The organism is Hydrogenophaga aquatica (assembly GCF_054780915.1).
The window spans coordinates 167,326-214,397 of record NZ_BAAGVK010000001.1 but is presented as its reverse complement, the minus strand read 5'-3'; the positions used below and the strand labels follow the sequence as shown (position 1 = coordinate 214,397).

44 protein-coding genes (1 of these 44 running past the window's edge) are annotated in these 47,072 nt (G+C 62.3%); 15 read left to right on the top strand and 29 right to left on the bottom strand.

Annotation, left to right across the window (positions count from 1 at the left end):
- Nucleotides 1–243 (top strand): 3'-5' exonuclease (locus ACYVHH_RS01025; protein WP_460563132.1); only part of this gene is annotated, 243 nt, incomplete at its 5' end.
- A 64-nt stretch (nucleotides 244–307) separates the two neighbouring features.
- Here ACYVHH_RS01025 and ACYVHH_RS01020 read toward each other — a convergent pair.
- The 3 genes from ACYVHH_RS01020 to ACYVHH_RS01010 all read right to left on the bottom strand — a co-directional run bounded on the left by ACYVHH_RS01020 (nucleotide 308) and on the right by ACYVHH_RS01010 (nucleotide 4,867).
- Nucleotides 308–1,183: a DNA adenine methylase gene (locus ACYVHH_RS01020; protein WP_460563131.1), complete on the bottom strand. Its 876-nt coding sequence runs from the start codon at nucleotides 1,181–1,183 to the stop codon at nucleotides 308–310.
- On the bottom strand, nucleotides 1,170–2,894 hold the full coding sequence (locus ACYVHH_RS01015) for an AAA family ATPase (RefSeq protein WP_460563130.1): 1,725 nt from the start codon (nucleotides 2,892–2,894) through the stop codon (nucleotides 1,170–1,172). Before ACYVHH_RS01015 ends, ACYVHH_RS01020 begins: the two co-directional genes overlap by 14 nt.
- Before the next feature lie 149 nt (nucleotides 2,895–3,043).
- Nucleotides 3,044–4,867, bottom strand: a complete 1,824-nt coding sequence (locus ACYVHH_RS01010; protein ID WP_460563129.1) for a glutamine--tRNA ligase/YqeY domain fusion protein — start codon at nucleotides 4,865–4,867, stop codon at nucleotides 3,044–3,046.
- Between the two features lie 127 nt (nucleotides 4,868–4,994).
- On the opposite strand from ACYVHH_RS01010, the gene ACYVHH_RS01005 reads away from it, so the two are divergent.
- On the top strand, nucleotides 4,995–5,426 hold the full coding sequence (locus tag ACYVHH_RS01005) for a hypothetical protein (protein WP_460563128.1): 432 nt from the start codon (nucleotides 4,995–4,997) through the stop codon (nucleotides 5,424–5,426).
- Between the two features lie 85 nt (nucleotides 5,427–5,511).
- Nucleotides 5,512–6,342, top strand: a complete 831-nt coding sequence (locus ACYVHH_RS01000; RefSeq protein WP_460563127.1) for an undecaprenyl-diphosphate phosphatase — start codon at nucleotides 5,512–5,514, stop codon at nucleotides 6,340–6,342.
- A 38-nt stretch (nucleotides 6,343–6,380) separates the two neighbouring features.
- Here ACYVHH_RS01000 and ACYVHH_RS00995 read toward each other — a convergent pair whose 3' ends face one another.
- From ACYVHH_RS00995 to mutS, 3 genes are read right to left on the bottom strand one after another with little or no spacing between them, the layout of a single operon-like run.
- The gene (locus ACYVHH_RS00995) at nucleotides 6,381–7,247 is read right to left on the bottom strand and encodes an alpha/beta fold hydrolase (protein ID WP_460563126.1); all 867 of its coding nucleotides are present in this window, start codon (nucleotides 7,245–7,247) and stop codon (nucleotides 6,381–6,383) included.
- Entirely contained in the window at nucleotides 7,247–8,074 is an 828-nt protein-coding gene (locus tag ACYVHH_RS00990) for a peptidase (RefSeq protein WP_460563125.1), read from the bottom strand. The genes ACYVHH_RS00995 and ACYVHH_RS00990 overlap by 1 nt, the downstream gene beginning before the upstream one ends.
- Nucleotides 8,071–10,755, bottom strand: a complete 2,685-nt coding sequence (mutS, locus tag ACYVHH_RS00985) for a DNA mismatch repair protein MutS (RefSeq protein WP_460563124.1) — start codon at nucleotides 10,753–10,755, stop codon at nucleotides 8,071–8,073. The genes ACYVHH_RS00990 and mutS overlap by 4 nt, the downstream gene beginning before the upstream one ends.
- A 164-nt stretch (nucleotides 10,756–10,919) precedes the next feature.
- Here mutS and ACYVHH_RS00980 point away from each other — a divergent pair, with 164 nt between their 5' ends.
- Nucleotides 10,920–12,179 (top strand): sensor domain-containing diguanylate cyclase, encoded by a 1,260-nt coding sequence (locus tag ACYVHH_RS00980; protein ID WP_460563123.1) that lies wholly within the window; start codon nucleotides 10,920–10,922, stop codon nucleotides 12,177–12,179.
- On the opposite strand, the gene ACYVHH_RS00975 is transcribed toward ACYVHH_RS00980, so the two are convergent.
- Nucleotides 12,176–12,934 (bottom strand): EAL domain-containing protein, encoded by a 759-nt coding sequence (locus tag ACYVHH_RS00975; protein ID WP_460563122.1) that lies wholly within the window; start codon nucleotides 12,932–12,934, stop codon nucleotides 12,176–12,178. The two genes, ACYVHH_RS00980 and ACYVHH_RS00975, sit on opposite strands and share 4 nt — an antisense overlap.
- A gap of 91 nt (nucleotides 12,935–13,025) precedes the next feature.
- Nucleotides 13,026–13,937 (bottom strand): inositol monophosphatase family protein, encoded by a 912-nt coding sequence (locus ACYVHH_RS00970; RefSeq protein WP_460563121.1) that lies wholly within the window; start codon nucleotides 13,935–13,937, stop codon nucleotides 13,026–13,028.
- A 97-nt stretch (nucleotides 13,938–14,034) separates the two neighbouring features.
- Between ACYVHH_RS00970 and ACYVHH_RS00965 the strand changes: the two genes are divergently transcribed.
- Both ACYVHH_RS00965 and cysE read left to right on the top strand, forming a co-directional pair.
- Nucleotides 14,035–14,775, top strand: a complete 741-nt coding sequence (locus ACYVHH_RS00965; protein WP_460563120.1) for an RNA methyltransferase — start codon at nucleotides 14,035–14,037, stop codon at nucleotides 14,773–14,775.
- A 30-nt stretch (nucleotides 14,776–14,805) separates the two neighbouring features.
- A complete protein-coding gene (gene cysE, locus ACYVHH_RS00960) occupies nucleotides 14,806–15,570 on the top strand; it encodes a serine O-acetyltransferase (RefSeq protein WP_460563119.1) in 765 nt (254 codons plus the stop codon).
- Between the two features lie 27 nt (nucleotides 15,571–15,597).
- On the opposite strand, the gene ACYVHH_RS00955 is transcribed toward cysE, so the two are convergent.
- The 3 genes from ACYVHH_RS00955 to yjgA are packed head-to-tail and all read right to left on the bottom strand — an operon-like array spanning nucleotide 15,598 to nucleotide 17,201.
- On the bottom strand, nucleotides 15,598–15,936 hold the full coding sequence (locus ACYVHH_RS00955) for a DUF4870 domain-containing protein (protein ID WP_460563118.1): 339 nt from the start codon (nucleotides 15,934–15,936) through the stop codon (nucleotides 15,598–15,600).
- Nucleotides 15,937–15,960: 24 nt separating this feature from the next.
- Nucleotides 15,961–16,554 carry a molybdopterin adenylyltransferase gene (mog, locus tag ACYVHH_RS00950; RefSeq protein WP_460563117.1) on the bottom strand — a complete coding sequence of 198 codons (594 nt, stop codon included), beginning with the start codon at nucleotides 16,552–16,554 and terminating at the stop codon, nucleotides 15,961–15,963.
- Nucleotides 16,555–16,556: 2 nt separating this feature from the next.
- On the bottom strand, nucleotides 16,557–17,201 hold the full coding sequence (gene yjgA / locus ACYVHH_RS00945) for a ribosome biogenesis factor YjgA (protein WP_460563116.1): 645 nt from the start codon (nucleotides 17,199–17,201) through the stop codon (nucleotides 16,557–16,559).
- A gap of 22 nt (nucleotides 17,202–17,223) precedes the next feature.
- Between yjgA and pmbA the strand changes: the two genes are divergently transcribed.
- Entirely contained in the window at nucleotides 17,224–18,675 is a 1,452-nt protein-coding gene (gene pmbA / locus ACYVHH_RS00940) for a metalloprotease PmbA (RefSeq protein WP_460563115.1), read from the top strand.
- A gap of 15 nt (nucleotides 18,676–18,690) precedes the next feature.
- On the opposite strand, the gene ACYVHH_RS00935 is transcribed toward pmbA, so the two are convergent.
- The 5 genes from ACYVHH_RS00935 to rpsU all read right to left on the bottom strand — a co-directional run bounded on the left by ACYVHH_RS00935 (nucleotide 18,691) and on the right by rpsU (nucleotide 22,694).
- Nucleotides 18,691–19,926 carry a GGDEF domain-containing protein gene (locus ACYVHH_RS00935; RefSeq protein WP_460563114.1) on the bottom strand — a complete coding sequence of 412 codons (1,236 nt, stop codon included), beginning with the start codon at nucleotides 19,924–19,926 and terminating at the stop codon, nucleotides 18,691–18,693.
- A gap of 22 nt (nucleotides 19,927–19,948) precedes the next feature.
- Entirely contained in the window at nucleotides 19,949–20,965 is a 1,017-nt protein-coding gene (locus ACYVHH_RS00930; RefSeq protein WP_460563113.1) for an ABC transporter substrate-binding protein, read from the bottom strand.
- 73 nt (nucleotides 20,966–21,038) lie between these two features.
- Nucleotides 21,039–21,893: a glutamate racemase gene (gene murI / locus ACYVHH_RS00925; RefSeq protein ID WP_460563112.1), complete on the bottom strand. Its 855-nt coding sequence runs from the start codon at nucleotides 21,891–21,893 to the stop codon at nucleotides 21,039–21,041.
- Nucleotides 21,894–21,908: 15 nt separating this feature from the next.
- Nucleotides 21,909–22,370, bottom strand: coding sequence for a GatB/YqeY domain-containing protein (locus tag ACYVHH_RS00920; protein WP_460563111.1), 462 nt, complete (start codon nucleotides 22,368–22,370; stop codon nucleotides 21,909–21,911).
- A 111-nt stretch (nucleotides 22,371–22,481) separates the two neighbouring features.
- Nucleotides 22,482–22,694 (bottom strand): 30S ribosomal protein S21, encoded by a 213-nt coding sequence (gene rpsU, locus ACYVHH_RS00915; RefSeq protein ID WP_460563110.1) that lies wholly within the window; start codon nucleotides 22,692–22,694, stop codon nucleotides 22,482–22,484.
- Between the two features lie 208 nt (nucleotides 22,695–22,902).
- On the opposite strand from rpsU, the gene pap reads away from it, so the two are divergent.
- A complete protein-coding gene (gene pap, locus ACYVHH_RS00910) occupies nucleotides 22,903–24,390 on the top strand; it encodes a polyphosphate:AMP phosphotransferase (RefSeq protein WP_460563109.1) in 1,488 nt (495 codons plus the stop codon).
- A 7-nt stretch (nucleotides 24,391–24,397) separates the two neighbouring features.
- On the opposite strand, the gene ACYVHH_RS00905 is transcribed toward pap, so the two are convergent.
- The 7 genes from ACYVHH_RS00905 to cho form a co-directional block, all read right to left on the bottom strand.
- On the bottom strand, nucleotides 24,398–25,627 hold the full coding sequence (locus tag ACYVHH_RS00905) for a BaiN/RdsA family NAD(P)/FAD-dependent oxidoreductase (protein WP_460563108.1): 1,230 nt from the start codon (nucleotides 25,625–25,627) through the stop codon (nucleotides 24,398–24,400).
- 613 nt (nucleotides 25,628–26,240) lie between these two features.
- A complete protein-coding gene (locus ACYVHH_RS00900; protein WP_460563107.1) occupies nucleotides 26,241–26,990 on the bottom strand; it encodes an amino acid ABC transporter ATP-binding protein in 750 nt (249 codons plus the stop codon).
- Complete coding sequence (locus ACYVHH_RS00895; RefSeq protein WP_460563106.1) at nucleotides 26,977–27,627, bottom strand: amino acid ABC transporter permease; 651 nt, start codon at nucleotides 27,625–27,627, stop codon at nucleotides 26,977–26,979. Before ACYVHH_RS00895 ends, ACYVHH_RS00900 begins: the two co-directional genes overlap by 14 nt.
- The gene (locus ACYVHH_RS00890; RefSeq protein ID WP_460563105.1) at nucleotides 27,620–28,294 is read right to left on the bottom strand and encodes an amino acid ABC transporter permease; all 675 of its coding nucleotides are present in this window, start codon (nucleotides 28,292–28,294) and stop codon (nucleotides 27,620–27,622) included. Before ACYVHH_RS00890 ends, ACYVHH_RS00895 begins: the two co-directional genes overlap by 8 nt.
- Nucleotides 28,295–28,318: 24 nt before the next feature.
- Nucleotides 28,319–29,113: a transporter substrate-binding domain-containing protein gene (locus ACYVHH_RS00885; protein ID WP_460563104.1), complete on the bottom strand. Its 795-nt coding sequence runs from the start codon at nucleotides 29,111–29,113 to the stop codon at nucleotides 28,319–28,321.
- Nucleotides 29,110–29,892 (bottom strand): GntR family transcriptional regulator, encoded by a 783-nt coding sequence (locus ACYVHH_RS00880; protein WP_460563103.1) that lies wholly within the window; start codon nucleotides 29,890–29,892, stop codon nucleotides 29,110–29,112. The genes ACYVHH_RS00885 and ACYVHH_RS00880 overlap by 4 nt, the downstream gene beginning before the upstream one ends.
- Nucleotides 29,893–30,065: 173 nt before the next feature.
- Nucleotides 30,066–30,953, bottom strand: a complete 888-nt coding sequence (gene cho, locus ACYVHH_RS00875) for an excinuclease Cho (RefSeq protein WP_460563102.1) — start codon at nucleotides 30,951–30,953, stop codon at nucleotides 30,066–30,068.
- Nucleotides 30,954–31,126: 173 nt separating this feature from the next.
- On the opposite strand from cho, the gene ACYVHH_RS00870 reads away from it, so the two are divergent.
- The 5 genes from ACYVHH_RS00870 to ACYVHH_RS00850 all read left to right on the top strand — a co-directional run bounded on the left by ACYVHH_RS00870 (nucleotide 31,127) and on the right by ACYVHH_RS00850 (nucleotide 38,581).
- A complete protein-coding gene (locus ACYVHH_RS00870; protein WP_460563101.1) occupies nucleotides 31,127–31,780 on the top strand; it encodes an RDD family protein in 654 nt (217 codons plus the stop codon).
- Between the two features lie 309 nt (nucleotides 31,781–32,089).
- Nucleotides 32,090–34,945 carry an EAL domain-containing protein gene (locus tag ACYVHH_RS00865; RefSeq protein WP_460563100.1) on the top strand — a complete coding sequence of 952 codons (2,856 nt, stop codon included), beginning with the start codon at nucleotides 32,090–32,092 and terminating at the stop codon, nucleotides 34,943–34,945.
- A 290-nt stretch (nucleotides 34,946–35,235) separates the two neighbouring features.
- On the top strand, nucleotides 35,236–36,639 hold the full coding sequence (locus tag ACYVHH_RS00860; RefSeq protein WP_460563099.1) for a tyrosine-type recombinase/integrase: 1,404 nt from the start codon (nucleotides 35,236–35,238) through the stop codon (nucleotides 36,637–36,639).
- A gap of 257 nt (nucleotides 36,640–36,896) precedes the next feature.
- A complete protein-coding gene (locus ACYVHH_RS00855; RefSeq protein WP_460563098.1) occupies nucleotides 36,897–38,198 on the top strand; it encodes a type I restriction-modification system subunit M in 1,302 nt (433 codons plus the stop codon).
- Between the two features lie 101 nt (nucleotides 38,199–38,299).
- A complete protein-coding gene (locus ACYVHH_RS00850; RefSeq protein ID WP_460563097.1) occupies nucleotides 38,300–38,581 on the top strand; it encodes a CopK family periplasmic copper-binding protein in 282 nt (93 codons plus the stop codon).
- A gap of 61 nt (nucleotides 38,582–38,642) precedes the next feature.
- Here the strand turns inward: ACYVHH_RS00850 and ACYVHH_RS00845 are convergent, their stop codons facing one another.
- From ACYVHH_RS00845 to ACYVHH_RS00825, 5 genes are all read right to left on the bottom strand, one after another.
- Nucleotides 38,643–40,874 (bottom strand): copper-transporting P-type ATPase, encoded by a 2,232-nt coding sequence (locus ACYVHH_RS00845; protein WP_460563096.1) that lies wholly within the window; start codon nucleotides 40,872–40,874, stop codon nucleotides 38,643–38,645.
- A gap of 125 nt (nucleotides 40,875–40,999) precedes the next feature.
- Entirely contained in the window at nucleotides 41,000–41,341 is a 342-nt protein-coding gene (locus tag ACYVHH_RS00840) for a copper-binding protein (RefSeq protein WP_460563095.1), read from the bottom strand.
- Between the two features lie 39 nt (nucleotides 41,342–41,380).
- Entirely contained in the window at nucleotides 41,381–41,869 is a 489-nt protein-coding gene (locus ACYVHH_RS00835) for a cupredoxin domain-containing protein (protein WP_460563094.1), read from the bottom strand.
- Between the two features lie 37 nt (nucleotides 41,870–41,906).
- Nucleotides 41,907–43,283, bottom strand: coding sequence for a multicopper oxidase family protein (locus tag ACYVHH_RS00830; RefSeq protein WP_460563138.1), 1,377 nt, complete (start codon nucleotides 43,281–43,283; stop codon nucleotides 41,907–41,909).
- A gap of 17 nt (nucleotides 43,284–43,300) precedes the next feature.
- Nucleotides 43,301–44,410, bottom strand: a complete 1,110-nt coding sequence (locus ACYVHH_RS00825) for a hypothetical protein (protein ID WP_460563092.1) — start codon at nucleotides 44,408–44,410, stop codon at nucleotides 43,301–43,303.
- 153 nt (nucleotides 44,411–44,563) lie between these two features.
- Between ACYVHH_RS00825 and ACYVHH_RS00820 the strand changes: the two genes are divergently transcribed.
- The gene (locus ACYVHH_RS00820; protein WP_460563091.1) at nucleotides 44,564–45,247 is read left to right on the top strand and encodes a heavy metal response regulator transcription factor; all 684 of its coding nucleotides are present in this window, start codon (nucleotides 44,564–44,566) and stop codon (nucleotides 45,245–45,247) included.
- Nucleotides 45,247–46,623, top strand: coding sequence for a heavy metal sensor histidine kinase (locus ACYVHH_RS00815; RefSeq protein WP_460563090.1), 1,377 nt, complete (start codon nucleotides 45,247–45,249; stop codon nucleotides 46,621–46,623). Before ACYVHH_RS00820 ends, ACYVHH_RS00815 begins: the two co-directional genes overlap by 1 nt.
- Nucleotides 46,624–47,022: 399 nt before the next feature.
- On the opposite strand, the gene ACYVHH_RS00810 is transcribed toward ACYVHH_RS00815, so the two are convergent.
- Nucleotides 47,023–47,072, bottom strand: partial view of an IS5 family transposase gene (locus ACYVHH_RS00810; RefSeq protein ID WP_460563089.1) — the final stretch only. Its footprint extends 1,459 nt past the window's final position; only the last 50 of its 1,509 coding nucleotides appear in the window; its start codon lies beyond the right edge, outside the window; it ends in the stop codon at nucleotides 47,023–47,025.

Sequence of the window (47,072 nt, the reverse complement as noted above, 5' to 3'; positions counted from 1 at the left end):
GCCCAGCAATGTCGTCATCTGAAAAATCAACCGACAACGGCCGCGTCAGCGGTGGTTGTGCAGACCTTCCTTAGCAAGGGGCTGGAATTCCCCGTGGTGGCGCTGGTGGGCGTGGGGCACATGCCCACGCCGGGCGAGGACGAGCGCGAGGAGGCGCGGCTGTTCTATGTGGGGGCTACGCGGGCGACGCAGCGGTTGGTGATTGGGGCGAGTGGGGCCGGGAGGTTCGCTGCCCGGCTATAGGCAAAAGGTAATGCCAGATCCGAGCGTTTTTTGGCGAACGTTGGGTTTTTCTGTTTAATAGTTGTCAGGCGACTTGTTTTGTCTGAGGGATGTCGTTGTCTGAAATAATTAGGTCTTGACTGAAAAACATAACTTCATTACCCACATAGCGACGTTGGGCTGTGTAGTTGAGTCCATATGTTTTGGCGTTGACGAGTTGATACATAGCGCGAATTTCATCAGCATTGTCGTAGGAAACGACCCAGTGCCGTTTGAAATTCTTTGCCCTGATAGTTTCCGCTATCGCAACGTGATCATCATGCTCGTAATAGTTGCGGTACAGTCCTTTGCCTTTTACGTAGTAAGGAGGGTCAAGGTAAATCAGGGAGCGCATTGGTAGAAACTCTTTGCATCGTTTTAGGAGAGCTAAAGAATCTTCGCTGTACACGGTGATGTCTTTTGATCGTCGAGCAATCTCCTTAATTCGCGCGGCAATTACATCCTTCTTAAAACGGGCATCCAGTTTATAAATGCCGTCTTGGTTTTTTCCGCCAATGACGCCAGCTTTTAAAATTCCAGAGCGGTTGGTCCTGTTCATGAATAACGTGGCAAAGCCTTTTTCCACCAGGCTGGATTGACAGTCATCGCGAATTATCGAGCGCCACTTGAACCATTCCTCGATGGTGATCGGAGTCGAGGAAAGCAGTTCAAGCAGTTCCTCAGAATGCTGCGTTACAGATGCCCAAAACGCATACACCGCTGGGTCTGCGTCGTTGATATGAATATGGCTTGCATGCCCTTGAAACAGTAAATCAAGTGCGACTCCCGCTCCTCCCGCATAGGGTTCTAGGTAATGCCCGCCCGCTACGTCATTGACCTGCATTATCTTGGCAATGAACGGGGCAAAAGGGGCTTTGCCGCCAGGGTAGCGTAATGGACTGTAGAGTCTATTTGAGAACATTGGCCACCTTCTTAAGCTTGATTTCCAGTGCGGCTAGTTTGGTGTCGTCAACGGCGTAGCCTTCTTTCATGACGCTGAATAGTCCCGCCTTGAAGTTCTCCAAGAAGGCGTTGGTTGCCTCGGGATTGTTTTCCACCCAGTGTCGCCATGCATTGTGCGGTTTAACGCTTGAAGCAACTAGAGGTTGAAAGTCTATCGAGTTGTAGAACGTTTTGAAAATATCCCGCTTTACTTTGTTGCCGCCGTAAGCTGCTAGGCGTTCTTTTAAATTGACTTTGTTGCCGTTTATGTTTAGTTCTCGAATTGCCTCGCGTCCGGCTGAGTTGGTGAAGACGTCGCGAGAAAACTGAAGATTGTTGTTCCAGAATGGATCTTCGGGTGGCAAGTTGTAGAGATGTTCGAAGATCAGTTGGTCCGGTGGTAAATCGCCTGGGAGCAGGGCTACTGTTTTAAAGTGTTTTCCTTTGATGAGTGATTTGGCATCGGCATCCAAGCAAACAATGCTATTGGTGAAAAATTCTGGAATCTTTCTGTCAAGTAGGTATACGTAGTTTGCGCAGCCCATCTTGATCCCTGACATCTGATTCAAGAACTTTTTAATTGGCTGCCTGTGTATTAATGCTGAGAAGAAGTCTTCCGCCTCTTTGTCTTCAAAGTAAATGTTTATACTCGGAAGCGTAATTTTGGGGCCGGCGCTGATTGTTTTTGTGTGTATATCGGCACTGATCTTCGCCCAAGACCAGTCCTGCATCACCTGAACTGATCCATATGTATTGCTCAGGTAGACGGTTTTGAATTTTTTGCTGTGTTGATGCTGACTTTGCTCGTGTGCATATTCGATCATGACAGGGGAGTGAGACGTCATAACCACTTGCAAATCGAGTTTTCTACATTCGCGTTCAAAGATCTTCAGTAGATTAATTTGTGCTGTTGGAAACAGCCCGGCATCAGCCTCGTCAATTAGTAGTAACCCACCCTTATAGTCTGCATATTCTGTCTTGAGTTTTTTGAATGATAGCAGTGCCATGATGATTTGGCCTGCATTGTCTTCGCCAGCCGAAACCGACTCGTGGTTGTAATTTTCGCCATGGGCGACGGCAGATGTGATTGTCCCGTGAGTGCCAGTGGCTTGTGTTGAATTTCGATTCAATAGTTCATTGGTGAGTGCAATGAATTCCTGTTCGTGAGATTTTAAATACTCGAAATCAATCGCCTTGTAGTCGCGGTCTGCAATTGGGTATAAGCGCTTCAGGCTTAAGAAAATCACTGGGTGAGTGAAGTTTCTGCTTGTGTTCCCGATGGCTGTGCTATTTTTTCTGATGACAGGACGCGGTAATATTCTTTTGGTTTCGTCGTCTGTCCGTGTCATCAACTCCAGATTGGCTGTGGCAACCTGATCTGTGTAGCCTTCGTGAAGAAGAATGCTGGCCGACAAAGAACCGGGTACATCAAATTTTTCAGATATTCTGATGTGTTCTTTGTATTGGGATTTGAAGCCTTTGCTGCTGATTTGCTTAAAGTTGCGTAGACTTGCCCCTGTATTGTAGTCTTTGTCAAAGCTAAATATTTGCGCTGCAATTCCGAGGATGGAAGACTTGGATGTTCCGTTCTTTCCGCAAATGACAGTAATGTATTCCCCGAAATCAACCTCGACGTTGTTTAGTGCACGAAATTTTTCGATTGTTATCTTTTTAAGATGTGTTCTCGTCATGGTCTCTCCCTGTGTGTTGTTGAGATGAGCGTTTGTGTGCGAATTAATTTTTTTGATCGCGAGCCAATCTTCTTTTTGGGGCGTCAGATTTCCAACTAAGAAACCAGAAAACTTAATGGTCTGCTGGTTCCTTTGCTGTTTTCAGGAAATCACTTCCCCCAGCTATCCTTCAACCCCGTCACCCGGTTGAACACGACCTTCCCACCCACCCCATGCTCCACCCGGTCGGCCACAAAGTACCCGTGCCGTTCGAACTGGAACTTCTGGTCCGGCTGCGCAGCGGCCAGTGACGGTTCCACGTAGGCCGTCACCACCTTCAGGCTGTCGGGGTTCAGTGCGTCCAGGAAGTTCTTGCCCCCCGCGTCGGGCTGGGCTTCGGTAAACAGGCGGTCGTACAGGCGCACTTCGGCTTGTACGCCGTCGTTCACGCCCACCCACGTAATGGCGGCCTTGGCCTTCACGCTGTCGGCGCCGGGGGTGCCGCTCTTGGTGCCGGGTATTACCTTGGCGTGCACCTCGGTCACTTGGCCGTTGGCGTCGCGGGCGCAGCCGGTGCATTCGATCACGTAGCCGCCCTTCAGGCGCACCACGTTGCCCGGGAACAGGCGCTTGTAGCCCTTGGCCGGTACTTCTTCAAAGTCCTCGCGCTCAATCCACACCTCTTTGCCAATCTTGAAGCGGCGCTCGGGCGGCGGGGTCTGCCCTTCGGCCAAGGCCGAGTGGGGCAGGGCGGGCTGCGTGCATTCCTCGGTGTAGGCGTCGCTGCCAAAGGCTTCGGTCCAGTTGGTCAGCACCAGCTTCACCGGGTCCAGCACGGCCATGCCACGGTGGGCCTTGTTTTCCAGGTCTTCGCGCAGGCAGCCTTCCAGCGTGCTGTAGTCAATCCAGCTGTCGCTCTTGGTCACGCCTATGCGTTCGGCAAACAGTTGAATGGCTTCGGGCGTGTAGCCACGGCGGCGCAGGCCCACAATGGTTGGCATGCGCGGGTCGTCCCAGCCGCTCACCTTGCCTTCGTTCACCAGTTGCGCCAGCTTGCGCTTGCTGGTTATCACGTAAGTCAGGTTCAGGCGGGCAAATTCGTACTGGCGCGGGGGCGGGGCCTTCAGCAGGCCACCTTCGGTCAGGCGCTCCAGCAGCCAGTCGTAGAAGGGGCGCTGGTCTTCAAACTCCAGCGTGCAAATGCTGTGGGTAATTTGCTCCAGCGCGTCTTCAATGGGGTGGGCAAAGGTGTACATCGGGTAGATGCACCATTTGTCGCCCGTGTTGTGGTGCGTGGCGCGGCGTATGCGGTAAATGGCCGGGTCGCGCAGGTTGATGTTGGGGCTGGCCATGTCGATCTTGGCGCGCAGCACGGCAGCGCCGTCGGCCAGTTTGCCGTCGCGCATTTCGCGAAAGCGCGCGAGGTTCTCGGCAGGCGTGCGGCTGCGGAACGGGCTGTTCACACCGGGTTTGCCAAAGTCGCCCCGGTTCGTGCGCATTTCTTCGGCCGTCTGCTCGTCCACATAGGCGTGGCCCGCTTCAATCAGGCATTCCGCCGCGCGGTACATGAAGTCGAAGTAGTCGCTGGCCTGGTACAGGTGGTTCTGGCCGTTGGCTTCCCACTTGAACCCGAGCCACTGCACCGCGTCGAGGATGGAGTTCACGTATTCCGTGTCTTCCTTCTCGGGGTTGGTGTCATCAAAGCGCATGTGGCACACGCCGCCGTAGTCGCGCGCCAGGCCAAAGTTCAGGCAGATGCTCTTGGCGTGGCCCACGTGCAGGTAGCCGTTGGGCTCGGGCGGAAAGCGGGTGCGGATCTTGGCCGGGTCGGGCACGCCTGCCTCGTGGTGGGCGGCGTCGCCGGGGCTGCCGCCCCATTTGCGCGTGGCGTAGGTGCCCTGGGCCAGGTCGTGTTCAATGATCTGGCGCAGGAAGTTGCTGGGCTTGTGTTCGGCGCCTTCGCTGGGCGCGTTGGTGTGGGGGGTGGAGCTCATCCTGGGCATTTTAGGGGGTCGTTAACACCTGGATACGAACTTCACAGGCCGTGTGCGCATGTGAAGCCCGATCTGCCATGTAATGCAGGTGTCGGCACCCCTGTGCCGTACAACACAGGAGATTCTCATGAGCAACTTGAACCCCAATTCCTACCTGCGTTCCACCCGTGGCACGTGGGCACGGCATCTGGTCGCGGCCGGGGCACTGGGCATGGCACTGGCCGGTGGCGGGTTCGCGCATGCGGCAGACGTGTACTGGTCGGTGGGTGTGCACCAACCTGGCGTCAGCGTGGGCATAAGCAACGCGCCGCCGGTGGTGGTGGCTTACCCCAGCTACCCGGTGGTGGTGTCGCCGCCCGTCGTGGTGCGCCCGGTGCCTCGCGTCATTTACGGCCCGCCGGCTACGGTGGTGGTGGCCCCTGCGCCCCAGGTAATTGGCTGGGTGCCGCCTGGGCACCGCAAGCACAAACACAAGCATGGCCACGGCTACCGCTGGGATGACCGGCACTGGGACGACCGCAACGACCGCTGGGACCGCCGCGACGGCAGATACCGCTGACCGGCACTTCGGCGGCCGCGCGCGTTGATGCCGGGCCGCGTCGGCAAAGCCCTACACTCTTGGCTTTGCCGACAACCCCCCGAGCATGGACGCCGTACTCCTGATCAAAGCCGCCCTGATGGGCGTGGTCGAAGGTCTGACCGAATTCATCCCCGTTTCCTCCACGGGCCACCTCATTCTGGCGGCCGCCCTGCTCGACATGCCGGGCGAGAAGATCAAGGTCTTCGAGGTGGTGATCCAGACCGGCGCCATTCTTGCCATCGTTTCCATCTATCTGCAGCGGTTGCTGTCCACGTTGATCGGTCTGCCCCGTGAGGCGCAGGCGCAGCGCTTCACCGCCAACGTGCTGATCGGCTTCTTTCCCGCAGCACTGGCGGGCGTGCTGTTCATCGACGTCATCAAAGGTGTGCTGTTCAACCCGCTGGTGGTGGCTCTGGGCTTCATCGTTGGCGGGTTCGTCATGCTCTGGGTGGAGGCGCGGCAGGCACGCCAGCCTGCGCACCGCATAGACGACGTGGACGTGGTGCGGTGGTACGACGCGCTGGGCGTGGGCCTGATCCAGTGCCTGGCGCTGATTCCCGGCGTGAGCCGTTCTGGGGCCACCATCATCGGGGCCATGGCCTTGGGGTTCTCACGGCGCAGCGCTACCGAGTTCAGCTTTTTCCTGGCCATTCCCATGCTGTTCGGTGCGGCGGCATACGACCTTTACAAGCACCGCAGCCTGCTGGGCATGGAGGACGTGCCGCTGTTCCTGGTCGGCCTGGTGGTGTCGTTCGTCTCGGCCTGGGTTTGCGTCAAATGGCTGCTGCGCTACGTGGCCAGCCACACGTTTGTGCCCTTTGCCTGGTACCGCATCGTGTTCGGGGTGTTGATTCTGGTCACCGCGGCCATGGGCTGGGTGAACTGGGCGGCCTGAATGGTCTGAATAGCCTGGGCTGGCCGCGCGGCCAGCACTCAGCCGAAGCTGCGCAGCGCACGGTCCACGGCGGCGGCCGTGTCCAGCGGTTTTTCCATGGGGAACAGGTGGCTGCCTTCCACCATCTGCAGGCGGTCGCCGGGGGCTTTGCCCACCAGCTTGTGCGTCATGGCCATGCCCACCTGCTTCATCTCGGCCGAACGCGTGCCGCCCACGAAGGCCACCGGGCATTGCAGTGGGTGGCGGCGCAGCAGGCGGTCCAGGTTGTGGGGCAGGGTGTTGTAGATGCGCGTTTCCACGTCGCGGTCAAAGCACAGCACGCGGCGCGTGCCGCTGGGCGTGGCTTCGTCGCGCGTGCCGTGCTGTATGTAATCGCGCAGCACCTGCGGGTCCCAACGGGCAAAGGCCTTCTTGTGGGCAAAGTGCTCCCAGGCGGCTTGTTCGTCGGGCCAGGTGTTGCGGCGCTTGCGGCTCACCTGCCCGGGTGACAGGGCACCGATCAACTGGGTTTGCTTGACGAGTTGCAGCGTGCGTGCGCGCCAGCCGCCCAGCACGGGTGAATCCAGCATCACCACGCCTTTCACCGGCACGCCCGCCAGCAAGGGGTGGGTGGCGGCGCACATCAGGCTCAAGAAGCCGCCCATCGAGTGGCCCACCAGGTACAGCGGCCCTTCGTGGCCAGCGGCGGCCTCGGCGGCGAACTCGGCCAGTTGCTCCACCAGGTGCGGCCAGTTGCTGGTCACAGGAAAGCGCGGGTCGTGCCCGAACTTGTCCACCGCCTTGACCTGATAACCCCGCGCGCGCAGGCTGCGAAACAGCACGCCGTAGGTGGCCCCGGGGAAGCTGTTGCCGTGCGAAAACACAACCAGCGGGTGGGCTTCAACGGTGGCGCGCGGCGGTTTCATCAGACCAGTTTCTCCTTGGCGTTGGTGATCTTCTTCAGCGGCTGGCTGCGCACACTGGGGGTCAGCAGCGGGGTGGCGGTGGCGCCGCCATCCCAGGCGGGGTCTTCAATGCCGTCGAACACCTCGCGCAGCTTTTGGCCCCAGGTGCCGCGCAGCATGCGGAAGTAAGGATTTTGCTCGTCGATGCAAACGATCTTGTCGCTTGCGAGACGGCCCGCCTCGTACACGGCCAGGTCCAGCGGCAGGCCCACCGACAGGTTGGACTTGAGCGTGGAATCCATGGACACCAGCAGGCACTTGGCGGCTTCGTCCAGCGGGGTGTTGGGGGTGATGACGCGGTCCAGCACGGGTTTGCCGTACTTGCTTTCACCGATCTGGAAGAAGGGCGTTTCGGGCGTGGCTTCAATGAAGTTGCCGGGGGAATAGACCTGGAACAGGCGCATGCCTTCGCCCCCGATCTGCCCGCCGAAGATCATGCTGACGTTGAAGTCCACGCCGTTGCGCTTGAGTGCCTCACCGTCGCGCTCGTGCACATGGCGCACGGCGGCGCCGAGCACGCGCACGGCATCGAACATGCTCTTGGCGTTCCAGATGGTGATGGGCTCGTCCCCGTGTTCGCTCTTGAGCTGTTCAACCTGCAGAATCTCGCGCACCGACTGCGAGATGCTCAGATTGCCCGCCGACAGCAGGCACATGAAGCGGTCGCCCGGCTTCTCGTACACGATCATCTTGCGGAAGGTGCTGATCTGGTCCAGCCCGGCGTTGGTGCGCGAGTCGGAAAGGAAGACGAGACCGGCGTTGAGTTTGACGGCGACGCAGTAGGTCATGGCTGTTGCTGCAGTTTTTTGAGGGAATAGAGTTGTTCCAGCGCCTCGCGCGGGCTGAGGGCGTCGGGGTCGATCTGGGCCAGGGCCTGTTCCACGCGGCTGGGTTCGGGCGCAGCCGCTGCGGGCGGCGGGGCAAACAAATCCACCTGGGCTTGTGCCTGGGCACTGTGGGTTTCCAGCGCTTCCAGCGCGTGGCGGGCATGCTGCACCACGGCGCCGGGCACGCCGGCCAGGCGGGCCACCTGCACGCCGTAGCTGCGGCTGGCGGGGCCGGGCTCGATCTGGTGCAGGAAGACGATGTCGCGCCCGTGCGCTTCCACCGCGCTCACGTGCACGTTGATGGCCGCGTGGTGGCTGGCGGGGAATTCCGTCAGCTCGAAGTAGTGCGTGGCGAACAGCGTGAAGGCCTTGACCTTGTCGTGCAGGTGTGTGGCAATGGCCGAAGCCAGTGCCAGCCCGTCGAAGGTGGAGGTGCCGCGCCCGATCTCGTCCATCAGCACCAGGCTGTGCGGCGTGGCGCCGTGAAGTATCTGCGCGGCCTCGGTCATCTCCAGCATGAAGGTGGACTGGGCGTTGGCCAGGTCGTCTGCCGCGCCAATGCGGGTGTGAATGGCGTCCAGCGGGCCCAGGCGGCAGCGTGTGGCGGGCACGTAGCTGCCCATGCTGGCCAGCAGCGCAATCACGGCCACCTGGCGCATGTAGGTGGATTTGCCGCCCATGTTGGGGCCGGTGATGACCTGCATGCGGGCCTTGGGGCCCATGACAGTGTCGTTGGGGATGAAGGGGCCTGCGCCGGTTTCGTTCAGGCGCGCTTCCACCACCGGGTGGCGCCCGCCTCGGATTTCGATGCAGGGCTCCAGCGCGAATTCGGGCTCGCACCAGTTCAACGTGAGCGAACGTTCGGCGAGGGCGCACAGTGCGTCCAGCGCGGCAATGGCGCGGGCCAGTTCGCCCAGCGCGGGCACGTGGTTCTGCAGTTCGTCCAGCAGGCCTTCGTACAGCCACTTTTCGCGGGCCAGGGCGCGCTCCTGCGCGCTCAGGGCCTTGTCCTCAAAAGCCTTCAGCTCGGGGGTGATGAAGCGTTCGGCGTTCTTCAGCGTCTGGCGGCGGCGGTAGTCGTCAGGCACTTTGCCCAGCTGGCCCTGCGTGACTTCGATGTAGAAGCCGTGCACCTTGTTGAACTGCACACGCAGGTTGGCAATGCCCGTGCGTTCGCGCTCGCGGGTTTCCAGGTCGAGCAGGAAGCCGTCGCAGTTGTTTTGGATGGCGCGCAGTTCGTCCAGTTCGGTGTCATACCCGTGGTTGATGACGCCGCCGTCGCGCACCAGCGCGGCGGGTTCGGGCAGCAGGGCGCGGTGCAGCAGCACGGCACAGCCCTCGGGCGGCTGCAACTGTTCGGCCAGCCGGGCGAGCAGGGGGGAGGCGCCGCCCGCATTGCTGGCGGCCAGGCTGTGCAGCGCCTGTTGCAGCCCCAGCGACAGGCTGGCGGCTTTTTCGAGCGTCTGGCCCAGCCCCACCAGTTCACGCGGGCGCACCTGGCGCAGCGCCACGCGGGCGGTGATGCGTTCCACGTCTGCCGCACCTTTCAGCGCCTGGCGCAATGGCCCGTGCAAGCCCGCGCGCAAGGCGCCAATGGCCTGCAGGCGGGCGCGGGCGGTATCGCGTTCGCGCGGGGGGTCCAGCAGCCAGCGCTTGAGTTCGCGGCTGCCCATGCCGGTCTGGCAGGTATCCAGCAGCGAGAACAGCGTGGGCGACGATTCACCGCGCAGCGTCTGCGTCAGCTCCAGGTTGCGGCGGGTGGTGGCGGGCAGGTCGATGAAGGCCTGCGGGCGGGCCACCTGCAACTGGCGCACGTGGGCCAGCACGCGGCCCTGGGTGTGTTCGGCGTAGTCCAGCAGGGCAGATGCGGCAGCGTGTGCATCGGGCAAGTCTTGCGCGCCCCAGCCGGCCAGGCTGGCAGCCTGCAGCTGCTCGCACAGCTTGCGTTCACCTAAAGAGCCGTCAAAGGCCCAGGCGGGGCGCAAGGCCAGGCTCAGGCGGGCTTGCCCGCCGTTGGCGGCCAGCGCGGGCCATTGGCGTTGCAGCTCCTGCAGGTTCTGCTCAAACGAGGGGCTCACCTCGGCGCTGTGCAGCAACTCGCTGGGGCCGATGCGCACAATCCAGGCACGCAACTCGTCGGCGGGGCACTGCGCCAGGTGCAGCACGCCCTGCGTCACGCTCAGCCACGCCAGGCCGCAGGTGGCGCGCGCGCCCTGGTGCACCGCCAGCAGCAGCGATTCGCTCTTGTCGTTCAGCAGTTCGGCATCTGTCAGCGTGCCGGGGGTGACCACACGCACCACCTTGCGTTCCACCGGGCCCTTGGAGGTGGCCGGGTCGCCAATCTGCTCGCAAATGGCCACCGATTCGCCCAGTTTGATGAGCCGTGCCAGATAGGTTTCCACCGAGTGGAAGGGCACGCCTGCCATCACCACCGGCTCGCCTGCGGACTGGCCGCGCTTGGTCAGCGTGATGTCGAGCAGCCGCGCGGCCTTCTCGGCGTCTTCGTAGAACAGCTCGTAGAAGTCCCCCATGCGGTAGAACAGCAGGGTGCTGGGGTGGTCGGCCTTGAGGCGCAGGTACTGCGCCATCATGGGGGTATGTTCCTTGCCCCCGGCAGGGTCTCTCGGTGCGGTGTGGTTCATGGAGTCGGGTGAAGGCGGTGCCGCGCTCGTGCGCGGCCAGCGGGCCAAGCCCGTATTGTCATCGACCGGCCAGTGGCGAGAGTCCACTGGCTGGCAGCAGCAACCATTTTCGCTGCACAATCAACGTTCCGGTCTGGCACCCCCCACTGTTTGCGAACCACACAATGCCTTCACCGTCTCCCATGGCGGCACTGCTGGAAGCGGCAGTAGCACAGTCCTTCAACGCCGTGTTGATCACCGATGCCAACCTGGCCGACGGCGGCCCGCGCATCGAGTATTGCAACCCGGCGTTCTGCGAAATGACGGGCTACACCGAGGCCGAACTGCTGGGCCAGTCCCCTCGCATCCTGCAGGGGCCAGACACCGATCCCGCCGTGCTGCAACGCCTGCGCCTATGTTTGCAGGAAGGGCGTTACTTCCAGGGCGTGGCGGTGAACTACCGCAAGGATGGCACGCCTTACCACGTTGAGTGGAACATCTCGCCGATGCGCGATGGAGCGGGCAACATCTGCCACTACGTGTCGGTGCAGCAGAACATCACGCCGCGGGTGCGGGCCGAGCAGGAGCGCGACCTGCTGGCCAAGGCGCTGAACGCGGCCCACGCACCCATCCTGATCACCGACCTTGAAGCCCGCATCGTGTTTGTGAACCGGGCGTTCGAGCAGCTCACCGGCTACGCGGCAGACGAGGTCCTCGGGCGGACGCCGGAGCTGCTCAAGTCCGGCACACACGACCGCAGCTTTTACGAAGGTCTGCGGTTGGCGCTGGCCCGAGGCGAGAATTTTCGTGCGACCTTCACCAACCGGCGCAAGAGCGGCGAGCACTACCACGCCGAGCAAAGCATTGCCCCGCTGCGCGACGAGCACGGCCGCATCAGCCACTACGTCAGCATCTCCAAGGACATCAGCAGCATCGTGCAGCGTGAGCGGGCGCTGCGTGAACTGGCCAACCGCGACAAGCTCACCGGCCTGCTCAACCGCAGGGCCGGTGAGGTGGAGCTCAAGCTGTGCCAAGCGTCGGCCGTCGAATCGGGTGAACCCTATTCGGTCATCCTGGGTGACGTGGACCACTTCAAGCAGATCAATGACGCGCACGGGCACCCCGTGGGTGACCGCGTGCTGATGGGCGTGGCAGGCACGCTGGCAGACCGGGTGCGTGCCAGCGACGCCGTGACGCGCTGGGGAGGCGAGGAGTTCCTGATCGTGCTGCCCGGTGCCAAGGTGGAAGCGGCCCGGGAACTGGCCGAACGCATCCGCGTTACGGTGGCGGCCAACACCGACCCCGACGCCGGACCGATCACCATCTCTTTCGGGGTGGGCCAATGGCGTGAGGGCGAAAGCGAGGCGGACTTGCTGCGGCGTGTGGACCGCGCCCTTTACGAGGCCAAGGCGCAGGGCCGCAATCAGGTGGCTCTGGCGGCTTAACCGGGCCAGGAAACCTCGGGCAGCCGCTCAAAGGCCGGCCGGGCGAACAGGTAGCCCTGGAAGTACCGCACGTCCATGGCCCGCAGGGATTCGTACTCGGCCGGGGATTCCACCCCCTCGGCAATCACGTCGATGTTCAGGGCCTTGCACACCCCGAGGATGCCCTGGACGATGGCCTGCCGCACCGGATCCTGGTCGATGTTGCGCACCAGCGCCATGTCCAGCTTGATGATGTCCGGCTGGAACTCGGCCAGCAGGTTCAGGCCGGAGTAGCCCGCGCCGAAGTCGTCGATGGCGGTCTTGAACCCTTGGCGCCGGTACTCCTGAATGATGCGCTTGAGGTGGTCCTTGTCCACCACCTTTTCGTTTTCCGTGATCTCGAAGATCAAGCGTTCGGTGGGAAAACCGTACTGCCTTGCTGCCTGGAGCGTGGCGCGTATGCAGGTGGCTGCCTCGTAGACGGCGTTGGGCAGGAAGTTGATGCTGATGTACTGGCCCAGGCCCAGACGGGCCGCCAGTTCCACCGCCTTGACCCGGCACGACTGGTCGAACAGGTAGCGGTTGTCCTCGTTGACCTGGTCCAGCACCTCGCTGGCGCTGCCGCCCGCATGGCCCCGCACCAGTGCCTCGTAGGCAAATACTTCCTGGGTGGTCACGTCCACGATGGGCTGGAAGGCCATGCTGAACTCGAAGCTCAGGGGCTTCGCGTCCTGGCAGGCCTTGCAGGGCGGGACGGTTGGGGTGAATGTGGTCATGGGCATCCAGACTGCTTGATACAAATGATGGTAAGGCAAGTCATCTGTTCAAGCCACCCCAATTCAGACGCCACCCCGCAAAGAGGGGGGATTACTCGGCGCTGGTGCCTTCGTCGCTGGCTTCGGTGCTCGTTTCTTCTGCCTCTGCCTCTGCCTGCAAGGCATGGCGCACGGTGGCCTTGTCGCCAGCGCTGGCAAACTTGCTGTACTTGCCCAGCATGCTCACCAGCTGGCCGTAGATGCGCGGGTTGGCGGCCAGGCATTCCTTCTGCTCCAGGAAGTCGGCCTCGCCGGTGAAGTTGCCGATCAGGCCACCTGCCTCGGTCACCAGCAGGGCGCCAGCGGCCATGTCCCAGGGTTGCAGGCCCGTTTCAAAGAAGCCGTCCGAAAAGCCAGCGGCCACGTAGGCCAGGTCCAGCGCGGCAGCGCCAGGGCGGCGCACGCCCGCCACGCGCGGCATCACTTCCGTCAGCAGGTTCATGTAGGTCTTGAACTGGTCGCCCGGGCGGAAGGGGAAGCCCGTGCTCAGCAGGCAGTCGCGCAGCATGGTGCGCTTGGCCACGCGGATGCGGCGGTCGTTCAGGTAGGCACCGCGCCCTTTGGTGGCGCAGAACAGGTCGTTGCGGGTGGGGTCGTAAACCACGGCCTGTTCCACCTTGCCTTCGTACATCAGCGCAATGCTGACGCAGTAGACCGGGAAGCCGTGGATGAAGTTGGTGGTGCCGTCCAGCGGATCGATGATCCAGGTGTGCTTGCGGCCATGGGCCTTGCCCTCCCGTCGACCCGATTCCTCGGCCCAGATGCCGTGGTCAGGGTAGGCACCCAGCAGCGTCTCGATGATGGCTTTTTCGGCGGCATGGTCGACTTCGGTGACGAAGTCGTTGGTCTGCTTGGCAGAGATGCGGACCGATTCGACGTCGAGCGCGGCGCGATTGATGATGGCGCCAGCGGCGCGTGCGGCCTTGATGGCCACGTTGAGCATGGGGTGCAGGTGGGAGGACATGAATTGTGTGAGGAACGAGGGTGGTGCTGCGCGATGACAGCGACAATAACGCGATTTTACCCGGGCGTCAGCCCCCGCGCAAACGAAAGGCCATGCCGTGCAGACCCGCTTCATCCTGATAGAGACCAGCCACGCGGGCAATGTGGGGGCCGCCGCGCGTGCCATGAAGGTGATGGGTTTTGACGATCTGGTGCTGGTGCGCCCGCGCTGGCCCGACGTGCTGCAACGCGAAGAAACCCTGCAGCGCTCCAGCGGCGCCACCGACGTGCTGGCGCGCGCCCGCGTGGTGCAGACGCTGGACGAGGCGTTGGAAGGTGTGTCGCACCTGTGCGCCACGGCCATGACGCCGCGCGACTTTGGGCCACCCACCCGCGCGCCACGCGAGCACCTGGGCGGGCTGCTGGCGCAGGGCGCACAGCCGCCTGCGGGGGTGGCCTTCCTGTTTGGCACCGAGCGTTTTGGCATGACCAACGAGGACGTTTACCGCTGCCACGTGTGCCTGAGCATTCCTACCGCGCCCGACTACGGATCGCTCAACCTGGCGGCCGCCGTGCAGTTGATTGCCTACGAATGGCGGCAAGCCCTGGGCGGGTTTGCGCTGCCGCCCAGTGGTGCGCCAGAGGCCGCGCCTGCCGACGCACAGGCCGTGGCGGGCATGCTGGCGCACTGGCAGGAAGCACTGGTGGCTGTGGACTTCCTTGACCCCGCCGCGCCCAAGAAACTCATGCCCCGGCTCAACCAGCTGTTCAACCGCGCACAGCCCACGGCAGAGGAAATCCACATCCTGCGCGGGGTGGCTCGTGCCATGCTGCAAACCGCCGCGCGGGCGAAGCGCTAGACTGTTGGGCCTATACCCCCTGCACCTGTCATGTTCTCACGCATCAAGACCGACATCGACTGCATCCTTGAACGCGACCCGGCGGCCCGCTCGCGCTGGGAGGTCGTGACCTGTTACCCTGGTTTTCACGCCGTGGTGATGCACCGCTGGGCACATGCCTGCTGGCATGGTGGTTTCAAGTGGCTGGGGCGCTTCATCTCGCACCTGAACCGCTGGTTCACGGGCATTGAAATTCACCCGGGTGCCAAGATCGGCAGCCGCGTGTTCATCGACCACGGCATGGGCGTGGTGATCGGCGAGACGGCCGAGATTGGTGACGGCTGCACCATCTACCACGGCGTTACCCTGGGGGGCACATCGCTCTACAAGGGCGCCAAGCGCCACCCCACACTGGGCAAGAATGTAGTGGTGGGGGCGGGCGCCAAGGTGCTGGGCGGCTTCACCGTGGGCGATGGCGCCAAGGTGGGCAGCAACGCCGTGGTGACCAAGCCCGTGCCCGATGGCGCGACGGCCGTGGGCAACCCGGCGCGCATCATCCAAGCAGAGGCCGATGCCAAACGCGAGGAGGCCGCTTCGAAGATGGGCTTCTCGGCCTACGGCGTGACGCAAAACGACGACCCGCTGTCGCAGGCCATGCGTGGCCTGATCGACAACGCCGCTGGCCACGAGCACCAGATCGCGCTGCTGTGGCAGGCCATTGAAAAGCTGTCGGGCACGCGCGGTGCGGTGCCCGCAGACGCTGCCAAGGACGAGCACTTCGAGGCCAAGCGCCTCAACGACCTGGTGGGCAAATGACGGCACAGGGGGCGTTGCCCCCGTGCGTCATTTGATCAGGCGCAATGCGAACGGCGCGCGGTAGTTCTTGCCTGAAGAGGCCGCAACGGCGCCCAGGATGCAGAAGATCAGGTGGCACAGCCCCAGCGCCACGAACACCAGAATGCCGATCAGCACGAACGTGAGGATCATGCCCGCGACGTAGCCAATGGCTGCGGTGATGGACCAGTTGAGGGCTTCCTTGGTCTGGTCCAGCACGTACGGATCGTCCTTTTTCACCAGGTACACGATCAGCGACGGGATGAAACCCAGGAACAGGGTGCCGATCCAGATCAGCACGGCGGTGTTCCGGGATTCCTTGCTGGCGCCGGTTTCCATGATTTCCATCTTCACTCCTCCTTCAAAAAGCCTTCAGCGGGCAGGGCGGACGGCCGATTTAGGCCGGAAGGCCTTGCACACGTCGTCGTTGGTCTCCATGTACGGTCCGCCGATGAGGTCGATGCAATAAGGCACCGCCGCGAAGATGCCGTGCACCACCGGCTTGCCATCGGCGTCCTTGAGGCCTTCCAGCGTCTCGGCAATCGACTTGGGCTGGCCCGGCAGGTTGATGATGAGGCTGCGGTCGCGGATCACCGCCACCTGGCGCGAGAGGATGGCCGTGGGCACAAACTTCAGGCTGATCTGGCGCATCTGTTCGCCAAATCCAGGCATTTCCTTGTGAGCCACGGCCAGCGTGGCTTCGGGCGTCACGTCGCGCAGTGCCGGACCGGTGCCGCCCGTGGTGAGCACCAGAGCGCAGCCCGCGTCCACCAGCTCGATCAGCGTGGCGCTGATGGTGGCCTGCTCGTCGGGGATGAGGCGGGGTTCGAAGGTGATGGGGTTCTTCAGGGCCCGGGTGAGCCATTCCTGCAGGGCAGGAAGGCCCTTGTCTTCATAGACGCCGCTGCTGGCGCGGTCGCTGATGGAGACGATGCCGATCTTGACGGGGTCAAAGCTGTCGCTCATGGTCATTCTTCGGTGTCGGTGGGGGCGTCGTCAGCAGCGCTGTTGAGGCGGGTGCGCACGATCTGGAAGATGTCGCGGTAGGCCTTGCCGTGGCGCTGTGCCTCGCCAGGGCGCTCGGCGCCTGCCTTGGCCTGGGCGTCCTTGCGGGCCTGGCGAATGAGCGAGCGCAGGTGCTGCAGGTCGGCATCCGGGTCGAGCTGGAGCCATTCGTTGAGCGCGGCCTCGTCGCTGACAAGGCGGTCGCGCCATTGCTCGGCCTCGTGCAGGCGCTGCGTTTCCTGGGCGCTGCCCTGGTGCTGCACCTCCAGCGCGGACTCGATGGCGGTGACGGTGCCGTCGTCGAGCTTGCGCATGAGCTTGCCGATGTACTGCATCTGGCGGCGGCGCCCCTCGAAGTTGGTGATGCGCTTGGCCTCGGCCAGGGCGTCGAGCAGGCTGTCGGGCAGGGCGAGCTGGTCCATCAGCCCCTTGCGCAGGGTCAGCAGGGCTTCGCCCAGGGATTGCAGGTGGTCGCTGCGTTTCTTCAGGTCGGTCTTGCTTTGCTCGACGTCGCCCTTGAGTTCGCGCTTGAGTTCCAGGTCCAGCTCGCTGCCTTCAGCAACGAAATGGCCTTTGACGAAATAGCCTTTGGTGGGTTTGCGTGCCATGCCAAGTATCATAGCCGCCGACATGAAAAAGACCCCCGCCCGAACCCCGTCCCCCGCTTCGACAGCCCCCGCACGCAAGCCTGCTGCTCCTGCGGCGGCACCTGCCAGCGGCTTTCAGTACAGCCGCGAACAGTTCGAGGAACTGGCCGACCTGGCGTTGAAGCACGCCCGCAAGCTGGGCGCATCGGACGCGGGCGTCGAGGTTTCCGAGGGTTCTGGGCTGAGCGTTTCGGTGCGCAAGGGCGAGCTGGAAAACGTGGAGCGCAACCGGGACAAGTCCCTGGGCATCACGGTGTACCTGGGGCAGCGGCGCGGCAACGCGTCCACGTCGGACTATTCCGCTGAGGCCATTCGCCAGACGGTGCAGGCGGCTTACGACATTGCCCGCTTCACCGCCGAAGACCCGGTGGCGGGCTTGCCCGACGAGCAGGACATTGCCAACGACTACCCCGACCTGGACCTGTTCCATCCCTGGGCCATCAGCGCCGAAGAGGCGGTGCAGATTGCGCTGCGCTGCGAAGGAGCGGCGCTGGCCACCAGCAAGAAGATCACCAACAGCGAAGGTGCGGGCGTGTCCGCACAGCAGTCGCATTTCTTCACCGAACACATGCGCGGCGGCGAGCGCGGTCGCGCGGGCATCTTCCGTGGCGGGTACGCGAGTTCGCGGCACAGCTTTTCGGTGGCGCCCATTGCGGGGCGCGGTGCCAACATGCAGCGCGATTACTGGTACAGCTCCATGCGCTCCCCGGCGGAACTGGCCAGCCCTGAGGCGGTGGGCCGTTACGCGGCCGAGCGTGCCCTGTCGCGCCTGAACCCGCGCAAGATTCCCACCACCGAATGCCCGGTGCTGTTCGAGGCACCGCTGGCCGCGGGCCTGCTGGGCGCGTTTGTGCAGGCGGTCAGCGGTGGTGCGCTCTACCGCAAGACCACCTTTCTGGTGGACAGCCTGGGCCGCCAGGTGTTTCCCAACCACATCGACATCGTGGAAGACCCGCTGATTCCCGGCGGCAAGGGCAGTGCACCTTTCGACGATGAAGGCGTGAAGACCGTCGGGCGCCAGGTGGTGGGCGGCGGCTGCGTGAAGGGCTACTTCCTGAGCACGTATTCCGCCCGCAAGCTGGGCATGCGCACCACAGGCAACGCGGGTGGCTCGCACAACCTGTTCCTGACCAGCCGCCTCACGCAGGACAGCGACGACCTGGACGGGATGCTGCGCAAGCTGGGCACGGGCCTGTTCGTGACCGAACTGATGGGCCAGGGTGTTAACTACGTGACGGGCGACTACTCCCGCGGCGCGGCGGGCTTCTGGGTGGAAAACGGCCGCATCGCCTTCCCGGTGCAGGAAATCACCATCGCCAGCAACCTCAAGGACATGTTCCGGGGCATCGTTGCCGTGGGAGCGGATGACTACGCCTACGGTGCCAAGACGGTGGGTTCCGTGCTCATCGACCGCATGAAAGTCGCGGGCAGCTGAGTCTGCTTGCGGGCGTCAGAGGGAGAGGGTGTCCTCTGCTGGCGCCCATTCCATGACCAGGTTCCGGCCTTGACGCTTGGCCTGGTAAAGCGCGTCGTCTGCCTCCTGCAGCAGGCTGTAGAGCCCATCCTCCAGAGCCGGAACGCGGGCGCTGAAACCCAGACTCACCGTCACCACAGTAGAGGTGGCTGACTTGGCATGTGCAATTGCCAGTGCCTGCACGTCCCGGCGGATCAGGTCGGCGGTTTGCCTGGCTACCTGGGTTGTGGTGTTGGGCAGCACCACCACGAATTCCTCGCCGCCGTAACGGGCGGCAAGTTCGCCGGCACGCCGTGCCGTGCCTGCCAGCACCTTGGCTACCTGCCTGAGGCAGTCGTCGCCCGCAGGGTGGCCGTACTCGTCGTTGAAGGCCTTGAAGTGGTCCACGTCGAGCATGATCACCGCCAACGGCAAGCCTTGGCGCGTGGCGCGCTGCCATTCCTGCTGCCATATGGTGTCGAAGTGCCTGCGGTTGGCCAGGCCGGTCAGGCTGTCGGTGGCGCTGAGTACCTCCAGCTGGCGGTTGGCCGCCTGCAATTCCTGCGTGCGTTTGCGCACTTTTTCTTCCAGCGCCTCATTGGCCGCGCTGATTCTCAGGCGCAGCCGCTGTTGCTCCAGCACCTCCTTGCGCAGCCGCCTTGAGAACTTGCCACCCACCCACAGCAAGAGCGCCACGGCGCCCAGGCGCAAGGCCAGCGCGGCCTGCCGCCACCGCGCATGCTGGCTGGCCATGGCCGCCAGCTCACCACTCAGCGCACCCACCACGGTCTCGCTGTTGATCTCGTAGATCTTGCGGGCCATCAGGTACTCGTCGTTGGCCAGCAGCCGACGGGCGTCCTGCCAGCGGTCGACGCGCATCAGCTCAATGGCCTGCTGTTCCACCACCCGCAGCTTGTCGTGCTCTTCGCTCAGGTCGGCCATCTCGCCCGAGAGGTTGAAATCCCGCGTCAGCTCGTCGACGGTGGAAAAGGTGTGGTCGAGCTCCGTCTTCACCGTGTCGTAGCTGGCGGTGCGCAGCGTGTTGCCTTCCAGCACGGCCGTGGCCAGCATGCCTGTAAGTTCCTGGCTCAGGCGCACCATGCGTTCCAGCCGGGTGCTGATTTCCAGGTGCCGCTGGTGCATGCGGTCGTTCTGGTGATCGACGTAGGTGCCGATACCGATGGAGATGAGCAGCACGGCGACCGCCGCGTAAAGGCTTCCCTGTAGGCGCATGGATAGTGGGTGTCGCGTTGGGTCAGCGGATCACTCGGTCGGCACGCTTGAACATGTCCGGGGGAATGATGATGCCCTGCGCCGAGGCGGCGTCGGGGTTCACCACCAGGCTGAACTTTTCCACCGGGCCCCAAGGGGTGTCGCCAGGCTTGACGCCCTTGAGGATCAGGGCCGCCTTCTTGCCTGCCGAGTAGCCGACCAGGTAGTAGTCCAGCCCGTAGGCGGCAATGGCGCCGCGCGATACGCTGTCCACGTCACCCGCGAAAAGGGGAATCTTCTGTTCCCGGCAGACCTTGGCCAGCGCTTCGATGTTGGCCACGGTGGTGTTGTCTGACGTGATGGTGACAGCGTGCACGCGGCCGATCAATGAGCGGGCTGCCCGTTCGACATCCTGGCTGCTGGATACCGTGGCTTCCACCAGTGTGAGGTTGAGCTGGGCCGCCGCGGCGCGCAGGGCCCGGATGTGCTGCATCGAGTTGGCTTCGGACGGGTTGAAGATCGTGCCCCAGATGCGCGCCTTGGGCACAAAGCGGGCGTAGGTCTCCAGCTGCAGCTGCACGGGCCACTGGTCGCTCACCCCGGTGACGTTGGTGCCGGTCTTTTTGCCCGGCGCGCTGTTCCTGGGGACGATGCCCGCACTGACCGGGTCGGTGACGGACGAGAACACCACCGGGATGCTGTTGGTGGTCTGGAGCACGGCCTGGGTCGAAGGGGTGGCTATGCTGTGTATCAGGTCCACCTTGTCGTTCACGAATTTCTGCGCGATGGCCTGTGCCCGTGCCGGGTCGCCCTTGGCGTTCTGCCGGTCGTAGACGACGTTCACGCCCTCCTTGAAGCCGGCGCTGGCGAGCGCGGCTTCAAACCCCTTTTCGTCCGCGTCCAGGGCCGCATGGGAAACGATCTTGATCACCCCGATGCGCACCGGCTTGGGATCGGCGGCCAGCGCCGGGCCGCAAAAGGCGGTCCACAGCAATGTCAGTGCGGTGAGTGTTGCCGTCCAGCGCGCAGATCGTTGTTGTTGCGTTGAGGGGGGGCGCATGCGTTTCTCCCAGCGAGTCAGGGCAGACTAGCACACCTGCCCAAAGGGGGCATTGGTGTTTGCGCGGGTGTGCTCAGCCCGGCAGGGGGCGCGGGTGCACGGGGTGGCCCCACAGCCGCGTCATGACCCGTTCGGCTTGCCCCACGTCACCGCTCGTCCAGAAATGCTCGGGGGCGGCGTGATGGCCGGTGGGCGCCTCAAGCCCCATCTGCGCGAGACGTCGCGCCAGCTCGCGTGCCACTGCGGCTGCCGGGTCGATCACCTGGACATTCGGCCCCGCCATGCGCTGGATGACGGGGGCCAGGAAGGGGTAGTGGGTGCAGCCCAGCACGAGGGTGTCGGCGCCCTGTTCCACGAGTGGGCGCACGTAGGTGGCCACGGCTGCCTCGGTGTCTGGACTGTCAAGTTCGCCGCGCTCCACTCGCTCCACCCAGCCCGGGCAGGCCTGCAACAGCATGCGCTTGCCGTTGCTGTAGGTGGACACCAGGCGCGCCAGGCCTGGGCTGGCCACCGTCTGCCGGGTGGCGAGCACCCCCACCACGCCGCTGCGCGTGGCCAGGGCGGCGGGCTTGACGGCCGGTTCGATGGCCACCGTGGGCAGGTCGGGAAAGCGTTCCCGCAGGCGCTGGATGACCAGGCCGGTGACCGTGTTGCAAGCCACGACGATGGCTTTGGCTTCGAGTGTGCGCAGGAACTCGATGATGTGGACGGCGCGCGACTCGATGTACTCTGTGCTTTTCTCGCCGTAGGGAGCGTGCCCGGAGTCGGCAACGTAATGCAGTGTTTCGCCCGGCATGGCGCGGCGGATTTCCCGCAGCACGGACATGCCGCCCACGCCGGAGTCGAACACCCCGACAGGGCCTGTGCGGCCGGGTGTCTGGCCCATGGCCAGGGGGGCGGGCTCTCGGCCGGAAGTGGCTGGATGCACGGCAGCGCCAGCGGCTCAGCCAGCGAGAGCGGCTTTGACGGCGGCAGACACCTGGGCCATGTCGGCCTTGCCTGCCAGCTGGGCCTTGGCGGCGGCCATCAGCTTGCCCATGTCGGCGGCGCCCGGTGCGCGGCCCAGTTCGGCGGTGACGCTGGCCACCAGGGCCTGCACGGCGGCGGTCACCTCTTCGGCGCTCAGGCGTGCGGGCAGGTAGGCTTGCAGCACAGCTGCCTCGGCCTTTTCCTTGTCGGCCAGGTCGGTGCGGCCCGCGCCTTCATAGGCGGTGATGGAGTCCTTGCGCTGCTTGATGAGCTTGTCCACGACGGCGATCACGCCCGCGTCGTCCAGCGTCACGCGCTCGTCCACCTCTTTTTGCTTGATGGCGGCCAGCAGCAGGCGGATGGTGCCCAGGCGCTCGGCGTCCTTGGCGCGCATGGCGGCTTTCATGTCTTCGGTGATCTGGTCTTTGAGTGCCATGATGTTGTGTGGATGAGGGCCGTTGAAAATGACAAAGCCCGCCTGAGCGTCCTCTAGCGGGCTTTGGGGGCGGTCAAGGACATGCAATGACCGCAGGCGTGTCCAAGCGGATCAGTACAGGCGCTTGGGCAGCTGCATGGAGCGAACGCGCTTGAAGTGACGCTTGACGGCGGCGGCCTTCTTGCGCTTGCGCTCGGCGGTGGGCTTCTCGTAGAACTCCCGGGCGCGCAGGTCGTTGAGCAGGCCCAGTTTTTCGATGGTGCGCTTGAAGCGGCGCAGAGCGACGTCGAACGGTTCGTTGTCTTTAACGCGGATGGTGGTCATTAGCTAATGTTTTCCGAAGTGTGCCGCGCCGGTGTCCAGGGAAGATCGGGCCCTGAACCCGCGCTGCGGCAAGTTTTCCCCGTCATCAGGTGATCACGGCCGACGGGGGTTTGCCAGCAAAGCCCAGGATTATAGCGTTTGTTTTTCGTTTTTGCCATTACAGTGTGGCAGGTTGGCCGCACCGGGCGGCAAGGCTACGGAGACAGGCATGTTCGAGTCGGCGGAAATCGGCCACAGGATAGACAAGAAGACCTTCAAGCAAGAAGGGCCCAGGCTGCGCGCGGAGCTGCTGGATGCGCAGTACCGCCTGCTGCGCGAGGCACGGACGGCGGTGGTCATCCTGGTCAATGGTGTGGACGGGGCCGGGCGGGGCGAGACGGTCAACGTGCTCAACGAGTGGATGGACCCGCGCCACATACGCACCGAGGCTTTTGGCCCGCAGACCGACGCCGAGCGCCAGCACCCTGAGATGTGGCGCTTCTGGCAGGTGCTGCCCCCCAAGGGGCACATCGGCATCCTGTTCGGCTCCTGGTACAGCGACCCCATCGTTTCGCACGCCCGGGGCAAGGACAGGCATGACCGCTTCGTCCACCGGCTGGAACGCATCCGCCGCTTCGAGCGCATGCTGGCCGCCGAGGGCGTGGTGCTGGTGAAGTTCTGGTTCCACCTGTCCAAGAAGGCGTCGAAGGAGCGGCTCAAGGCGCTGGCGTCGGACCCGAAGACCGCCTGGCGGGTGCAGCCCCAGGAAAAGGACAACCTGAAGCATTACGACGATTTCATCCGCGTGAGCGACGAGGCCCTGCGCAAGACCAGCACTGCCGAGGCGCCGTGGGTGGTGATCGAGGGCAGCGACCCGGCCTACCGCTACCTGACGGCTGGCCGCCACTTGCTGGAGGTGTTGCGGCAGCACTTTGACAGGCCCGAGGAGCGCCGCGCACCCGCCGTGACGCGCACGGCTGCCCCCTTGGACAAGCGCAGCCTGCTGGCCGCGCAGGACTATGGCCGCCGTCTGGGGCGCAAGCGTTACGAGGAGGCTCTGGAGGTGCTGCAGGGCCGCCTCAACGGGCTCAGCCGCGACCCGCGCATGCGCCAGCGCGCTCTGGTGCTGGTGTTTGAAGGCATGGATGCGGCGGGCAAGGGCAGCACCATCCGGCGCATCACGAACGCGCTGGACGCGCGCTTCTACCGTGTGGTGCCGGTGGCGGCGCCCAACGAAAACGAGCGCGCACAGCCTTACCTGTGGCGTTTCTGGCGCTACATCCCGGCGCACGGGCGTTCCGTCATCTTTGACCGTTCCTGGTACGGACGCGTGCTGGTGGAGCGTGTAGAGGGCTTCTGCAGCGAGGCGGACTGGATGCGTGCCTACGACGAGATCAACGGGTACGAGGAGGAGCTGGCCGAGTCGGGAGCGGTGATCGTGAAATTCTGGCTGGCCATCACGCCCGAGGAGCAGCTGCGGCGCTTTCGCGAGCGGCAGGAGACGCCACACAAGAACTACAAGATCACCGACGACGATTGGCGCAACCGCGAGAAGTGGCCGCTGTACGAGCGCGCGGTGGAGGACATGATCGACCGCACTTCCACGCAACTGGCGCCGTGGCACGTGGTGGCGTCGGATGACAAGCTGTTCGCGCGCATACAGGTGCTGCAGACGCTGTGCGAGCGCCTGGAGCGGGCGCTGGACGAGGTGGACTGAAGTCTCGTCAGCCCCGGGGTTCGGCGGCCAGCGCCTGGGCGCAGGCGTAGGCGCTGGCCCAGGCCCACTGGAAGTTGTAGCCGCCCAGCCAGCCCGTTACGTCCACCACTTCGCCGATGAAGTACAGGCCGGGTTGGCGCGACTCCATGGTTTGCGAGGAGAGCTGGCGCGTGTCCACCCCCCCGGCCATGACCTCGGCCTTGGCGTAGCCTTCGGTGCCGGTGGGGGTGATCTGCCAGCGATGCAGGCCTTGGGCCAGTTCGGCCAGGGCCTTGTCGCTGGCCTCGTTCACGGGGCGTTGCCACTGTGGGTGGCGTTGCGTCCAGGCATCGGCCAGCCGGGCGGGCAGGTGCTGTGCCAGTTCGTTGGCCAGCAGTTTGCGCGAACGTGCCTTGGCGTCTTGCAGCAGGGGCTCCAGGGCTTCGTCCGGGTGCAGGTCCACCCGCAGGGGCTGGCCGGGGCGCCAGTAGCTGGAGATCTGCAGCACGGCCGGGCCACTGAGGCCCCGGTGGGTGAAGAGCAGATCTTCCAGAAATTCGGCGCGCTGCTTCTTTTCGCCGGTTTCCATGCGCACGGGCAGCGCCAGGCCGGCCAGATCGGCGAAGGGGGCCCAGTCGGTGCCGTCGAAGGTCAGCGGTACAAGGGCTGGGCGGGTTTCCACCACGCCCAGGCCGAATTGCTTGGCCAGGCGCAGGCCGAAGTCGGTGGCGCCGATCTTGGGCACGGGCAGGCCGCCGGTGGCCACCACCACCGAGCGGCAGGTCACAGTGCCTTCGTCGGTGTCGAGTTCGTAACGCTGGCCACCGTCGGTGTTGGTTGATCTGACCTGCTTGACCGAACAGGGTTGCCAACGCTGTACCTGGCCGGCATCGCACTCGCGCAGCAGCACGTCGATCAAGTCTTGCGCTGAGCGGTCGCAGAACAGCTGGCCTTTGTGTTTTTCGTGGAAGGGCACGCCGTGGCGTTGCAGCAGCTCGATGAAATCGTTGGGCGTGTAGCGCGACAGGGCGGAGCGGCAGAAGTGGGGGTTGTCGCCCAGGAAGTGCTTTTGCGGCTGGCGCGGGTCCAGGTCGCGGTTGGTGAAGTTGCATCGGCCGCCACCGGAGATGCGGATTTTTTCGGCAACCTTGGGGGCGTGGTCGATGAGGAGCACGCGCAGGCCCAACTGGCCGGCGACGCCTGCGCAGAAGAGGCCGGCAGCGCCGGCGCCGATGATGGTGACGTCGTAGGTGTGCATGGGGTCGCGAATTCTCGCACGGTGCTGGGGGGGGCCTCGCGCTGCGGCAGGCCTGGCCCTGCGGGGGCTCATACTGTGACGGTCGGCGCCCTTGGCGCCGACTCCGCTGCGTCCACCTGTCTGGGGCCGGTGCGGTGGAACTCACTGCGCGCTTGCAGCGCTCCGTTCGAACAGCCACCGCAAGTCAGTTACGAAGCGCGCTAACGCGCGCCCGGCCCCAGACAGGCGGCCACAGCCGCCACAGAAATCGCCCCCACAGGGCCAGGCCTGCCGCAGCTACCAAGAACGTTGGAACGCAACCGTTGGTGTGCCAGCAGTGCTTCGCCAAGGCGTGTGTGCCCAGGGGCTGGCGCGCCTTGCGAGGTGCCGAGAAGCGCAGAGGCCGTGGCCAGCGCGCGTGAGCGCGCTTCGTCATCTAGCTTGCGGCGGCTGTTTGAGCGCAGTGAGCAAAGCGAACGAAGCGAGTTCCGCCGCGTGGCCACGGCATCGAGCATCGCAGGGGAGCCGGTGCGTAGCACCGGCCGCCTCGTTGAAGCGCCAGCCCCTGGGCGCACATGCCTTGGCCGCCAACACCCCAGGAGCAACACACGCTTTGGCAACCCCGGGCAGAAGTTCAGTGGATAGAAGACAGAAACTGCTTGAGCTCCGCCGTTTGCGGGTTGGCAAACAGTTCGTCCGGTGCGCCCGTCTCGTGCACCCGGCCCTGGTGCATGAAGATGACCCGGTCGCTCACCTTGCGTGCAAAGTTCATCTCGTGCGTCACCATCAACAGCGTCATGCCCTCCTGCGCCAGGCTTTCCACCACCGCCAGCACCTCACCCACCAGCTCCGGGTCCAGCGCCGAGGTGATCTCGTCGCACAACAGAATGCCCGGCTCCATGGCCAGCGCCCGCGCAATCGCTACGCGCTGCTGCTGTCCACCCGAGAGCTGGTCGGGAAAAGCGTCGAACTTGTCACCCAAGCCCACGCGCTGCAACAGCTCGCGGGCGCGCGCTTCCAGCACGTTGGCAGCGGTCTTCTTCACCAACCCCGGGGCCAGCATGACGTTGCGGCCCACGCTCAGGTGCGGGAACAGGTTGAACTGCTGGAAGATCATGCCGACCTGCTGGCGCAGCGCACGCATGGCGGTGGCATCGTTGTAGACCAGCGGCAGCCCTTGCACGCGAAGATCGCCGTGCTGGAAAGTCTCCAGCCCGTTCACACAACGCAGCAGCGTGCTCTTGCCCGAACCGCTCTTGCCGATGATGGCAATGACTTCGCCGGGGCGGACTTCCAGGTCGATGCCCTTGAGAACTTCGTTGCTGCCGTAGGACTTGCGCAGGCCGCGGATGCTGACCGCCGCAGGGGATTCAGTGTTTGGCATGGAGCTTGTTCTCCAGAACGCGGGAATAGAAACTGATGGGGAAGCACAGGGCGAAGTAGAGCAGCGCCACCAGGCTGTAGACGAGGAAGGGTTGGAAGGTGGCGTTGGTGATCATGGTGCCCGCCTTGGTGAGCTCCACAAAGCCGATGACCGAGGCCAGCGCCGTGCCCTTCACGACCTGCACCAGGAAGCCCACCGTGGGCGCTACAGCAATGCGACCGGCCTGCGGCAGGATGACGTGGCGCATCTGCTCCACGAAGTTCATGGCCAGGCTTTGTGCAGCTTCCCATTGCCCGCGCGGGATGGCGCGCACGCAGCCGTGCCATATCTCTGTGAGGAAGGCGCTGCTGTACAGCGTGAGCGCAGCGCTGGCGGCAAACCAGGCCGACGTTTCAACGCCCAGCAGGGCCAGACCGAAGTAGGCCAGGAACAGCTGCATCAGCAGCGGTGTGCCCTGAAACAACTGAACGTAGCCCGCCACCAGGCGCTGCAGCACGGGTTGTCCGGATGACCGCAGCAAGAGCAGAAGCAGGCCCACCAGGCCGCCGCCCACAAAGGCGATCAGCGACAGCGCGATGGTCCAGCGTCCGGCCAGCAGCAGGTTGCGCAGGATGTCCCAGGTGGTGAAGTCAACCATGGCGGCTCCCCCCAAAAAGCAGCCGGTTGCCCAGCCGGTTGAGCACGTGCCGCACGGCAATGGCCAGCAGCAGGTACATGCCCGTGGCCACGATGAAAGCCTCGAACGCGCGGAAGTTGCGGCTCTGGATCAGGTTGGCGGTGTAGCTCAGTTCCTCGGTGGCAATCTGCCCGCACACGGCCGAGCCGAGCATGACGATGATGATCTGCGACACCAGCGCGGGCCACACACGCCGCAGCGCAGGCGGCAGCACCACACGTGTGAAGGTCTGCGCAGGTGTGAGCGCCAGGCTGATGGCCGCTTCGATCTGCCCACGCGGTGTGGCCTGCACACCCGCCCGCACGATTTCCGCGGCGTAGGCGCCCAGGTTCACCACCATGGCGATCACGCTGGACCACTCCGGCGAAATGCGCAGGCCCAGAGCAGGCAGGCCGAAGAAGATGAAGAAGAGCTGGACGATGAAGGGCGTGTTGCGGATCAGCTCCACATAGGCACCCACTACCCAGCGCAGCGGCGCCGCACCGGCGGTGCGGCCCCAGGCGCAGGCGATGCCCAGCAGCAGGCCCACCACGGCAGACACCGCCGTGAGCCCCAGCGTCCAGGCCGCACCCTTGAGCAGCATGGGCCACTCGATCAGCACGGCAGAGAAGTCAAGTTCGATGGCCATGGCCTGCGTCCTGGGGTGTCAACTTCACTCGGGCAGGTTGCCCGCCGGGCGCTTCAGCCACTTCTGGGCCAGCTTGTCCAGGTCGCCGCTGGTCTTGGCTTGGGCGATGATGGCGTTGACCTTCTGGCGCAGCTCGTCTTCGCCCTTGGCCACGCCGATGAAGTTGGGGCTGTCCTTCAGCAGCACTTTGTATTCGGTGCCCAGCTGCGGGTTGCGCTGCATCATGTTCTCGGCCACCGACACGCCTGTGGCAATCAGCTGCGTCTGCCCGGACACGAAGGCCGACACGGTGGCGTTGTTGTCCTCGAAGCGCTTGATGTCGGTGCCGGCGGGGGCCAGCTTGGTCAGCTCCTGGTCTTCGATGGCGCCGCGCGTGACGGCCACGCTCTTGCCTGCCAGGTCGGGCAGGCCTTTGATGCTCATGGACTTGGGCGCGAAGATGCCCTGGAAGAAGGGCGAGTAGGCGGCGGTGAAGTCGATCACCTTCTCACGCTCGGGGTTCTTGCCCAAGGTGGAGATGACGAGGTCGGCCTTCTTGCTTTGCAGGTAAGGAATGCGGTTCGCGCTGGTCACGGGCACCAGCTCGATCTTCACGCCCATCTTGGTGGCGATGTACTTGGCCATGTCCACGTCCAGGCCCTGGGGCTGCAGGTCGATGCCCACGAAGCCGTAGGGCGGGAAATCCGTGGGAACGGCGATCTTGATGAGCTTGGTTTTTTCGATGTCGGCCAGGGCGTTCTGGGCGTTGGCCAGGCCGGTGCTGCCGAGCAGGGCCAGGCCGATGCTGGCGGCGAGCAGGTGGCGTTTGGTGACTTTCATAGGAGGGCTCCAAGGTAGGTTGAGGTGGGGAGGGGATCGCTTGCGGCGGCGGCGCTCTGGCCGCGCGCACGTCTGGAACGGGGGGCAGCGGTGGCCGGGTTGCCAGCCGGGGCATCGAGGGGGGACAACGCTTCACGCAGTTGCGCCAGCGGGTCGGCTACCACGGCGTCCAGCCGCAGAGCCTGTTGCACATGGCCGATGTGTGCCGCCATGAGGGCTTCTGCACGCGCCGTGTCGCCGCGCTCCAGGGCACGCACGATTTCCACGTGCTCGTTGCAGGACTGCACCGCGTCGTGTGTGGACTGGTAGAGCATGGCGATGAGGGTGGTGCGCGCCGTGAAGTCGCGCAGCGTGTCAGCCAGCAGCTGGTTGCCTAGGCATTCCGCCAGGCAGACGTGGAAGTCGCCCAGCAGGTAGCTGCGGCGGCCCACGTCGTCACCCTGCAGCGCGGCTTTTTCTTCCTGGATGTGGCGCTTGAGCCGCGTGAGCTTGGTTTTGTCCATGGGCGCGGCGCTGCGGATCAGGCCGGTCTCGATGACGCGGCGTGCCTCGAAGGCTTCGCGGGCTTCCACCTCGGACGGCTGCACCACGTACCAGCCGCGCCGCGCGCTCACCGTGACGATGCCGCGCGCTGTGAGCTGCATCATGGCCTCGCGCACCAGCGTGCGGCTGCAGTCGAACAGGATGGACAGGGCCTGTTCGCCCAAGCGGCTGCCCGGCGCCAGTTTCTGGGCCAGTATGGCTTCGACGATGCGGTCGGCGATGACGCTGGAGTTCATGGTGTGGGCTCGTTGTTGAGCCACACCTTGCGAGAAGCGTGCCAGCTGTGATCAGTCTTGTATGCAAGGCTTGCGCATCAAAGACGTGCGCAAAAAACAGTTGCCTTGAGGCTCCATGCACCGAAATGGCGTGCCGATGCGCTGCACGGTGCAAGCCGGTTGCCGGGCGGGGATCAGACGCGGACCACCTCCAGCGAGCCGGTCAGCACAGGCCGGCACAGAATCTTGTAGCCGTCGGCATCGAAGGCTGTCGCCACGCGGTCGAGATCGGCGGCCTGGTGGGGGTGTTCGACGCTGCCCAGGTAACACCAGTTGCGGATGACGTGGATCTGCGTGAACGCGCCTGCGCCATCCGCATCGCCTTCAGGTTTCCAGCGCTCGACCAGCCCCACGGCCCCGGGGTAGGGCCAGCAGGCCACACGTACCGCTTCCAGTGCGGTCAGTAACCGCTGGTGGTGCTGTTCCACGTTCTCGCGTCCACAACACACCCCGGCGCACCGCTTGAGCATGGCCCGGAAGCACCCCCGGCCAGCGCTGAGCTTCTCCAGCCCCAGGGCCCCATAGCACAGGCCGTGCTCATCGGCCATCGCCCGCAGGCCGTCAAGCGCTGCATGGCGGCTGGCGTAAAGGCCGTAGAGGTTGGGCTCTGTGGCGAAGTTGATGTCCTTGGAGTACACCACCTCAGGCGTGCCTGTTGCCCCAATGCGCAGCGAGCACAACTGGCGGTTGCGCCGCAGCTTCTGGTTGAACAGCGGGTGCTGTTCCTTGATCAGGCGGGCTTCGAGCAGCAGGGCGCCAATCTCGCCAGCCGTGCGTATGAACGATATGTGTGTGGACTGGCGCAGCATGCGTGCCTCGTCTGCATTGCGCAGGTGTGACAACACCCGGGCTCGCAGGTTGACGCTTTTGCCGATGTACAGCGGCAAGTCACGTTCCTGGCCATGAAAGGTGTACACGCCCGGTGCCTGGGGCATGGCCTCCAGGCTTGAACGCAGGTGCTCTGGGTAACTGTAGATGCGGGCTTCTTCAAACTCGGGCTTGCGGCGGGTTGGCAGCTGCATGGCATCGTCAAGGCAAATGTTCGGGCGGGCGTTGGCTGGTTACGAGGAAGGCCAGCACACCCACTGGCCAAGATCTCCTGGGGCCAGGCTGGCAGGATATCAGCGCTATCCAGGTGTCCGTTATCATCTTCGGCACAACGGTATGGCAAGGGATTTTCCGGGAGGTTCAGGCGATGTTCTGTCAACACTGCGGCTCACAGTTGCCCCCGGGCGGGCAGTTCTGCCCGTCCTGCGGCAAGGGCATCGCGGCGCCGGGTACCGACAGCGTGTACCGGGGCAATGCGGCAGACTGGCCCGTCAATGAGCCCACCCCGCAGGCCGAGGGCGCGCAGATCCGTCCCTGGGTGCGCTACTGGTCAAGGATGCTGGATGTCATGTTGTTCTCCTTGCCACTGGGCGCTGTGCTGGGCTTTCTGTGGCCAGACGTCGTGGCGAGCAGCGGCCCTGCCAGCGAGTGGGTGCTGGGCTTCATCATCTTTCTGGCGTGGGCATTCGTCGAGCCCTTGTGCCTGAGCGTATTCGGCACGACCCCCGGCAAGACGCTGTTCCGCATCACGCTGCGCCTGCGCAATGGCCAGCGGATTGACTATTCAACCGCGCTGGCGCGCAGCCTCAAGGTCTGGCTGAGGGGCATGGGCATGGGCCTGCCGTTGGTCAGTCTGGTCACCTTGATCATTGCCCACGGCAGACTCAAGCGCGGGGGCTCCACAAGCTGGGACGCCGACGGCGGGTTCGAAGTCGTGCACCGCCCCGTCGGGATCGGCCGGACGTTGGCTGCCATCGTCTTTTTTGCCTTGTTCTTCATGCTCATCAGCGCGGCCTCCTGAAGCTGCATGCACAGACATCCCCAGCCAACGGGGGCAAGCCTGTGGATAAACGAGGGGGATACCGCCTAAGTCCTTGTTCCATAAAGGTTTGACCTGCGCTGCTCAAACCGTAGGCAAGGTATTTCAGCGGGGGGCTGGGTGCCGAGCGCGCCCGCCAGCACCCACAGAGCGGCCAATGCAATCTGCCATGCGTGTGGACGGTCATCCGTCTCCGGTATATATTCGACCTAAATACATATTTGTCTAGGACAAATATGTTTAGTCAATGACCATGCCGGGAGGCTCGTGCCTCCGCGGGAGCTGTTCGCCATGCCGAAGAAGACAAGCTGGGGGGTGCTGTTCTGCACGCTGTTCTGGGTGTTTTGCGCCCAAGCGCAAGACAAGGTCACGCTCCAGCTGAAATGGCACCACCAGTTTCAGTTTGCGGGTTACTACGCGGCCAAGGCGCTGGGTTACTACGCGGATGAAGGCCTGGATGTGCGCATCAAGCCGGTTGACTTGAACGTCAACCCCGCCGAAGAGGTCTTGGGGGGAAGGGCTGACTTCGGTGTCGCGAGCACCGATCTCCTGCTGATGCGAGGCCGCAAGGAGCCGGTCGTCGTGCTGGCTTCCGTCTTTCAGCACTCCCCGTACGTCTTGCTCGCCATGCGGCGCGACGGGATCGAGTCGGTGCACGACCTGGTGGGCAAGAAGGTGATGATCGACCCGTTTGCCACGGAGGTGCTGGCCTACCTGCGCACCATGGGGGTTCCGCTGGACCAGGTTCAACTGGTACAGGCGAACGACTACACCTATGAAGACCTGGTGAACGGTCGTGCAGACGCCTACGCAGGCTACATCACCAACGATCCTTATTACCTTGAAAAGGTGGGCGCCAGCTTTTTGAGTTTCCTTCCTCGATCTGCCGGTATCGACTTCTACGGCGACAACCTCTACACCACCGAGAGTCAACTGAAAGAGCGCCCCGATCGCGTGGCCGCCTTTCGGCGCGCCAGCCTGAGGGGTTGGCAGTACGCGGTCAACAACCCTGGCGCCACGATAGACCTGATGGTGCGCAACGGCTGGGGGCAGGACAAGGACCGCGAGAAGTTGGCTTTCGAGGCCGAGAAAGTGGTGCAGATGGTTCGAGCGGACCTGGTCGAAATCGGGTACATGCACGAGGCGCGCTGGCGCCACGTGCTCAACATCTATGCCGATCTGGGCATGTTGCCGCGCGACCTTTCGCTGGATGGCTTTCTCTATGGCCAGCAAAAGCCGCTTCTGCCCCTGTGGGCGTTCTGGGTGGTTGGGGTGTCGCTGTTCGTGGCTTTGGCGTTGGGCGGTTTTGCTTGGTATGTGCACCGCGCCAAGCAGCGTCTGGAAGTGCAAGTTGCTCAAAGAAAGCGGGCGGAAGACGCCGAACTCAAGCTTGCTGGCGCGGTGTACCAGTCCTTGGGTGACGCGTTGCTGCTTACCGATGAGCAACAGCGGATCGTCAGTGCCAACCCCGCGTTCGTTCAAATGACGGGGTACCAGGCCTCGGAGTTGATCGGCAGGCACCCGGGCATGTTGCTGTCGGAGTCCGACAGCGTGGACCTGATGGAGAAAATTCAGCGTGGCTTGCTTGAAGCCGGTCAATGGAGCGGCGAGCTGGGGCTGGTGGGAAAGGACGGGGTGTCGTCACTGCGGCACTTGTTCATGAAGGTCATCAAGGACGAACAGGGCGCGCCGCTGCGGCACGTCTGTATTTTTTCTGCGCTGGAAAACGACAAGTCCAAAGACGACTCGCTCTGGAACTCCATTCACCTCGACCCGGTGACCGGGTTGCCGAACCGGAAACTGTTTTTGCAGAACCTCCAGGAGTTTGTTGAGCAGGGCCCGGCGGGCAGCCACGGTTCCTTCTACGTTCTCATGCTCGACATCGACCGCTTCCAGGAAGTGAACGAGGTGCTGGGGCACCACGTTGGCGACCAGGTGTTGGTGGGCACGGCGCAGCGTCTGCGTGGGTGCCTTGGCCCGCAAGCCTTCCTGGCGCGTCTGGGGGGTGATGAATTCGCCATCGTCATGCCCAGCCCGCACAACCCCTCGCTGCTGGAAGTGACGGTGCAGCAGATACTGACGGTGATGACGGAGCCGTTCCATTCAGCGACATTGCCGTTCTATTTGAGTGCCAGCATTGGTATTGCGAATTACCCCAAGGACACCAATTCCCCGCAGCGCCTCCTCGAGCTGAGTGAGCAGGCCATGTACGTGGCCAAGGAGGCAGGGCGTAACCGCCGCGTGTACTTTTCCGCGTCCATGCAGGAGGCCGCGCTGGAGCGCTTGCGCATGACCAACGATCTGCGCCGTGCCATCCAGGGGGGAGAGCTGTTTCTGGAGTACCAACCCATCGTCTGCCTGCGCACGGGAGCAATCCACAAAACCGAGGCATTGATGCGCTGGCATCATCCGGCCGAAGGCCTGATCAGCCCGGCGCGCTTCATTCCCCTGGCAGAAAAAAGCGGTTTGATCGTCTCCATGGGGCGCTGGGCGTTCCAGGAGGCCTGCCGTCAGCTCGCGGTCTGGCACCAGGAGCATCCTTTGCAGCTGAGCATCAACAAGTCCCCGATCGAGTTTCAGCACAACGGGCAGACCGTCATGGACGACCTGGCATTCATGCGCTCCATGGGGTTGCCGGGTGAAGCGGTGGCGGTGGAGATCACGGAAGGGTTGCTGCTCGACACGTCAGGCTTCGTCGGCGAAACCCTGCGGGCCATGCGTGAGTCGGGTATTCAGCTTTCGCTGGATGACTTTGGCACAGGTTATTCCTCCATGGCTTACTTGCAGAAGATGGACATAGGTTTCGTCAAGATCGACAAGATATTTGTCCAGAACCTGGAAAACGACCTGGCCAACAGAACGCTTTGCGGTGCCATCGTGATGATGGCGCACGGTCTTGGCATCAAGGTCATTGCCGAAGGCGTGGAAACCGCTGCCCAGGCTAGTGTTCTGGCAGAGCTGGGCTGTGACTTCGGCCAGGGGTTCTATTTTGCAAAACCGTTGCCGCCGGAGGCTTTTGATCGCTTGCTGGGCCGGGGCCTGGAAGTGACGTGGGCGGTGCCGGAGCCGGCTGAGCGGTTCCGGGACAAGGAGGCAGCTGTTCCGTTTGCAAACCACTTGAACCCAAGCTACAGCGTTTCGGTCTGACGCCAACAGCGCAGCAGTAAGGCCAGAAAGAGAAAAGCCCGGACCTTTCGGTACCGGGCTTTTGTCGTTTATGGTCGGCGTGGCGGGATTCGAACTCGCTACCCCTTGCACCCCATGCAATTTATATACTGTCTTGGGGCGTTTGATGCGGTCCAGTCAATCTTTAAATAATTCAATAAAAACAACAACTTAAGAAAATTTGTCTTCAGATGTTGTCTTGGCTTGTCCAAGGAATTCCAAGGAAATCTTCGTCTCCGGTTGGTACAATGGTTGGTACAACGGAGGCCGGTATGCCCATTACGGTGAAAGAACTGGAGGCCTTGAGGGCCGAAGACAAAGGACGCATCCTGACGGACGGTGGCTCACTCAAAGGGCAGGTGTATGTCGCGAAGGATGGCACCGTCTCTGTTCAGTTCCGTTTTGCCTACAAGTTTGCCAAAGCCAGCAAATCCATTCTGGTCGGGACCTGGCCGAAGATGGGACTGGCCGAGATCCGCAAGGCTCGAGATGGGTGGCGGGTGCAGATCCGCAGCGGTATCGACCCTGTAGCCGAACGCCGCAAAATCACTGATGAGGCTCAAGCAGCCGTTGAGGCTGAGCGCTTGCGTATTGCAGCCGAGCGTGAAGCTGAGTTGCTGAAAATCGAGGCCGACCGACAAGAGGCCATCCTCGTTCAAAAGCAGCGGCTACAACAACTGGCCGAGAAAGAGGCCAGACTCAGCGTCAAGGGGCTGTTTGGACAGTGGCAGCGACTGGAGCTGATCCAGCGTGCGGACAAGGGTGCAGAGGTGGAGCGTTCATTCAACCGGGACGTTTTTCCACTGATCGGAGAGATGGCTGCAGAGGACGTGACCAAGGCACACATCCAAGAGATCGTGGACACCATCAAAGGCCGCGCCACCGAGACCATGACCATGGTGCGGACTGCCAAGAAGACCTTGGCCGATCTGCGGCAGATGTTCGGGTTTGCACTCGACCGCGATTACATTCCAGCGGATCCCACGGCTCGCATCAAGAAGGCTCGCCTGGGGGCAGATGTAGAACGTGATCGGGTGCTCTCTGAAGACGAGGTGATGGAGTTGTTCCGCAGGCTTCCGTCGTCTGGCTTGACGGACACCGCCCAGCTGGCGTTGATGCTGCAGCTGGGGACGTTGGCTCGGATTGGGGAGGTCCTGAGTGCTCGCTGGGAGCACGTGGATCTCACTCGACGTCTTTGGACCTTGCCTGAAACCAAGAATGGCCGTCGGCATGACATCTACCTCAGCGATTTTGCCGTGAATTGCCTGAAGCGCCTGAAGGAGATGACTGGACTGACACCTTGGTTGTTTCCTGCTCGGAGGCAGAAGAAAGACCAGCCAGATTTTGCTGATCACGTTTGCGAGAAAACCGTGACCAAGCAGGTGGGTGATCGCCAACGCTCAAGTGGCAAACCGATGTCAGGTCGCTCCAAGGTCGTTGACGGGCTGGTTTTGCCAGGAGGGCGATGGACGCCGCACGACCTGCGGCGTACAGGAGCGACTTACATGGCCGAACTGGGCGTGCTGCCTGATGTGGTGGAGCGGTGTCTGAACCACATTGAGGAGAAGAAGGTCAAGCGAATTTACCAGCGGGCGCAGTATGAAGCACCGATGCGCAACGCCTGGGCCAGTCTGGGTGACCGTATCCAAACCCTTCGGTCAAAAGCATCCAGGTGACATTCCAGCCGCCCGGTAGGCGATTGGTCGTCCAGAGTTGCAGTGCCGTCGTTCATGGACAACTGGAGGACAGACCGAGCGGTCGTTGTTTGTGACACCCAATTGCCCATGTCTTCGATGACACAGAGGGTAGTTCTGAATACTCGAATTGAACTGATAGGGCCCACGCTATGCTTGCAAGGGCTGTTCGGAGTTGAAAATGCCCAGCCGGCGCCCGGCCTGCAAGGGCCAGCGAAATGCACAAAGGACAAGTAACAATGAGTGCTGACCAAGTCACTCTCGGCCAACTCGAAAGCCACCTCTGGGAATCCGCCAACATCCTGCGCGGACCGGTGGATGCTGCCGACTTCAAGACCTACATCTTCCCACTGCTGTTCTTTAAGCGCATCTGCGACGTATGGGACGAGGAGTACCAGGACATCGTCGACGAGACGGGTGATGAGCAGTTGGCATGGTTCCCGGAGTCACACCGTTTCCAAATTCCAGAAGAATGCCACTGGGTGGACGTCCGTGCCAAACCGACCAACGTCGGTGCTGCTCTGCAGCACGCCATGCGTGGCATCGAGAAGGCGAACCCAGACACGCTCTACGGCGTGTTCGGTGACGCGCAGTGGACGAACAAGGAGCGTCTGTCGGATGCGCTGCTCAAGGACCTTATCGAGCATTTTTCTGCGCTTCCGCTGGGTAACCAAAACGCCGCGTCCGACTTGGTCGGCGATGCCTACGAGTACCTGATCAAGAAGTTCGCCGACGCCACCAACAAGAAGGCCGGCGAGTTCTACACCCCACGCAGTGTGGTTCGGCTGATGATCGACATGCTCGATCCCAAGGAAGCAGAGACCATTTATGACCCCGCCTGCGGTACCGGCGGGATGCTGCTCGCTGCCGTACAGCACGTCAAAGAGATGCACGGTGACGTGAAGCGACTGTGGGGCAAGCTGTATGGCCAGGAGAAAAACCTGACGACTTCTTCCATCGCCCGCATGAACCTGTTCTTGCACGGCATTGAGGACTTTCAGGTGGTGCGAGGCGATACCCTGCGCAGTCCCGCTTTCTTTGATGGCGACCGACTGGCCACCTTCGATTGCGTCATCGCCAACCCGCCGTTCTCCTTGGAAAAATGGGGTGAAGACCAGTGGATGAATGATCCCTTCGGTCGCAACTTCGCCGGTTTGCCGCCCTCGTCAAGTGGCGACTTTGCCTGGGTGCAGCACATGGTCAAGTCCATGGCCGAGGGGTCTGGCCGGATGGCCGTGGTGCTCCCCCAGGGCGCTCTTTTTCGCAAAGGCGCTGAAGGTGACATCCGCCAGAAACTGCTGCAGATGGACCTGATCGAGGCCGTGATTGGCCTCGCGCCGAACCTGTTCTACGGAACAGGCTTGGCTGCCTGCATTCTCGTGCTGCGAAAGCGCAAGTCAGCGCCCATGGTGGGCGGAATGCTCAGCGCGCCTTTGCTGTCGCTTTTTGTAGTTCCCGTGGTCTTTCAGATGCTCAGGAGGCGGTCGGACCTGAAGTCCACGAATACAAAACAGACTGACAGGGCCGTGACAACAATGTAATCGTGGCGGCACCCTCGTGTCATGGGGGCGCCACTATCATTGCGCCTGTACGAAAGTACCTGAGGGGCATAGGCCTCTCAGATCAAGTATCAGGAGTCACCATGAAAACCATCGTCGCATTCACCACGCTCGCCCTTGCCACCTCCATGACCTTCGCATCCGACGCCGCCCGCGACGCGGCCAAGGAGATGGTGCCACTGCGTGATGGCGGTACGTTGTTCGTCTTCAAGGACGGCACCATGGCCAAGCAGGATGCCTATGGCAATGCCAAGTACATCAAGAAGGGCGATGTGCTGGAAGCCGCAGACGGCAAGAAAATTCCGGTCACCAGCAACGAAGTGGCCCGCATGCACGCCCTTACCGTCAAGGGCCACCAGAACTGACCTAAGACGTGCTCAAGCCGTCACACGATACAGGTGTGACGGCTATTTTTTTCTGCTGCTCTCACAGCCGTTGCATGCGAAGCCGTAACGCGTTTGCGATGACGGACACCGAACTCAGGCTCATAGCGAGCGCGGCAATCAGCGGAGACAGCAACCACCCTGTCAAGGGAAACAGCACTCCGGCAGCCACGGGAACGCCCAAGGCGTTGTAGAAAAACGCGAACGCGAGGTTCTGCTTCATGTTCTGCACGGTGTGCACCGAAAGCATTCGGGCAGTGGCAATGCCTCGCAAGTCGCCCTTGACCAAGGTTACCTGGGCGCTGTTCATGGCCACATCCGTTCCGGTACCCATCGCAATGCCTACATCGGCTTTGGCGAGTGCCGGCGCATCGTTGATGCCGTCCCCCGCCATGGCCACGACGCGCCCCTCGGCTTGCAAGCGTTCTACGAGCGCCAGCTTGTCGGCTGGCTTCACCTCGCCGTGTACCTCGTCAATACCCAGGTGAACTCCGACCGCTTTTGCAGTGGTCACGCCGTCACCTGTGGCCATCACGATACGCACCCCGGCGGCTTTCAATGTCGCTATCGCCTCCGGCGAGGTGGCTTTGATGGGGTCAGATACCGCAAGCAAGCCAGCCAGTTGCCCACTGACTGCCAGGTACATGACGCTGGAACCTTGAGCGCGCAACTGGTCAGCTCGATCACTCAAAAACATGGTTTCGACGTCCATTTGCTCCATGAGTGCGGTGTTGCCCAAAGAAAGCCGCCGGCCCTGAACATGGCCCCACACACCAATACCAGAACCCGAATCAAAGTCTTCAACGGGATGAAGAGCCAGGCCCTTGCCGCGTGCCGCTGAAACGATGGCGGCCGCCAGTGGATGCTCGCTGCCCTGGTCCAAACTTGCCGCCAGTGTCAGAACTTCGTCCGCAGTGAAGCCATCGACGGGAATCACTTGCTCGAACACCGGCCGGCCTTCGGTCAGGGTGCCGGTCTTGTCGACGATCAAGGTATCCACGCGGCGCAGGTTCTCGATGGCTGCTGCGTCCCGGAAAAGAATCCCCCGCGTAGCTGCCTGACCGGTCGAAACCATGATGGACATGGGTGTTGCCAGACCCAATGCGCAGGGGCAGGCGATGATCAGTACCGCTACAGCGTTGATCAGGCCGTAAACCCAGCTGGGCTGAGGCCCCCAGAAACCCCACACCAGCAGAGTGATCACAGCAACTGCGACCACCGTCATGACGAAGTAGCCAGCTACGACGTCCGCCATGCGTTGCATCGGTGCCTTGGACCGCTGCGCCTGCGCCACCATCTGCACGATCTGCGAAAGCACCGTCTCTGACCCGATGCGCTCTGACTTCATGGTCAGCGCGCCACTGGTATTGAGCGTAGCGCCAATCAAGGCGTCACCCATGCGCTTGGTGACCGGGACCGGTTCACCCGTCAGCATCGACTCGTCCACGGCACTCGCTCCGTCGATCACGATCCCGTCAACCGGAACCTTCTCTCCGGGTCGAACGCGCAACAAGTCACCTACATGGACATGGCTGAGCGCAACGTCTTCCTCGGATCCATCAGGAAGGATGCGGCGGGCGGTCTTGGGCGCCAGACCCAGAAGGGATTTGATCGCAGCCGACGTTTGGGACCTGGCCTTGAGCTCCAGAATTTGCCCCAGCAAGGTCAGTGAGATGATCACCGCAGCCGCTTCGAAATAAACCCCCACGCGCCCCATGGACTGGAACGACTCAGGGAAGACGCCTGGAGCGATCGTTGCTACGACGCTATACAGAAACGCTGCTCCCGTACCCAGGGCAATCAGAGTCCACATATTGGGGTTTCGATTGACCACAGAAGCCCACCCTCGAGCAAAGAACGGCCACCCCGCCCACACGACGATGGGGATCGACAACACCAGCTCGACCCAGCTTCTGGCCCCGGCGCTTAAAGCGGTTAACTGGTGCCCCAGCATGGCCAGCACTGCGACAGCCACGGTCAAAGGCAAGGTCCACCAGAACCGACGGCTAAAGTCCAGAAGTTCGTGGTTATCTTCCTCATTGCCGGTAGGCAAAATAGGCTCCAGCGTCATACCGCATTTGGGGCAGATGCCCGGGAGTTTCTGCCGGATCTCGGGGTGCATCGGGCAGGTGTAGACCGCCCCCATCACCTCTGCAGGTACTGCGGTATCCAGTGGGGCATCGCCGGCATTCTCCGAACCCGCCTTGACCGCTCCGGTCGAGGTGGCGCTATGTCCGCGATGGTTATGGTGATGGTGATGGTGACTGTGATCCATAAGGTCAAGGGTTGTCAGAGTTCTGGGCGGGGTGTTTTGGGAAACATGGCCTTGCCAAAGGCGAAAGCCTCACATCCTTCGCAGGCTGTGAGGCTTCATTCGGTTTGTCCCAACCGAATCCAAACTCAGCGCATGGGCTCGATTTTGGTGACGGTCATCTTCCCCGATTCCTGGATCACCAGAAATCGAACCTTGTCACCTTCGCGCACCTGATCGAGCATGGCTTTGTCGCCCGCGTAGAACACCATGGTCATAGGCGGCATATCCATGTGCTTGATCTCGCCGTGCTTGATGGTCAACTTCCCCGCGCTTTTGTCGACCTTGCGGATCTCACCATCAGTCATTGACGGAGCCTGAGTGCTGGCCATCTTGCCGTGGTCCATGGGCATCTGTTGTGCAAATGCCGGAACCAGCAACGTCGCGCCAACGATCGCCACAGCAGCGGATACGTGTTTGAGCGTTTTCATGAGGGTACTCCTTGAAACGAGAGCGTAGTAGCGTCCCGATTACTTCGCCGCCACGCGGATTTTTCCAACCATGCCCGCTTCGTAGTGACCAGGCAGCAGGCAAGCGAAATCGAACTCGCCCACCCGGTTGAAGTTCCAGACGATTTCTCCCTTTTTCCCAGCCGCCACGTGCGCCATGTAGGGCTCGTCGTGCTCCATGCCAGGAAACTTCTTCATCAAGGCTGCATGTTCATCGAGCTCCTTCTTTGTTCCGAGAACAAACTCGTGCATGATTTTTCCGTTGTTGGTGTGAACGAAACGAACGGTCTCCCCCTGCTTGACTTCCACCAGATCCGGGCTGAAACGCATGTTGTCGGTCATCTTGATCTCGATGGTCCGAACACCCGGCTTCGCTGTGCCGGCGATGCCCCAAGGCTTCTGTTCCATCTTCACAGGGCCGGCCTTCTTGTGCTCTTCATTGCCGTGTGCAAACGAGGCCGATGCCGAAAGCGCAATGAGGCCAACGGCGATGATCTGGGTTACTTGCATGTGATGCTCCTTGGCTGAGTTGAGGAATGAAGTGGGGTCAGTGGGCGGAATGCTTGCCGCTCGGCTTGACGGCCGTGGCGGAGGCCGGTGCAGGATTCGAGGCGGCCGGTCGATTGGCGGGAGGTGTCTGACCTTTCCACTCATAGGCCACCGTGCCTTCAGGGAACTTGTAGTGACCCGGATCGCTGTAGTCACCGGGTTTCTGGTCCTTGCGCACCTTGAAGACCGTGAACATGCCGCCCATCTCCAGGGGGCCAAATTGACCCGTACCGGTCATCATGGGCGCCGTGTTGTCGGGGATTGGCATTTGCATCTCTCCCATGTCGGCCATGCCGCGCTCGCCCATCATCATGTAGTCAGGGGCCACGCGCTGGATCTTCTTGACCAATCCACGGTGGTCCACGCCGATCATGGTCGGCACGTCGTGCCCCATCGCATTCATGGTGTGATGGCTCTTGTGGCAATGCATGGCCCAGTCGCCCTCCTCATCCGCTATCAGTTCGATCTGCCGCATCTGCCCCACCGCCACGTCGGTGGTCACCTCGTACCAGCGGGTGCTCGGCGGCGTCGGACCACCGTCTGTACCTGTCACCAGAAACTCATGTCCGTGCAGGTGTATGGGGTGGTTGGTCATCGTCAGATTGCCCACGCGAATGCGAACCCGGTCATTCAGTCGGACGTTCAACGTGTCGATGGCCGGAAACACGCGGGAGTTCCAGCACCAGATGTTGAAGTCGGTCATGGTGGCGACCTTGGGCGTCTTGCTGCCTGGCTCGACGTCAAAGGCGTTGAGCAGGAAACAGAAATCCCGATCCACGTCGCTGATGTGCGGGTGTTTGGCCTTGGGGTGGGTCACCCACATGCCCATCATGCCCATCGCCATTTGCACCATCTCGTCGGCGTGTGGGTGGTACATGAAAGTGCCGGGACGGCGAGCCTCAAATTCGTAGACGTAGGTTTTTCCGACCGGAATGGCCGGCTGATTCAGGCCACCCACGCCGTCCATGCCACTGGGCAAGCGCTGGCCGTGCCAATGGATCGTCGTGTGCTCAGGCAGCTTGTTGGTCACGAAAATCCGGACACGATCTCCTTCCACCACTTCAATGGTGGGTCCAGGGCTCTGGCCGTTGTATCCCCACATGTTCACCATGAAACCGGGAGACACTTCGCGGACCACCGGCTCGGCCACCAGGTGGAATTCTTTGACGCCATTGTTCATCCGCCACGGCAGGGTCCAGCCATTGAGAGTGACAACGGGGTTATATGGGCGGCCCGTCGTAGGCACCAGCGGTGGTGCCGTATTGACCGAGGTCTGAATGACGGGCTCCGGAAGGGACGCCATGGCAGAGCGAGCGACGGCCAGTCCAGCGACTGAGGCGGCAGCGCCGGCAAAAAATTTTCTGCGAGAGTTGATCATGGTTTGCATTTGATTTAGTGACCTGCTGCCGCGGCCTGCTCGCCAGAGCCGCCACCCAAAGAGACGAACGCCGAGGGACCACCGCCTACCAACACCCACTGCAGGTCAGCCTCAGCTGTCCAGAAGTCTTTCTGTGCGCCTACCGCGTCGACCATTGCCTGGGACTGGTTGCGAACTTCATCCAGGAGGTTCCAGACGCTTTTGAGCATGCCGTTGTAGTGCAGGACCGTCTCTTCGGACACGAACTTGCGGACCGCCAGCACTTCCGACTGGCTGATCTTGGCCAGCTGATAGGCACCACGGTAGGCACCGGAGGCGAGCCTCAACTTTGACTTGATCTGCATCTGCTCGACGCGCGAAGCCCATGAGAGATAGGTCTCCAGTTGGCGTGTCACTTCCTCCTGGGAGACGGGCTGGACGGGTAGTCCGGGCAGCGCGTCGGGCAGCCCTACTTCATCTTGGACACCGGTCAGCTGCAAAGTCTTGATCAGGCGGGACTGGGCTTGTTCTGCTGCGAATTCAGCCCGCACCAGATTGCCCCGTGCGGCCGACTCCGCCAGCTGGACTTGCGTCTGCTGCAACCGGCTCCAGTTACCGACGCTGACCATGCGACGCCCCAGTTCGTTTGCGGCTTCAGCGGCTTCCAGGGCCTCGCGTTGGTATCGAACCAATTGGCGGGCAGCGACAGCATCGATCCACGCCTTCTTGGCATCAGTTGCCACTTCCAGGATCTCGGGCAGGTCGCCGACTCGGCGACGCAGCACAGCATCCACCACCTGGAACCGGCCGGCAGCGATTTCACGTACCGCCGGTTCGCCCAGCCCCGAAAGCGCTTTGGCCAGGCTGGGATGCGCTTTCCATGCCTGACGAACCACTTGTTCCACGGTCATCAGGGCGAAAGCCGGGGGACGAAGATCGGTCGCCTTTTCAGCCGGCAGGTTGCTTTGCTCCCATTTCAGGATGTCCGCGTGCCCGCGCTTGAACGTTCCGACCGTCTCATTGGCTTTTTTCCAGTCCACATCGGCTGGCGGCTCTGTACCCTGCGCGGTCGAGATCAGTGGAACCAGGAAAAGTCCCACGACCAGCACATGGCGAGCGTTGGCAGATATTTTTTTAGTTGACACCTTTACTGCTCCACGTTTTTGAACACATGGCAACGATTCTGGTGAGCCCGCTCCGTCGCAAACATGTCGGCTTCATTACAAAGTTGTCATGTTGACGCGACCTCCATGCGATGCCTGCCAGGAAGAGGCATACTACGGCTCAGGAGCTAAACAGTGAAAATTCTGATCGTCGAGGACGAAACCAAGACAGGCGAGTACCTGCGCCAAGGCCTGCGGGAGTCCGGCTTCACGGTGGATCTTGTGACCAACGGGCTGGATGGCATGCACCACGGCATGGAAGGCGATCATGACCTCGTGATCCTGGATGTGATGCTTCCAGACCTGGATGGCTGGCAGGTGCTGAAAGCCTGGCGAGACAGAGGTCGCTTGATGCCGGTACTGTTCCTCACGGCCAAGGACCATGTGGAAGACCGGGTGAAGGGTCTGGAACTGGGGGCCGACGACTACCTTGTGAAGCCCTTCTCTTTCGCAGAGTTGCTCGCCCGGGTGCGCATCATCCTGCGACGTGGTCGAGGCAATGCGGAATCGACCGTTCTGGTGGTCGAGGATCTGGAACTGGACTTGTTGCGCCGCAGGGTCTCCAGAGCGGGGAAAAAAATCGATCTGACCGCGAAAGAGTTCGGCCTTCTCGAACTGCTGATGCGCCGCAAGGGTGAGGTGCTTCCCCGGTCGCTGATCGCATCGCAGATCTGGGACATGAATTTCGACAGCGACACGAATGTCATCGAAGTGGCCATCCGTCGCTTGAGAGCCAAAGTGGATAACGGCTTTGAGCCACGACTGATCCAGACCGTGCGAGGCATGGGCTACGTTCTTGAGCCGCCGGAGCGCGACTGATGTTTGCCCGAACCACGCTCACCGTCAGGCTGACGGTTCTCTACACCCTTGTTTCCGCCGTTGTTCTCTCTGCCCTCGCCGCCTTGGTGCTCTATTCGAGCCAGCGGCACTTCATCGAGCTTGATCGCGGGTTTCTGAACGAAAAGGCGCACTGGCTAAAGGAGATGGTTGCATCGGGTATGGAGGTAGATACCTTCACGAGCCGCTTGGAGGAACTGGAAAGCAGTCACCACGGCTTCTATCTGCAGGCCTGGAGAGGAGACACACGTGTCTTTGGCGTCGATACGCTGAACACCCCTCGCGATTTTTTGGAAGGTTCACTCCCTCAGGGTATCCAAGACTGGGAGGGCGATGGACGTCCGTTAAGAGGTATCGCGCTCCAACTGGAGCTTGAGCCAGAGATGCCACCGGACATTGCACCGTCACTGCGAGTGATTTTGGCCGTAGATATCCATCATCACTTCGAGTTCTTGCAGTCGTTGGCCAAAACCTTGGCTACTTTTGTTGCACTGGCTACGCTGGTTAGTGGCGCACTGGGATGGTGGGCAGCCCGTACGGGCTTGGCGCCACTTCGGTTCATGCGTGAACAGGCGTCCAAAGTCACTGCTGACCAGTTGCACCAGCGCATGCCCGTTGAGGCAGTACCCGTCGAAATGGCTGATCTCGCGGCCGGTTTGAACGAGATGCTGATACGACTGGAGGACGATTTCGCACGCTTGCAGGACTTCTCCAGCGATCTGGCGCATGAGCTGCGCACCCCGATCAACAACCTGTTGACCCAGACCCAGGTTTGTCTTTCCCAAAAGCGTGATCCAGCGACCTACCAGGACGTGCTTGCGTCAAACGCCGAGGAGTTTCAGCGTTTGGCCCGAATGATCTCGGACATGCTGTTCCTGGCCAAGTCGGACAACGGCATGCCACTGCCGCATCCAGAAACCGTCCGTTTGGAACAGGAGGTTCAAGCACTCTTCGACTTCTACGACGCCGTGGCGGAGGACCGTTCAATACATCTGCAAGTACAAGGGGAGGCTTCCGTAGTCGGTGACCGGCTGATGCTGCGCCGTGCGATCAGCAACCTGTTGTCAAATGCTTTGCGTTATGGGACGCAAAACAGCACTGTGAAGGCATCTATCACTACGAATGCCGAATCGGTGATTCTTTGCATCGAAAACACCGGCAAAACCATCGACCCCGAGCATCTCCCGCGCTTGTTCGACCGCTTCTACCGAGCTGACAAGTCGCGTAGTCGACCTGAGTCAGACGGAACAGGTTTGGGCCTGGCCATTACGCAAGCCATTATGAGCGCCCATAGCGGGAGCGTAGACGTGACGTCCTGCGATGGAACTACGAGATTTCTCTTGCGTTTTACTCGATGAGGAGGACTTGAGTTGTTTGATGAGGAGCAAGCTGATATTCGTAGAGCAAACCTACAAGCACCGGCGGCGTAGCGCCGGTTGGGTACGGCGCGGGATGACCTCTTGCCGGAAATACGTTTAACAACACTCCGGCTGCCACCGGTACACCCAAGGCGTTGTAGAGAAAGGCAAATCTCAGGTTCTGTTAGTCAGTGCTGGATACGCGAGAGTGTCGATATTGTCGACCGGACATGGGCGCCCGATGCGGACATCACTGTACTGACCGGCAAAAACGGATGCTCAATGAACAACATAGCCGGCGGGCGTGTCCGAATTTTTGTGTAAACGGGTCGGACTTCAATTGACGGAGATGCGGTCTCCGAACTGAATGGTAAATCGTCGCCCCTGATTTATTCATTTTCAAGCCAAGGCCACAGTCGAGGTCGTGGCGTTGGACGTGCAGGCGAGCC

What these genes read in the sequence shown, in the direction of transcription:
- ACYVHH_RS00920 (WP_460563111.1), bottom strand. Translation starts at nt 22,370, where the DNA reads ATGGCACTCAAAGACCAGATCACCGAAGACATGAAAGCCGCCATGCGC.
- ACYVHH_RS00835 (WP_460563094.1), bottom strand. Translation starts at nt 41,869, where the DNA reads ATGCAAGTAACCCAGATCATCGCCGTTGGCCTCATTGCGCTTTCGGCA.
- ACYVHH_RS00900 (WP_460563107.1), bottom strand. Translation starts at nt 26,990, where the DNA reads ATGCCAAACACTGAATCCCCTGCGGCGGTCAGCATCCGCGGCCTGCGC.
- ACYVHH_RS00860 (WP_460563099.1), top strand. Translation starts at nt 35,236, where the DNA reads ATGCCCATTACGGTGAAAGAACTGGAGGCCTTGAGGGCCGAAGACAAA.
- ACYVHH_RS01015 (WP_460563130.1), bottom strand. Translation starts at nt 2,894, where the DNA reads ATGACGAGAACACATCTTAAAAAGATAACAATCGAAAAATTTCGTGCA.
- ACYVHH_RS00865 (WP_460563100.1), top strand. Translation starts at nt 32,090, where the DNA reads ATGCCGAAGAAGACAAGCTGGGGGGTGCTGTTCTGCACGCTGTTCTGG.
- ACYVHH_RS01020 (WP_460563131.1), bottom strand. Translation starts at nt 1,183, where the DNA reads ATGTTCTCAAATAGACTCTACAGTCCATTACGCTACCCTGGCGGCAAA.
- pap (WP_460563109.1), top strand. Translation starts at nt 22,903, where the DNA reads ATGTTCGAGTCGGCGGAAATCGGCCACAGGATAGACAAGAAGACCTTC.
- ACYVHH_RS00905 (WP_460563108.1), bottom strand. Translation starts at nt 25,627, where the DNA reads ATGCACACCTACGACGTCACCATCATCGGCGCCGGCGCTGCCGGCCTC.
- ACYVHH_RS00995 (WP_460563126.1), bottom strand. Translation starts at nt 7,247, where the DNA reads ATGAAACCGCCGCGCGCCACCGTTGAAGCCCACCCGCTGGTTGTGTTT.
- pmbA (WP_460563115.1), top strand. Translation starts at nt 17,224, where the DNA reads ATGAAAAAGACCCCCGCCCGAACCCCGTCCCCCGCTTCGACAGCCCCC.
- ACYVHH_RS00990 (WP_460563125.1), bottom strand. Translation starts at nt 8,074, where the DNA reads ATGACCTACTGCGTCGCCGTCAAACTCAACGCCGGTCTCGTCTTCCTT.
- ACYVHH_RS00840 (WP_460563095.1), bottom strand. Translation starts at nt 41,341, where the DNA reads ATGAAAACGCTCAAACACGTATCCGCTGCTGTGGCGATCGTTGGCGCG.
- ACYVHH_RS00980 (WP_460563123.1), top strand. Translation starts at nt 10,920, where the DNA reads ATGCCTTCACCGTCTCCCATGGCGGCACTGCTGGAAGCGGCAGTAGCA.
- ACYVHH_RS00870 (WP_460563101.1), top strand. Translation starts at nt 31,127, where the DNA reads ATGTTCTGTCAACACTGCGGCTCACAGTTGCCCCCGGGCGGGCAGTTC.
- ACYVHH_RS00955 (WP_460563118.1), bottom strand. Translation starts at nt 15,936, where the DNA reads ATGGAAATCATGGAAACCGGCGCCAGCAAGGAATCCCGGAACACCGCC.
- ACYVHH_RS00880 (WP_460563103.1), bottom strand. Translation starts at nt 29,892, where the DNA reads ATGAACTCCAGCGTCATCGCCGACCGCATCGTCGAAGCCATACTGGCC.
- ACYVHH_RS00815 (WP_460563090.1), top strand. Translation starts at nt 45,247, where the DNA reads ATGTTTGCCCGAACCACGCTCACCGTCAGGCTGACGGTTCTCTACACC.
- ACYVHH_RS00850 (WP_460563097.1), top strand. Translation starts at nt 38,300, where the DNA reads ATGAAAACCATCGTCGCATTCACCACGCTCGCCCTTGCCACCTCCATG.
- rpsU (WP_460563110.1), bottom strand. Translation starts at nt 22,694, where the DNA reads ATGACCACCATCCGCGTTAAAGACAACGAACCGTTCGACGTCGCTCTG.
- ACYVHH_RS01010 (WP_460563129.1), bottom strand. Translation starts at nt 4,867, where the DNA reads ATGAGCTCCACCCCCCACACCAACGCGCCCAGCGAAGGCGCCGAACAC.
- ACYVHH_RS00845 (WP_460563096.1), bottom strand. Translation starts at nt 40,874, where the DNA reads ATGGATCACAGTCACCATCACCATCACCATAACCATCGCGGACATAGC.
- mutS (WP_460563124.1), bottom strand. Translation starts at nt 10,755, where the DNA reads ATGAACCACACCGCACCGAGAGACCCTGCCGGGGGCAAGGAACATACC.
- ACYVHH_RS00975 (WP_460563122.1), bottom strand. Translation starts at nt 12,934, where the DNA reads ATGACCACATTCACCCCAACCGTCCCGCCCTGCAAGGCCTGCCAGGAC.
- ACYVHH_RS00970 (WP_460563121.1), bottom strand. Translation starts at nt 13,937, where the DNA reads ATGTCCTCCCACCTGCACCCCATGCTCAACGTGGCCATCAAGGCCGCA.
- mog (WP_460563117.1), bottom strand. Translation starts at nt 16,554, where the DNA reads ATGAGCGACAGCTTTGACCCCGTCAAGATCGGCATCGTCTCCATCAGC.
- cysE (WP_460563119.1), top strand. Translation starts at nt 14,806, where the DNA reads ATGTTCTCACGCATCAAGACCGACATCGACTGCATCCTTGAACGCGAC.
- ACYVHH_RS00935 (WP_460563114.1), bottom strand. Translation starts at nt 19,926, where the DNA reads ATGCGCCTACAGGGAAGCCTTTACGCGGCGGTCGCCGTGCTGCTCATC.
- cho (WP_460563102.1), bottom strand. Translation starts at nt 30,953, where the DNA reads ATGCAGCTGCCAACCCGCCGCAAGCCCGAGTTTGAAGAAGCCCGCATC.
- ACYVHH_RS00885 (WP_460563104.1), bottom strand. Translation starts at nt 29,113, where the DNA reads ATGAAAGTCACCAAACGCCACCTGCTCGCCGCCAGCATCGGCCTGGCC.
- ACYVHH_RS01005 (WP_460563128.1), top strand. Translation starts at nt 4,995, where the DNA reads ATGAGCAACTTGAACCCCAATTCCTACCTGCGTTCCACCCGTGGCACG.
- yjgA (WP_460563116.1), bottom strand. Translation starts at nt 17,201, where the DNA reads ATGGCACGCAAACCCACCAAAGGCTATTTCGTCAAAGGCCATTTCGTT.
- ACYVHH_RS00930 (WP_460563113.1), bottom strand. Translation starts at nt 20,965, where the DNA reads ATGCGCCCCCCCTCAACGCAACAACAACGATCTGCGCGCTGGACGGCA.
- ACYVHH_RS00895 (WP_460563106.1), bottom strand. Translation starts at nt 27,627, where the DNA reads ATGGTTGACTTCACCACCTGGGACATCCTGCGCAACCTGCTGCTGGCC.
- ACYVHH_RS00855 (WP_460563098.1), top strand. Translation starts at nt 36,897, where the DNA reads ATGAGTGCTGACCAAGTCACTCTCGGCCAACTCGAAAGCCACCTCTGG.
- ACYVHH_RS01000 (WP_460563127.1), top strand. Translation starts at nt 5,512, where the DNA reads ATGGACGCCGTACTCCTGATCAAAGCCGCCCTGATGGGCGTGGTCGAA.
- ACYVHH_RS00890 (WP_460563105.1), bottom strand. Translation starts at nt 28,294, where the DNA reads ATGGCCATCGAACTTGACTTCTCTGCCGTGCTGATCGAGTGGCCCATG.